The organism is Paraburkholderia sp. BCC1884, assembly GCF_900996225.1.
Classification (GTDB): domain Bacteria; phylum Pseudomonadota; class Gammaproteobacteria; order Burkholderiales; family Burkholderiaceae; genus Paraburkholderia.
Genome location: NZ_CAAJGL010000101.1, coordinates 628,743 through 684,508 on the forward strand (window position 1 = coordinate 628,743; position 55,766 = coordinate 684,508).

Annotated in this window: 56 protein-coding genes, 1 tRNA gene and 1 pseudogene (2 of these 58 cut by a window edge); 40 read left to right on the forward strand and 18 right to left on the reverse strand. The window is 61.8% G+C overall.

Features of this window, described 5'->3' with window-relative positions; translation table 11 throughout:
- The 3 genes in view from FQ705_RS25215 to FQ705_RS25225 are tightly spaced (at most 26 nt apart) and all read left to right on the forward strand, a layout consistent with a single transcriptional unit that may run on beyond the window.
- Positions 1-2,461 carry the 3' portion of an FtsX-like permease family protein gene (locus FQ705_RS25215; protein WP_144145635.1) on the forward strand. It extends 128 nt beyond the left edge of the window, so 2,461 of the gene's 2,589 nt are visible here — the last part of the coding sequence; its start codon lies off the left edge, out of view; its stop codon occupies positions 2,459-2,461.
- Positions 2,462-2,487: 26 nt separating this feature from the next.
- Positions 2,488-2,901: a group II truncated hemoglobin gene (locus tag FQ705_RS25220; protein WP_144145637.1), complete on the forward strand. Its 414-nt coding sequence runs from the start codon at positions 2,488-2,490 to the stop codon at positions 2,899-2,901.
- On the forward strand, positions 2,894-3,538 hold the full coding sequence (locus tag FQ705_RS25225; protein ID WP_144145639.1) for a DUF924 family protein: 645 nt from the start codon (positions 2,894-2,896) through the stop codon (positions 3,536-3,538). The genes FQ705_RS25220 and FQ705_RS25225 overlap by 8 nt, the downstream gene beginning before the upstream one ends.
- Before the next feature lie 143 nt (positions 3,539-3,681).
- Here the strand turns inward: FQ705_RS25225 and FQ705_RS25230 are convergent, their stop codons facing one another.
- The 10 genes and pseudogenes from FQ705_RS25230 to FQ705_RS25275 all read right to left on the reverse strand — a co-directional run bounded on the left by FQ705_RS25230 (position 3,682) and on the right by FQ705_RS25275 (position 11,156).
- The gene (locus FQ705_RS25230) at positions 3,682-4,428 is read right to left on the reverse strand and encodes an SDR family oxidoreductase (protein ID WP_144145641.1); all 747 of its coding nucleotides are present in this window, start codon (positions 4,426-4,428) and stop codon (positions 3,682-3,684) included.
- Between the two features lie 60 nt (positions 4,429-4,488).
- Positions 4,489-5,073 (reverse strand): TIGR00730 family Rossman fold protein, encoded by a 585-nt coding sequence (locus FQ705_RS25235; RefSeq protein WP_144145643.1) that lies wholly within the window; start codon positions 5,071-5,073, stop codon positions 4,489-4,491.
- 2 nt (positions 5,074-5,075) lie between these two features.
- A complete protein-coding gene (locus tag FQ705_RS25240) occupies positions 5,076-5,801 on the reverse strand; it encodes a TetR/AcrR family transcriptional regulator (RefSeq protein ID WP_144145645.1) in 726 nt (241 codons plus the stop codon).
- Between the two features lie 246 nt (positions 5,802-6,047).
- Complete coding sequence (locus FQ705_RS25245) at positions 6,048-6,722, reverse strand: diacylglycerol kinase (protein WP_144145647.1); 675 nt, start codon at positions 6,720-6,722, stop codon at positions 6,048-6,050.
- A 20-nt stretch (positions 6,723-6,742) separates the two neighbouring features.
- Complete coding sequence (locus FQ705_RS25250; RefSeq protein WP_144145649.1) at positions 6,743-7,774, reverse strand: glycosyltransferase family 4 protein; 1,032 nt, start codon at positions 7,772-7,774, stop codon at positions 6,743-6,745.
- Positions 7,775-7,803: 29 nt separating this feature from the next.
- Positions 7,804-8,640, reverse strand: a pseudogene (locus tag FQ705_RS25255) (UDP-2,3-diacylglucosamine diphosphatase); the annotation flags it as partial.
- 211 nt (positions 8,641-8,851) lie between these two features.
- Positions 8,852-9,373 carry an RDD family protein gene (locus FQ705_RS25260; protein ID WP_144145652.1) on the reverse strand — a complete coding sequence of 174 codons (522 nt, stop codon included), beginning with the start codon at positions 9,371-9,373 and terminating at the stop codon, positions 8,852-8,854.
- A gap of 16 nt (positions 9,374-9,389) precedes the next feature.
- Positions 9,390-10,151, reverse strand: coding sequence for a DUF3106 domain-containing protein (locus FQ705_RS25265; protein ID WP_144145654.1), 762 nt, complete (start codon positions 10,149-10,151; stop codon positions 9,390-9,392).
- A gap of 16 nt (positions 10,152-10,167) precedes the next feature.
- Positions 10,168-10,596: a DUF3619 family protein gene (locus tag FQ705_RS25270; RefSeq protein ID WP_144145656.1), complete on the reverse strand. Its 429-nt coding sequence runs from the start codon at positions 10,594-10,596 to the stop codon at positions 10,168-10,170.
- Positions 10,593-11,156, reverse strand: coding sequence for an RNA polymerase sigma factor (locus FQ705_RS25275; RefSeq protein WP_144145657.1), 564 nt, complete (start codon positions 11,154-11,156; stop codon positions 10,593-10,595). Before FQ705_RS25275 ends, FQ705_RS25270 begins: the two co-directional genes overlap by 4 nt.
- Before the next feature lie 353 nt (positions 11,157-11,509).
- On the opposite strand from FQ705_RS25275, the gene FQ705_RS25280 reads away from it, so the two are divergent.
- The 6 genes from FQ705_RS25280 to FQ705_RS25305 all read left to right on the forward strand — a co-directional run bounded on the left by FQ705_RS25280 (position 11,510) and on the right by FQ705_RS25305 (position 18,613).
- Positions 11,510-13,273, forward strand: coding sequence for an acetolactate synthase 3 catalytic subunit (locus tag FQ705_RS25280; protein ID WP_144145659.1), 1,764 nt, complete (start codon positions 11,510-11,512; stop codon positions 13,271-13,273).
- Between the two features lie 124 nt (positions 13,274-13,397).
- Positions 13,398-13,889: an acetolactate synthase small subunit gene (gene ilvN, locus FQ705_RS25285; protein WP_011487482.1), complete on the forward strand. Its 492-nt coding sequence runs from the start codon at positions 13,398-13,400 to the stop codon at positions 13,887-13,889.
- 112 nt (positions 13,890-14,001) lie between these two features.
- Positions 14,002-15,018 carry a ketol-acid reductoisomerase gene (gene ilvC, locus FQ705_RS25290; RefSeq protein ID WP_074763518.1) on the forward strand — a complete coding sequence of 339 codons (1,017 nt, stop codon included), beginning with the start codon at positions 14,002-14,004 and terminating at the stop codon, positions 15,016-15,018.
- A 141-nt stretch (positions 15,019-15,159) separates the two neighbouring features.
- Positions 15,160-15,798: a phosphatidylserine decarboxylase gene (locus tag FQ705_RS25295; protein ID WP_144145661.1), complete on the forward strand. Its 639-nt coding sequence runs from the start codon at positions 15,160-15,162 to the stop codon at positions 15,796-15,798.
- Positions 15,799-15,822: 24 nt separating this feature from the next.
- A complete protein-coding gene (pssA, locus tag FQ705_RS25300; RefSeq protein ID WP_144145664.1) occupies positions 15,823-16,689 on the forward strand; it encodes a CDP-diacylglycerol--serine O-phosphatidyltransferase in 867 nt (288 codons plus the stop codon).
- A 376-nt stretch (positions 16,690-17,065) separates the two neighbouring features.
- Positions 17,066-18,613: a 2-isopropylmalate synthase gene (locus FQ705_RS25305; protein WP_144145666.1), complete on the forward strand. Its 1,548-nt coding sequence runs from the start codon at positions 17,066-17,068 to the stop codon at positions 18,611-18,613.
- Between the two features lie 90 nt (positions 18,614-18,703).
- Here FQ705_RS25305 and FQ705_RS25310 read toward each other — a convergent pair whose 3' ends face one another.
- Entirely contained in the window at positions 18,704-19,255 is a 552-nt protein-coding gene (locus tag FQ705_RS25310) for a hypothetical protein (protein WP_144145668.1), read from the reverse strand.
- A gap of 200 nt (positions 19,256-19,455) precedes the next feature.
- Between FQ705_RS25310 and FQ705_RS25315 the strand changes: the two genes are divergently transcribed.
- The 30 genes from FQ705_RS25315 (at position 19,456) to FQ705_RS25460 (ending at position 47,707) form a co-directional block, all read left to right on the forward strand.
- Complete coding sequence (locus FQ705_RS25315; RefSeq protein ID WP_144145670.1) at positions 19,456-20,739, forward strand: branched-chain amino acid ABC transporter substrate-binding protein; 1,284 nt, start codon at positions 19,456-19,458, stop codon at positions 20,737-20,739.
- Positions 20,740-20,932: 193 nt separating this feature from the next.
- Positions 20,933-21,205 (forward strand): 30S ribosomal protein S15, encoded by a 273-nt coding sequence (rpsO, locus tag FQ705_RS25320; RefSeq protein WP_144145672.1) that lies wholly within the window; start codon positions 20,933-20,935, stop codon positions 21,203-21,205.
- Between the two features lie 340 nt (positions 21,206-21,545).
- Entirely contained in the window at positions 21,546-23,693 is a 2,148-nt protein-coding gene (gene pnp / locus FQ705_RS25325; RefSeq protein WP_186307987.1) for a polyribonucleotide nucleotidyltransferase, read from the forward strand.
- A gap of 162 nt (positions 23,694-23,855) precedes the next feature.
- Complete coding sequence (locus FQ705_RS25330; RefSeq protein WP_144145674.1) at positions 23,856-24,872, forward strand: NAD(P)H-quinone oxidoreductase; 1,017 nt, start codon at positions 23,856-23,858, stop codon at positions 24,870-24,872.
- Positions 24,873-25,008: 136 nt separating this feature from the next.
- On the forward strand, positions 25,009-25,788 hold the full coding sequence (gene tpiA, locus FQ705_RS25335) for a triose-phosphate isomerase (RefSeq protein ID WP_144145676.1): 780 nt from the start codon (positions 25,009-25,011) through the stop codon (positions 25,786-25,788).
- 82 nt (positions 25,789-25,870) lie between these two features.
- Complete coding sequence (gene secG, locus FQ705_RS25340) at positions 25,871-26,248, forward strand: preprotein translocase subunit SecG (RefSeq protein ID WP_144145678.1); 378 nt, start codon at positions 25,871-25,873, stop codon at positions 26,246-26,248.
- A gap of 112 nt (positions 26,249-26,360) precedes the next feature.
- A tRNA-Leu gene (locus FQ705_RS25345) sits at positions 26,361-26,445 on the forward strand.
- Between the two features lie 161 nt (positions 26,446-26,606).
- Entirely contained in the window at positions 26,607-26,966 is a 360-nt protein-coding gene (locus tag FQ705_RS25350; RefSeq protein ID WP_013339872.1) for an NADH-quinone oxidoreductase subunit A, read from the forward strand.
- Between the two features lie 62 nt (positions 26,967-27,028).
- Positions 27,029-27,508, forward strand: coding sequence for a NuoB/complex I 20 kDa subunit family protein (locus FQ705_RS25355; RefSeq protein WP_006052903.1), 480 nt, complete (start codon positions 27,029-27,031; stop codon positions 27,506-27,508).
- A 21-nt stretch (positions 27,509-27,529) separates the two neighbouring features.
- The gene (locus FQ705_RS25360; RefSeq protein WP_144145680.1) at positions 27,530-28,132 is read left to right on the forward strand and encodes an NADH-quinone oxidoreductase subunit C; all 603 of its coding nucleotides are present in this window, start codon (positions 27,530-27,532) and stop codon (positions 28,130-28,132) included.
- A 9-nt stretch (positions 28,133-28,141) separates the two neighbouring features.
- Positions 28,142-29,395 (forward strand): NADH-quinone oxidoreductase subunit D, encoded by a 1,254-nt coding sequence (locus FQ705_RS25365; protein ID WP_144145682.1) that lies wholly within the window; start codon positions 28,142-28,144, stop codon positions 29,393-29,395.
- A gap of 130 nt (positions 29,396-29,525) precedes the next feature.
- On the forward strand, positions 29,526-30,011 hold the full coding sequence (gene nuoE, locus FQ705_RS25370; RefSeq protein ID WP_144145684.1) for an NADH-quinone oxidoreductase subunit NuoE: 486 nt from the start codon (positions 29,526-29,528) through the stop codon (positions 30,009-30,011).
- Positions 30,008-31,336, forward strand: coding sequence for an NADH-quinone oxidoreductase subunit NuoF (gene nuoF / locus FQ705_RS25375; RefSeq protein WP_144145686.1), 1,329 nt, complete (start codon positions 30,008-30,010; stop codon positions 31,334-31,336). The genes nuoE and nuoF overlap by 4 nt, the downstream gene beginning before the upstream one ends.
- 113 nt (positions 31,337-31,449) lie before the next feature.
- Positions 31,450-33,783, forward strand: coding sequence for an NADH-quinone oxidoreductase subunit NuoG (gene nuoG / locus FQ705_RS25380; protein WP_144145688.1), 2,334 nt, complete (start codon positions 31,450-31,452; stop codon positions 33,781-33,783).
- Positions 33,784-34,848, forward strand: coding sequence for an NADH-quinone oxidoreductase subunit NuoH (gene nuoH, locus FQ705_RS25385; RefSeq protein ID WP_144145690.1), 1,065 nt, complete (start codon positions 33,784-33,786; stop codon positions 34,846-34,848).
- A 14-nt stretch (positions 34,849-34,862) separates the two neighbouring features.
- Complete coding sequence (nuoI, locus tag FQ705_RS25390; RefSeq protein WP_144145692.1) at positions 34,863-35,351, forward strand: NADH-quinone oxidoreductase subunit NuoI; 489 nt, start codon at positions 34,863-34,865, stop codon at positions 35,349-35,351.
- A 190-nt stretch (positions 35,352-35,541) separates the two neighbouring features.
- Positions 35,542-36,249, forward strand: coding sequence for an NADH-quinone oxidoreductase subunit J (locus FQ705_RS25395; RefSeq protein WP_144145694.1), 708 nt, complete (start codon positions 35,542-35,544; stop codon positions 36,247-36,249).
- Positions 36,250-36,269: 20 nt separating this feature from the next.
- Positions 36,270-36,575, forward strand: coding sequence for an NADH-quinone oxidoreductase subunit NuoK (gene nuoK / locus FQ705_RS25400; RefSeq protein ID WP_006052894.1), 306 nt, complete (start codon positions 36,270-36,272; stop codon positions 36,573-36,575).
- A 17-nt stretch (positions 36,576-36,592) separates the two neighbouring features.
- A complete protein-coding gene (gene nuoL, locus FQ705_RS25405; protein WP_144145696.1) occupies positions 36,593-38,671 on the forward strand; it encodes an NADH-quinone oxidoreductase subunit L in 2,079 nt (692 codons plus the stop codon).
- 14 nt (positions 38,672-38,685) lie between these two features.
- Positions 38,686-40,176 (forward strand): NADH-quinone oxidoreductase subunit M, encoded by a 1,491-nt coding sequence (locus FQ705_RS25410; protein WP_144145698.1) that lies wholly within the window; start codon positions 38,686-38,688, stop codon positions 40,174-40,176.
- A gap of 25 nt (positions 40,177-40,201) precedes the next feature.
- Positions 40,202-41,674, forward strand: coding sequence for an NADH-quinone oxidoreductase subunit NuoN (gene nuoN, locus FQ705_RS25415; protein WP_144145700.1), 1,473 nt, complete (start codon positions 40,202-40,204; stop codon positions 41,672-41,674).
- Positions 41,674-41,970, forward strand: a complete 297-nt coding sequence (locus FQ705_RS25420; RefSeq protein WP_144145702.1) for a DUF2818 family protein — start codon at positions 41,674-41,676, stop codon at positions 41,968-41,970. The genes nuoN and FQ705_RS25420 overlap by 1 nt, the downstream gene beginning before the upstream one ends.
- A gap of 43 nt (positions 41,971-42,013) precedes the next feature.
- Entirely contained in the window at positions 42,014-42,598 is a 585-nt protein-coding gene (locus FQ705_RS25425; RefSeq protein ID WP_144145704.1) for an NUDIX domain-containing protein, read from the forward strand.
- Between the two features lie 329 nt (positions 42,599-42,927).
- Positions 42,928-43,173 carry a hypothetical protein gene (locus tag FQ705_RS34635; protein ID WP_144145706.1) on the forward strand — a complete coding sequence of 82 codons (246 nt, stop codon included), beginning with the start codon at positions 42,928-42,930 and terminating at the stop codon, positions 43,171-43,173.
- Positions 43,174-43,225: 52 nt separating this feature from the next.
- The gene (locus FQ705_RS25435; protein WP_144145708.1) at positions 43,226-43,750 is read left to right on the forward strand and encodes a helix-turn-helix transcriptional regulator; all 525 of its coding nucleotides are present in this window, start codon (positions 43,226-43,228) and stop codon (positions 43,748-43,750) included.
- Positions 43,751-43,930: 180 nt separating this feature from the next.
- On the forward strand, positions 43,931-44,356 hold the full coding sequence (locus tag FQ705_RS25440; protein ID WP_144145709.1) for a DUF1178 family protein: 426 nt from the start codon (positions 43,931-43,933) through the stop codon (positions 44,354-44,356).
- 48 nt (positions 44,357-44,404) lie between these two features.
- Positions 44,405-45,601 (forward strand): acyl-CoA dehydrogenase family protein, encoded by a 1,197-nt coding sequence (locus tag FQ705_RS25445; RefSeq protein ID WP_144145711.1) that lies wholly within the window; start codon positions 44,405-44,407, stop codon positions 45,599-45,601.
- A 10-nt stretch (positions 45,602-45,611) separates the two neighbouring features.
- Entirely contained in the window at positions 45,612-46,739 is a 1,128-nt protein-coding gene (locus FQ705_RS25450) for an acyl-CoA dehydrogenase family protein (protein ID WP_144145713.1), read from the forward strand.
- Between the two features lie 33 nt (positions 46,740-46,772).
- Positions 46,773-47,231 carry a MaoC family dehydratase gene (locus FQ705_RS25455; protein WP_144145715.1) on the forward strand — a complete coding sequence of 153 codons (459 nt, stop codon included), beginning with the start codon at positions 46,773-46,775 and terminating at the stop codon, positions 47,229-47,231.
- A complete protein-coding gene (locus FQ705_RS25460; protein WP_144145717.1) occupies positions 47,228-47,707 on the forward strand; it encodes a MaoC family dehydratase in 480 nt (159 codons plus the stop codon). The genes FQ705_RS25455 and FQ705_RS25460 overlap by 4 nt, the downstream gene beginning before the upstream one ends.
- 130 nt (positions 47,708-47,837) lie before the next feature.
- On the opposite strand, the gene FQ705_RS25465 is transcribed toward FQ705_RS25460, so the two are convergent.
- From FQ705_RS25465 to FQ705_RS25490, 6 genes are all read right to left on the reverse strand, one after another.
- The gene (locus FQ705_RS25465) at positions 47,838-48,539 is read right to left on the reverse strand and encodes a glutathione binding-like protein (RefSeq protein ID WP_144145719.1); all 702 of its coding nucleotides are present in this window, start codon (positions 48,537-48,539) and stop codon (positions 47,838-47,840) included.
- A gap of 138 nt (positions 48,540-48,677) precedes the next feature.
- A complete protein-coding gene (locus FQ705_RS25470; protein ID WP_144145721.1) occupies positions 48,678-49,937 on the reverse strand; it encodes an acyl-CoA dehydrogenase family protein in 1,260 nt (419 codons plus the stop codon).
- Between the two features lie 53 nt (positions 49,938-49,990).
- On the reverse strand, positions 49,991-51,097 hold the full coding sequence (locus FQ705_RS25475) for a phosphotransferase (protein WP_144145723.1): 1,107 nt from the start codon (positions 51,095-51,097) through the stop codon (positions 49,991-49,993).
- Between the two features lie 19 nt (positions 51,098-51,116).
- Positions 51,117-51,833, reverse strand: a complete 717-nt coding sequence (locus tag FQ705_RS25480; RefSeq protein ID WP_144145799.1) for a histidine phosphatase family protein — start codon at positions 51,831-51,833, stop codon at positions 51,117-51,119.
- A gap of 11 nt (positions 51,834-51,844) precedes the next feature.
- Entirely contained in the window at positions 51,845-52,633 is a 789-nt protein-coding gene (locus FQ705_RS25485; RefSeq protein ID WP_144145725.1) for an oxepin-CoA hydrolase, alternative type, read from the reverse strand.
- Positions 52,630-54,186 (reverse strand): 3-hydroxyacyl-CoA dehydrogenase, encoded by a 1,557-nt coding sequence (locus tag FQ705_RS25490; protein ID WP_144145727.1) that lies wholly within the window; start codon positions 54,184-54,186, stop codon positions 52,630-52,632. Before FQ705_RS25490 ends, FQ705_RS25485 begins: the two co-directional genes overlap by 4 nt.
- A 126-nt stretch (positions 54,187-54,312) precedes the next feature.
- On the opposite strand from FQ705_RS25490, the gene FQ705_RS25495 reads away from it, so the two are divergent.
- Positions 54,313-54,960, forward strand: a complete 648-nt coding sequence (locus FQ705_RS25495; RefSeq protein ID WP_144145729.1) for a glutathione S-transferase — start codon at positions 54,313-54,315, stop codon at positions 54,958-54,960.
- Positions 54,961-55,066: 106 nt separating this feature from the next.
- Here the strand turns inward: FQ705_RS25495 and FQ705_RS25500 are convergent, their stop codons facing one another.
- Positions 55,067-55,766, reverse strand: the 3' portion of a protein-coding gene (locus FQ705_RS25500; protein WP_144145731.1) for a pyridoxal phosphate-dependent aminotransferase. Its footprint extends 473 nt past the window's final position; only the last 700 of its 1,173 coding nucleotides appear in the window; its start codon lies beyond the right edge, outside the window; its stop codon occupies positions 55,067-55,069.

Below are 55,766 nucleotides of genomic sequence, written 5' to 3' on the forward strand. Positions count from 1 at the left end.
GTTGACGATGCTGCTACTGGCGCTGGTGCTGGCCGTCGCGGCACTCTCCAGCGTCGGCTTTCTGGCTGACCGCTTGCATCAAGGGCTCGAGCGCGACGCGCGGCGCATGATCGCCGCCGATTTCATCGTGCGAGCCGATCATCCGGTCGATCCGCAATTCGCCGGACAGGCCAGGGCGCTCGGTCTGAACACCGCCAGCACGGCGATCTTTCCCAGCATGATCAACTCGACCGGCGCCCAGCCGGTCTCGCGTCTCGCCGCGATCAAGGCGGTGTCGCCCGGTTATCCGTTGCGCGGCGCGTTGCGCATCGCCTCGGCGCCCGGGGCGGCCGACCATCCGGCGCAATCGATTCCGGCGCCCGGCACCGTGTGGGTCGATCAGCAACTGCTCGACGCCTTGAAGCTGCGTATCGGCGACACGGTCAAGGTCGGCAGCCGCAACTTCACGATTGCCGCGCTGATCACCCGTGAGCTCGATCGCGGCTTCTCGTTCGTCAATTTTTCGCCGCGCCTGATGCTGCGCGCCGACGATGTCCCCTCGACCGGCCTGATCGCCTACGGCAGCCGCGTGACGTACCGGCTGCTGGTGGCGGGCACCGACGCGGCGGTGGCGCGCTTCGCCCAGTTCGCGCACGACAGGGTGGATGGCGGCAAGATGCGCGGCGTCGCGCTCGAATCCCTGCAGGACGGCCAGCCGCAAGTGCGCCAGACGCTCGACCGCGCGAGCCATTTCCTCACGCTGGTTTCGTTGTTGACCGCCTTGCTGGCGGCCGTGGCAATCGCGATGGCCGCGCATCGCTACATGCGTCGCCATCTCGACGGTTGTGCGGCAATGCGCTGCCTCGGCGTCAGCCAGACGACGCTGCGCGCGCTGTTCACGCTGGAATTCGTCGGACTCGGTTTGATCGGCGGCGCGCTGGGTGTCGCGCTGGGTTTTCTCGGCCATCTCGCGTTGCTGACGTGGCTCGGCAGTCTGATCGACGTCGCGCTGCCTTATCCGACAGCCTGGCCCGCGCTCGAAGGTATCGCGGCCGGGCTCGTGCTGCTGCTGGGTTTCGCGTTGCCGCCGCTGCTGCCGCTCACGCGTGTGCCGCCGGTGCGCGTGCTGCGCCGCGAATGGGGCGAAGCCGGCCGCACCGCCTGGGCCGCGTACGCGCTCGGCATCGTGCTCTTCGCCGCGCTGCTGATCGTCGCGGCGGGCGAGTTGAAACTGGGCGGGATCGTCGCAGGCGGCTTCGCAGGCGGCCTGCTGGTGTTTGCCTGCATCGCGCGAGTGGCTTTGTGGGGCGCGGCGCGCGTGGTGCGCAGCGAGCGCGTGAATGCGGGCATTGGCTGGCGTTATGCGTTGGCCTCGCTCGAACGGCGCAGCAGTGCCAGCGCGTTGCAGATCACGGCGCTCGGCATCGGCCTGATGTGTTTATTGCTGATCGCGATGACACGCAACGACCTCGTGGCCGGCTGGCGCAAATCGACGCCGCCCGATGCGCCGAACGAGTTCATCATCGACATTCAGCCCGATCAGCGCGAAGTGGTCACGCAGTATCTCGACGCGCACGGTTTGCCGGGCACGGTGCTGGCGCCGATGGTGCGCGGCCGGTTGACGGCGATCAACGGCAAAGCGGTCAATCCGGATTCGTTCAAGGGCGACGACGCGAAGCGTCTGGTGGACCGCGAATTCAATCTTTCGTACACGACCGAGTTGCCCGACGACAACCGCATCGCCGCCGGCAACTGGTACGGCGACACGAAGACGCCGCAGATCTCGATCGAGCAGGGGCTCGCCAAACTGATCAACGTGAAGCCCGGCGACGTGCTGCGTTTCGACGTTACCGGATTGCAGATCGATGCGCCGGTCACCAGCGTGCGCAAGCTCGACTGGGGTTCCTTCAAGGTCAATTTCTTCGTGCTGATGCCGCCCGCGTCCTTGCAGGATTTCCCGGCGACGTTCATCACGAGCTTCCATCTGCCGCAGGAAAAGCAGTCGACCATCGACGGGCTGATCGCCGCCTATCCGAACCTCACCGCGATCGACACGGGCCCGATCCTCGCGCAGGTGCAGCGCGTGCTGGAGCAGGTGATCGGCGCGGTGCAGTTCCTGTTCGCGTTCACGCTCGCGGCGGGCGTGCTGGTGCTGTACGCGGCGCTCGCCGGTACGCGCGACGAGCGTATGCGAGAATCCGCGCTTCTGCGCGCGCTCGGGGCATCGCATCGTCAGGTGCGCGCGGTGCAGGTTGCCGAATTCGTCGCGGTCGGCGCGTTGTCGGGCCTGATGGCGGCGCTCGGTGCGCAGGCGATCGGCTATGTGCTGGCCACGCGCGTATTCGAGTTTTATCTGAGCTTCGATCCGTGGATGCTGCCGGCGGGTATCGCCGCCGGGGTTGCCTGCGCCGGTGTCGGCGGCTGGCTGAGCTTGCGGCATGTGCTGGCGCGGCCCGCGTTGCAATCGCTGCGGGATGCGTGATTTTTCTTTCTGGTTGGTGAGCAGGTATGAGTGATCTGAACGACGAAGTGACCACGGCGCAGCCGACGGCCTTCGATCTGGTGGGCGGCGAAACGCGGGTGCGCGAACTGGTCGACCGTTTTTACGACTTGATGGATCTCGAAGCGGATTTCGCCGGGATTCGGGCCTTGCATCCCGAATCGCTCGACGGTTCGCGCGACAAGTTTTTCTGGTTCCTGTGCGGATGGCTGGGCGGCCCGGATCACTACATCAGCCGCTTTGGGCATCCGCGCTTGCGGGCGCGGCATATGCCGTTCGCGATTGCGTCGAGCGAGCGCGATCAATGGTTGCGCTGCATGGCGTGGGCGATGGAAGACATCGGCCTCGACGAGCCATTGCGCGAGCGTCTGCTCGGTTCTTTCTTCGAAACGGCCGACTGGATGCGCAACCGGAATGGCTGACGAGGCGAGCGGGGCGGACCTGCCGCCCTGCACGGGCACGGCGCAACAGGCCGCGCTGCCTGCCGAAGCCCGCGCCTTGCTCGACTGCTGGTTCGGCGCACCGGATTCCGCGACCTACGGCCGGGAGCGCAAGCTCTGGTTCGCCCGCGACGCAGCGTTCGACGCGCTGTTGCGCGAGCGCTTCGGTGCGCTGATCGACAGGGCGCTCGAAGGTCAACTCGACGATTGGGCGCAAACGCCGCCAGGCGCACTGGCGCTCGTGATCGTGCTGGACCAGTTCTCACGGAACTGCCATCGCCATACGGCGCGCGCTTTCGCCGCCGATCACAAAGCGCTGCAGGTCGCGCGACAGATGATCGCCGATGGGGCGGATCGGCGGCTGCCCGATGCACATCACCGCGCGTTCGTTTATCTGCCTTTCGAGCACGACGAAACGCTCGCCAGCCAGCACGAATCGTTGCGCCTCTTCAAGCAGTTGCAAGCGGAGCCGGGCGGCGCGTCGTACTACTCGTCGGCGGTGCGGCACGCTCGAATCATCGAGCGCTTCGGACGCTTTCCTCATCGCAACGCTGCGCTGGGGCGCATTTCGACTGACGAAGAAACGGCTTTTCTTCGCACGCGCGGTTCATCGTTCTAGTCTGGCGCTGCGCGAAGCCTCTCCTGTGCAATCCGCAACGATCCAGGCGCCGGATTATTGCGGACGATCACAGAGAAAACGTGCAGATTTGTCGATCATGTCGAGAAATCGCGTCGCTCCGTTTTCGAGCGGGCGTGTCGTGCTCAACGGCCGCCGGACACGTCGAGCAGCGCGCCCGTCACGTAAGACGCCGCATCGCTGAGCAGCCAGACGATGGTTTGTGCCACTTCGTCGGCCGTGCCGGCGCGGCCCAGCGGCGTGCTCGCGCCAAGCTGCGCGGCGCGCTCGGGCTTGCCGCCGCTCGCATGAATCTCGGTGTCGATGAGACCCGGCCGCACCGCGTTCACGCGCACGCCTCGCGGGCCGAGCTCCCTGGCGAGGCCGAGCGTCATCGTGTCGACGGCGCCTTTCGAGCCCGCGTAATCGACGTACTCATTGGGCGAGCCCAGGCGCGACGCCGCCGACGAAACATTCACGATCACGCCGCCCGCGCCGCCGCGATCCGTCGACATCCGCCGCGCGGCTTCGCGCGCGCACAGATACGCGCCGAGCACGTTGACGTCGAACACGCGCTTGAGGCGCGCGACGTCCATGTCGGCGAGCGGCATCGACGGTGCGACGATACCGGCGTTGTTGACGAGCGCATCGATCTTGCCGAACTGCTGCTGGAGCGTGTCGAACATGGCGATCACATCGGCTTCGCTGGCGACGTCGCCGGCAATCGGCAACGCGCGGCCGCCGGCACGCTCCACTTCCGCCACGGTCTCCTGCGCGGCAGCGAGATTGCGCGCGTAGTTCACGCCGACCGACCAGCCCTGCGCGCCCAGCAAACGTGCGCTCGCGCGGCCAATGCCCCGGCTGCCGCCGGTGATCAGAACGGTTTTCGTCATGGGAGTCTCGTGTGGTGTAGCGCCCGGCTCAGAACCGGGCGGGTCGCGATCCTGCGCCGTTCAAACTTCGTCGCGTTTGACGGCCCATTTGTCAGCGACCGGTGCCTGATAGCCTTGCAGCTTGCCAATCAGCGCGATGGGATCGGCATCTATTTGCAGGATGTCGAAATAGGTCTGGCGCATGAAGCCTTCCTCCACCGTGTGCTGGAGCAGGCTGATCAACGGGTCGTAGAAGCCGTCGATATTGAGCAGCGCGACCGGTTTCTGGTGATAACCGAGTTGCGCCCACGTGTAGACCTCGAACAGCTCTTCGAGCGTGCCCGCACCGCCCGGCATCGCGACGAACGCATCGGACAGATCCGCCATCATCTTCTTGCGATGATGCATGTCGGGCACCACGTGCAATTCGGTCAGGCCTTTATGGCCCACTTCCTTGTTGAGGAGCAGTTCGGGAATCACGCCGATCGCGCGGCCGCCTTCGGCCATCACCGTGTCGGCGATCACCCCCATCAGGCCCACCTTGCCGCCGCCGTAGACCAGCGCGAGATCGGCCTGGACCAGAGCACGGCCGAAGGCGCGCGCGGCTTCGGCATACAGAGGTTTGGCTCCGTTGGCAGAGCCGCAATACACACACACCGACTTCATGCTCAAACGTCCTTCGGTTCGTTGCGGGGCGCAGCGCCTTCCTTGGGCGGCAGGTAGTCGTAAAACTCGCGCTTGGGCAGCTTGCCCGACACGAGGTCGTCGAAAATCTGCCGCGAACGGCCGCGCAGATAAGGCGCCATCAGCGAGACGATCTGCACGCTCACCTGATGCAACTCCGCGCGAATCGCTTCCTGCTCGTTGTATTTGCGCGGGTTCATCACGAACTGGTACGACAGCCAGTAAGTGCCGATCACGCCGACGTTGGTGGCGATCACGTGCAGTTCTTCGGGCGTGACGACCATTTCGCCGTCGGCCACGAGTTGCTCGCAGAACTGACTGGCAAAACGCACCTTGTGGGTGATGATCTGCTTGAAGTGCGTTTCGAGCGTGCGATTACGCGCCAGCAGATCGTTCAGGTCACGATACAGGAAACGGTAACGCCACGTGAAGTCGACCATGTACTGCAGATACGACCACATTTCGTCGATGGTCGCGCGGTGGTCGTCGGGGAAACGCAGACGCTTTTCGATCTCCTGCTCGAACTGGCTGAAGATGCTGTTGATGATGTCGTCTTTGTTGCGGAAGTGGTAGTACAGGTTGCCTGGACTGATTTCCATTTCCTCGGCAATCGTCGTCGTCGTGACGTTCGGCTCGCCGATTTCGTTGAACAGTTTCAACGACAGTTCGAGAATCCGTTCGCGCGTGCGGCGGGGAGGTTTGGCTTCCATGTCGTCCGGCCCTGGTTACGCCGGGCTGGGCGCGCGGCGGCATGGCGCTGCTGCGTGATCCACCCGGACGCGGTTGGTATAGTGAGCGCCTCCGGACCTGTCGCTACGCAACAGGCCCCCTATCAAGGCAGGAAAACCGGGCAGGGCCCAGCGTTTTCCCGTGAGACTGTCGGACGATTATAAACCGACCGTTCTTACACCAAGCGGATACTCAGGGTTTTCATTCCTTCGGCTACGCGCGGGCCCTTACAGCCACGCCTTCACCCAGTGCACGACGAGCGGCCCGACGATCAACACCCACGTCATCAGACACATGCCGAGCGCGACCATCACGGCCGCGCTGCCGAGGTCCTTCGCGCGCCGCGACAGTTCGTGACGTTCGAGCGAAATCCGGTCGATCGCCGCTTCCACACTCGAATTCAGCAACTCGACGATCAGCACCAGCAGCACCGAGCCGAGCAACAGTACACGCGACACCGGCTCGACCGGCACCAGTACGCCACACGGAATCAGGATCGCCGCGAGCGTGAGTTCCTGACGAAACGCGCTTTCTTCGCGGATCGCGACGCGAAATCCGGCGAGCGAATTCTTCATCGCGTGCCATGCGCGGGTCAGGCCGCGATTGCCCTTGTAGGGATTGAAGGGCAGCGGCGCGAGCGGGTCGTCGGGGCTGAGCGGCTCGTGCTGGGTGTCGCCGTTGCTCGCGTTGCTGCGGCCGCTTTCGTGGCCGCTGCTGTTTGCACCGCCCGAACGCTGTACGCCATGCGTGCCGTTCAAACCACGCGCGTGATCCGCATGATTGTGCGTGCCGGGTTCGCTGACGTCGTCGAACGGTTCGATGCTGGTGGTGTCGCCGTCAGCGTCGACGGCGCGCAGCGCGCCATTCGACGCCCGCGACGCGGGGGAAGGTCGGTTTCGCATGGACGGCTCGGCGCGCCGCTTCACGCGGCGGCGCTTTCCTCGCGAAACGACGTGCGCGGCAGCGGCTTGAGATGCGAGGCGAACTGCTCGGAGGCCGCCATCCACGAGAAGCGTTCGGCCCACGCGCGCGCGTGGTTGCGATCGATCTTCAACGCGTCGAGACAGGCTTCGCGCAGGTCTTCATGCATCGCGCCGGCGCCGCCGTCGCCCAGCACGTCGATCGGGCCGGTGACGGGGTAAGCGGCAACCGGCGTGCCACAAGCGAGCGCTTCGAGCAGGACGAGCCCGAAGGTGTCGGTGCGGCTCGGGAACACGAACACGTCCGCCGCTGCATACACTTTCGCCAGTTCGGCCTGCTTGAGCACGCCGAGATAATTCGCCTCCGGATAGCGCGATTTCAGTTCGGCCAGCGCCGGACCTTCACCGGCGACCCACTTCGAACCCGGCAGATCGAGCTTGAGAAACGCTTCGACATTTTTCTCGACGGCGACGCGGCCGACGTACAGAAAAATCGGCCGCGCGGTGTTGAGCACCTTCGAGTCCATCTGGTGGAAAATGTCCAGATCGACGCCGCGCGTCCACAACACGACATTGGTGAAGCCGAATTTTTCGAGGTCCTGCTTGACCACCGGCGTCGGCGCCATCACCGCGAGCGATGGCTTGTGGAACCAGTGCAGGAACTTGTACGTAGCGGCGATCGGAATGCCGAAACGGGCCTGCACGTACTCCGGAAAACGCGTGTGATAGGCGGTCGTGAACGGCAGCTTGTGGCTGATCGCGTAAGCGCGCGCGGCCATGCCGAGAGGGCCTTCCGTGGCGATGTGCAGCGCGTCGGGCGCGAACGCGTCGATCCGCGCGCGCAGCTTGCGGCGCGGCATCAGCGACAGGCGGATCTCAGGATAGGTCGGGCAGGGGATCGTCTTGAATTCGAGCGGCGTGAGCAGATCGACCTGGTGGCCGAGCGCGCTCAGTTCGCGCGTGGTGTTTTTCAGCGTGCGCACCACGCCATTGACCTGCGGCTCCCATGCGTCGGTGACGATCATGATCTTCATCGGTTTCGGCCCATTGAGGTTAAGACGGACTACGCGGTCTCCCGGGCCTTCTGCACGCCGACTTCCGGGGCGCGCATCACGGTCCAGTAGATCAACTTGAGTTCACCTTCGTACGTCTCGACGAGCGCGGAGAGGCTTTCGACCCAGTCGCCGTCGTTGCAATACAGCACGCCGTCGATATCGCGTATCTCGGCTTTATGGATGTGTCCGCAGACCACGCCGTCGCAGCCGCGGCGGCGCGCCTCGTCGGTCATCACGCGTTCGAACGAGGAGATGAAATTCACCGCGTTTTTCACCTGATGCTTCAGGTATTGCGAGAGCGACCAGTAGGGAAAACCGAACCGGCTGCGGATTCGATTGAACCAGCGGTTCAGGACCAGGATCATCGTGTAGAGCGTGTCGCCGAGGTAGGCGAGCCACTTGGCGTGCTGGATCACGCCGTCGAACAGATCGCCGTGCACGATCCACAGGCGCTTGCCGGCGAGCGTCGTGTGAAACGCCTCGCCGCGCACGTGGATGTCGCCGAACGCGAGGTCGCAGAACTGGCGCGCAGCTTCGTCGTGATTGCCGGGCACGTAGATCACCTGGGTGCCTTTGCGCGCTTTGCGCAGCACTTTCTGCACGACGTCGTTGTGCGCCTGCGGCCAGTACCAGCCTTTCTTCAGCTGCCAACCGTCGATGATGTCGCCGACGAGGTACAGATACTCCGACTCGTTGTGGCGCAGGAAATCGAGCAGATAGGGCGCCTGGCAGCCACTCGAACCGAGATGGATGTCGGACAGCCAGATGGTGCGGTAGCGATGCGGCTCGGCGTGGTCGTCGTCGGAATGATCGGCTTGCGTGTCGAGCGGAACGGGCGCCGCGGGCAACGGCAGGCCGTGACTACGATTGGGTTCCGGGTGGAACGCGACGGGGTCGACGCTCGGGCCGGTTTGGCGGAACAGGGAAGTCGCGGACGTTTTGGGGTCCATGGCTCACGCGTCGAGTTGCAGTGCCCGTATTGAGCCTGGCGCGCGTGACTATGCCGTGACAGTCATGAGAAGTTCTTATTACTGCGGATGTTGCGGCGGGGGAAATTCAGTTCGGCACGCTGATGACGCGCGTACCGGCGAGCCGGTCATGCAGGAATTGGCGCTGCGGATCGAAGCGTCCCGTGGCGGCCCACAGTACGAACCAGATGCCCGCAACCAGCAGCGTTTGCGGCAGCCTCAGCCCGAGCAGCGGGTGCAGCGCGAGCGGCGGCAGGAGCCATAGCCAGGCCAGCACGTAGCGGACGATGGCGCGTCCGGTGGAGAGCGGAGAGCCGTCGGCGGAGATCACCCGCAGGCGCCAGGTTTTCATCGGCAGGGTCTGGCCGCTGTGGGTCCAGAACCACACGAAATACAGGCCGACCACGAAACCGATCCATGCCGCCATCAGATCGTGGTGCGTCAAACCGTTGCGTTGCTGGGTGAGCGTGCTGAACAGATAGCCGGCGATGAACACCACGCCGAACAGGATCACGGCTTCGTAGAGCAGGGCGGCGAGGCGTCGTCGGACGGTGGGCGCGGTCCCGGCGGATTCGACGGGCAATGCCGGGGTCGTGAGCGGTTGGGACACAGTGACCTAAAAAGGATCAGGAACCGTTGAAGATCGACGGCGCCTCGGCCGGCGACACCGGCAGCGGCGTGGCGGGCACGAAACTGCCCGCGGCCGGAATCGGCGGCACGGTGGCAGCCGGGCTCGGCAACGTCGCGGCGGCGGCTGCGCTTGCTGCCGCGGCGCCGCTCGCGCCATGCTCGCGTGCATTGACCAGCCGGTCGATGCCCTTGATTTCGTTGCGCACCGACGGCGGCGCGCTGACGACGCTCGGCCGCCGCTTGCGTTCGCTGGCGGCAAGCCGTTCTTTTTGCTCTTCGGGCAACTGCTGGTAAGCCTTCCAGGCGTTCTGACGCGTTTCGCGCGGTAGTTCCTTCGAGACCTGATAGTTTTCGCGTGCGACGCGGCGCTGATCGGGCGTCATGCGAACCCATTCAGTCATGCGGTCATGCAGGCGTTTTTGCGCATCGGGCGACATCTTCGGGTAACGCGACGCGATCTTGATCCATTTGCGCTTGCGTTCTTCGCTGAACGAATCCCACTGGGATTCGAACGGCGCGAGCGCGATGTGCTCCGCCGAATTCAGGCGGCCCCACGCCAGGGGGCTTTTGCTGCCCGGTAGATCCGGCAATTCGACGGCGAGCGTCGGGGCGGGTGCTTTGGCCGTGGCGGTGCCGCCGGCAGCAGGTGTGCTGGCAGTCGCGGAGGTCGGGTAAAAGCGCGGATAAGTCGCGGCAAACGACACCAGGGCCGCGATCGTGCATCCGAAAACAACGGCCAGGCCGCGCTTGTAACTCACCCGAAAAATCTCCCGCTCAGTGGGCGCGTGAAAGGTACGCGTTGAAACCGTGGTCGAGATAGGCATTGAGCGGCAGGTCATCGCTAAGCATGGCGGCATCGATATCGGCGAGTTCGGCGGTGCGCTGCTGGTCCTCCCAGTAGGCGATACCCACGAGGCTCACGACCAGCGCGACCAGCGGCCAGGCGATCGCAAAGCGGCGCAGCGGCGAGCGGTGGCGCTGCGGCAGTTCGACCGGCGGCATGCCGCCGGCCATGCCGGCGCCGGCCAGAGCGGGCACGAAAACCGGCGCGCTCACCGTTTCCGGCTTCTTGCGGGCGAGCGCGGCACGTCGCGCCGCGGCGAGTCGATCGACGGTGGCGGAGGGAATGCTGGCGGCGGTTTCGTCGAGCGCGCGGCGCATTTGCCGGCCGAACTCGAGTTCTTTGGTTTCCAGGGAGCTCATAGCGTGATTCCTTTAGCCTTGAGCGCTATCGCCAGCGTGTGGGTGGCCCGCGAGCAGTGCGTTTTCACACTACCTTCGGAGCAGCCCATCGCGGCGGCAGTCTCGGCGACATCCATATCTTCCCAATAACGCATGAGAAACGCCTCCCGTTGACGTGCCGGTAACTTTTGGATCTCGTCGTCGATTAACTGCAGAACCTGTTCGCGTTCGAGTTTTTGTTCGTTGCTCTCGGAGCCCGCCGAGCCCTGCTGGGCTTCGAATGTTTCCAGTGGGTCGAATTCGTCGTCGTCGGCGTTGCCAAGCGACGAGAACAGGCTGATCCACGTATTGCGTACTTTGGCACGACGGAAATAATCGTGCATCGCATTCTGCAGAATACGCTGAAACAGGAGGGGAAGTTCAGCCGCAGGACGGTCGCCGTATTTTTCGGCGAGCTTGATCATCGCGTCCTGCACGATATCGAGCGAGGCGTCATCGTCCCGCACGGCGTAGACCGTCTGCTTGAATGCGCGCCTTTCGACGCCCGCCAAAAAGTCGGCGAGTTCCTTGTCTGATGCCATCCGTTGGGGGTCGGCGCAGCGAGCGTGCGCGTAATCGGTCGAAAAATGTCGTAAAACTCGCGGATGCTAACAAACTTTTGCGTCGCTGGGGCAAAACGTGATGCACCTTGCATCTCTATAACAAGCTTGCGGTCAATTGCCGGGTTCAGCAAGCAGGGCGGCGAGGCAATATTTGCTTGACCGCGCGGGCTTCAGCAGATATCGTCGCTGGTTCGCAACACAAGTGACTTGTCTCAATTGAGGTGTGGCCCAAGAAGCTCACCTGTCAACTGGACGCGCAGCTTGAACCCGAGCCACAAGCCCGGCAGAGAGCACCCGATCAATTTTTTGCCGAAAATTCGAAAGGTGAATCAATGAATATGCCCAGCGCGGAATTCTCCACGTCGGATACGACTCCACATCCTGAAGCTGACTCTATCGGCGCCACCGTGCTCATGAAAGCACTGGCCGACGAAGACGTCGAATTCGTTTGGGGCTATCCCGGCGGCTCGGTACTCTACATTTACGACGAGCTGTACAAGCAGGACAAGTTCCAGCACGTTCTCGTGCGTCACGAACAGGCCGCGGTCCACGCTGCCGACGCCTATGCGCGTTCCACCGGCAAGGTCGGTGTGTGTCTCGTGACCTCCGGCCCCGGCGTCACCAATGCGGTGACCGGTATCGCCACCGCCTACATGGATTCGATCCCTCTGGTTGTGATCAGCGGCCAGGTGCCGACTGCCGCGATCGGCCAGGATGCGTTCCAGGAGTGCGACACGGTCGGTATCACGCGTCCTTGCGTGAAGCACAACTTCCTCGTGAAGGACGTGCGCGACCTCGCCGCAACCGTCAAGAAAGCCTTCTATATCGCCCGAACCGGTCGTCCCGGCCCGGTGCTGATCGACATTCCGAAAGACGTGTCGAAGACGCCCTGCCAGTACGAGCCGCTCAAGAGCGTGTCGCTGCGTTCGTACAACCCGGTTACGAAGGGCCACTCCGGTCAGATCCGCAAGGCGGTTTCGCTCTTGCTGGGCGCGAAGCGTCCGTACATCTACACCGGCGGCGGCATCATTCTCGCGGACGCCTCGCGTGAGCTGAACCAGTTCGCCGATCTGCTCGGCTATCCCATCACCAATACGTTGATGGGTCTGGGCGGCTACCGCGCGAGCGACAAGAAATTCCTCGGCATGCTCGGCATGCACGGCACGTACGAAGCCAACATGGCGATGCAGCACTGCGACGTGCTGATCGCGATCGGCGCGCGCTTCGACGACCGCGTGATCGGCGACCCGGCGCATTTCTCGTCGGTGCCGCGCAAGATCATCCATATCGACATCGATCCTTCTTCCATCTCCAAGCGCGTCAAGGTCGATATTCCGATCGTCGGCGACGTGAAGGAAGTGCTGAAGGAGCTGATCGAGCAGTTGCAGACGGCCGAGCATGGCCCGGACACCGCGGCGCTCGCCGACTGGTGGAAGGACATCGAAGCCTGGCGCGCGAAAGACTGCCTCAAGTTCGACCGCAAGAGCGACATCATCAAGCCGCAGTACGTGGTGGAAAAGGCGTGGGAATTGACCGACGGCAATGCCTTCGTGTGTTCCGACGTCGGTCAGCACCAGATGTGGGCGGCCCAGTTCTATCGCTTCAACAAGCCGCGTCGCTGGATCAATTCCGGTGGTCTCGGCACGATGGGCTTCGGCCTGCCGGCGGCGATGGGCGTGAAGATGGCGCACCCGGACGACGACGTGCTCTGTATCACGGGCGAAGGCTCGATCCAGATGTGTATCCAGGAGCTCTCCACCTGCAAGCAGTACGAGACTCCGGTGAAGATCATCTCGCTGAATAACCGCTATCTGGGCATGGTGCGCCAGTGGCAGCAGATCGAATACAGCAAGCGCTATTCGCATTCGTACATGGATGCGTTGCCTGATTTCGTGAAGCTCGCCGAAGCGTACGGCCACGTCGGCATGCGTATCGAACGCACGGCTGACGTCGAACCGGCGCTCAAGGAAGCGCTGCGTCTGAAAGATCGCACGGTGTTTCTCGATTTCCAGACCGATCCGACCGAAAACGTCTGGCCGATGGTTCAGGCCGGCAAGGGCATCACCGAGATGCTCATGGGTTCGGAAGATCTATAACGACGGCGCGTTGAGTTAAACGCAGCGTTGGCTTCGTCATGCACGCCTTCAAGAAAGGCGAGGGCGGACGAAGCGGCGCGACACCGCTCGCAGACATCGACAAAACATCTGGAAGAAGCGAATCATGAGACACATCATTTCAGTCCTGCTGGAAAACGAACCGGGCGCGTTATCACGCGTGGTGGGTCTGTTCTCGGCACGCGGCTACAACATTGAAACCTTGACGGTGGCTCCGACCGAAGATCGTTCGCTGTCGCGCATGACCATCGTCTCCATTGGCTCGGACGACGTGATCGAACAGATCACGAAGCATCTGAACCGCCTGATCGAGGTGGTGAAAGTGGTCGACCTTACCGAGGGCGCCCACATCGAGCGCGAGCTGATGTTGATCAAGGTGAGGGCGGTCGGCAAGGAACGTGAGGAGATGAAGCGGATGTCGGATATTTTCCGCGGCCGCATCATCGACGTCACCGAAAAGACCTACACGATCGAACTGACGGGCGCGAGCGACAAGCTCGACGCCTTCATCGAAGGGATCGACGCCACGGCGATTCTCGAAACGGTCCGTACGGGCAGTTCGGGCATCGGTCGCGGCGAGCGCATTCTGAAGGTGTAACGCGCCACGTCCCGATCACGGCCGGGCGATGCTTCAGGCGCCCGGTCACGCAACACGACATTCTCAGTATTTGAATTTTTCAGTTATCACCGAATTTAGCCAAGGAACCGACATGAAAGTTTTCTACGACAAGGACGCTGACCTCTCCCTCATCAAGGGCAAGCAAGTCACGATCATCGGCTATGGCTCGCAAGGCCATGCGCACGCGCTGAACCTGAAGGAAAGCGGCGTGAACATCACGGTCGGTCTGCGTAAGGGCGGCGCATCGTGGAGCAAGGCTGAGAACGCCGGCCTGCAAGTCAAGGAAGTGGCGGAAGCCGTCAAGGGCGCAGACGTCGTCATGATGCTGCTGCCGGACGAGCAGATCGCCGAAGTCTACGCAAAAGAAGTGCACGCTAACGCCAAGCAAGGCGCGGCGCTCGCCTTCGCGCACGGTTTCAACGTGCACTATGGTCAAGTGATTCCGCGTGCCGACCTCGACGTGATCATGATCGCGCCGAAGGCGCCGGGCCACACGGTTCGCGGTACGTACTCGCAAGGTGGCGGCGTGCCGCACCTGATCGCCGTCGCACAAGACAAGTCGGGCGCAGCACGTGACATCGCTTTGTCGTACGCAGCAGCGAACGGCGGCGGCCGTGCCGGCATCATCGAAACCAACTTCCGCGAAGAAACGGAAACCGACCTGTTCGGCGAACAAGCCGTGCTGTGCGGCGGTACGGTCGACCTGATCAAGGCTGGCTTCGAAACGCTGGTGGAAGCGGGTTACGCGCCGGAAATGGCGTACTTCGAATGCCTGCACGAACTGAAGCTGATCGTCGACCTGATCTACGAAGGCGGCATCGCGAACATGAACTACTCGATCTCGAACAACGCCGAATACGGCGAGTACGTGACGGGTCCGCGTATCGTGACGGCTGAAACGAAGAAGGCGATGAAGGCCGTGCTGACCGACATTCAAACGGGCGAGTACGCGAAGAGCTTCATCATCGAAAACAAGGCTGGCGCACCGACGCTGCAATCGCGCCGCCGTCTGACGGCTGAACACCAGATCGAAACGGTCGGTGCCAAGCTGCGTTCGATGATGCCGTGGATCGCCGCGAACAAGCTGGTCGACCAGTCGAAGAACTAAGCTGGTCACTGCTTTGGTCCGGTGCGGCGGGTCGCCGCCGCTGCTGCAATTTAGCCGGACCCATCAAAAAGCCGTCCAAGGGTGCTGAACCCTGGGCGGCTTTTGCTATCCTACGGTTTTACAAAAACACAGAAGCCATTCATGAATTACCCTCATCCGATCATCGCGCGAGAAGGCTGGCCGTTCATCGCCATCGCGGCCGTCGTTGCATTGCTGGTTCACTTCTTCGCGGGGTTCGGCATTTCATGGCTGTTCTGGCTGATCGTGATCTTCGTCGTGCAGTTCTTCCGCGACCCGGCACGGCCGATCCCGACGCAAGCCAACGCGGTGCTGTGCCCAGCCGACGGCCGTATCGTCGCAGTCGAGACCGCGCATGATCCGTATGCCAATCGTGAAGCGCTGAAGATCAGCGTGTTCATGAACGTCTTCAACGTCCACTCGCAACGCTCGCCGGTGGATGGCGCGATCTCCAAGGTCGAATATTTCCCGGGCGCGTATCTGAACGCCGCCGTGGACAAGGCATCGACCGAAAACGAACGCAATGCGGTGGTGATCGAAATGGCCGGCGGCCAGACGGTGACCTCGGTGCAGATCGCCGGCCTGATCGCGCGGCGCATTCTTTGCTACGTGAGAGCGGGTGAGCCGCTTACCCGCGGGCAACGTTATGGATTCATCCGTTTCGGTTCCCGCGTCGACGTGTATCTGCCGGTGGGCAGCCGTCCGCGTGTGTCGATTGGCGAGAAGGTGTCGGCATCGTCCACGATCCTCGCTGAACTATAAAGCGGCACTAAGGAGGTTTTCCGAATGGCCGCATTCAAACGTCGACCCCGTAGCAGCGGACCGCTGCCGCGTCCGTTTCGCCGCAACAAGCCGATCGGAGCGGAGTTGTCGGCTGTCGATAGCCGGCGCGCTCAGCGCCAGCAGTTTCTGAGAAAACGCGGCATTTACCTGTTGCCGAACGCCTTCACGACAGCGGCGCTGTTCTGCGGCTTCTTTGCCGTGGTGCAGGCCATGAACGTGCGCTTCGAAGTCGCGGCCATCGCGATCTTCGTGGCGATGGTGCTCGACGGCATGGACGGCCGTGTCGCCCGTATGACGCACACACAGAGCGCGTTTGGCGAGCAGTTCGACAGTCTCTCGGACATGGTGTCGTTCGGCGTGGCGCCGGCGCTCGTGATGTACGAGTGGATTCTCAAGGACCTCGGGCGCTGGGGCTGGCTCGCGGCGTTCGTCTACTGTTCCGGTGCGGCGTTGCGTCTCGCGCGCTTCAATACGAACATCGGCGTGGTCGACAAGCGTTTCTTCCAGGGCATGCCGAGTCCGGCGGCTGCAGCGCTGATCGCCGGCTTCGTGTGGCTGGCGACGGACAACCGCGTGCCGCTCAAGCTGGTGTGGCTGCCGTGGGTTGCTTTCGTGCTGACCATTTATGCCGGCGTGACGATGGTATCGAACGCGCCGTTCTATAGCGGCAAGGCGCTCGACGTCCGGCATCGCGTGCCATTTGGCGTGGTGTTGCTGGTGGTGCTGGCGTTCGTGCTGGTGTCGTCCGATCCGCCGTTGATGCTGTTCGGCCTGTTCGTGCTCTACGGTCTCTCGGGCTATGCATTCTGGGGTTACCAGGCGCTGCGCGGGCGGGCAAATCCGGCGCGATCGGTGGCGCGGGACCGGTAAAGTCCGGTTCCATCTCACTCGATGCGACATGAAAAAACGGCGGCCTGCGGGCCGCCGTTTTCATTTTGCGCTTGCCGTTCGACGATCGTTCCTGGACGCCTTGCAGGCAGGTCCGGCGCTAATTGCACGCTGGCGGGAATGTCGTTATAGTCAGTCGATGACTGCGCTCCGGATTCGCTCGATCTGCTGCACGGCGAGCTTTAATCCGAATCCCAGCAGGCCGATGCACCACTGAACGCGCCAGCGGCACCCGTCTGCCGCGCCGAACTTCGTCCTCCGTCTGCCCCTTCCGCGATTGAGCGTCGCCATGGTGGCGCAGACACACAAATTCCAAGATCCGATCCCCACAATTGCACGACTCCGCAGGAGACTCGACATGTCCGACAAACTGATCATATTCGACACCACGTTGCGTGACGGCGAGCAATCGCCCGGCGCGTCGATGACGAAGGAAGAAAAAATCCGCATCGCCAAACAGCTCGAGCGGATGAAGGTGGACGTGATCGAAGCCGGTTTTGCGGCCAGTTCGAATGGCGACTTCGACGCGATTCAAACCATCGCCGGCCTCATCAAGGACAGCACGGTTTGCTCGCTCGCCCGTGCCAACGACAAGGACATCCAACGCGCCGCCGACGCGCTCAAGCCCGCCGATCATTTCCGCATCCACACATTCATCGCAACCTCGCCGTTGCACATGGAAAAGAAGCTGCGCATGACGCCGGACCAGGTGTTCGAGCAGGCCAAACTGGCTGTGCGTTTCGCCCGCAAATTCACGGACGACGTCGAGTTCTCGCCGGAAGACGGCAGCCGCTCCGACATGGACTTTCTGTGCCGCGTGCTCGAAGCGGTGATCGCCGAAGGCGCGACCACCATCAACATCGCCGATACGGTTGGTTACGGCGTGCCGGAACTGTACGGCCAGCTCGTGAAGACGCTGCGCGAGCGCATCCCCAACTCGCACAAGGCGGTGTTCTCGGTGCATTGCCATAACGACCTCGGCATGGCGGTGGCGAACTCGCTGGCCGGCGTGCAGATCGGCGGCGCGCGTCAGGTCGAATGCACGATCAACGGTCTCGGCGAGCGCGCGGGCAACACGTCGCTCGAAGAAATCGTGATGGCGGTGAAGACGCGCAAGGATTATTTCGGCCTCGAAGTTGGGCTGGATACCACGCAGATCGTGCCGGCGTCGAAACTGGTGTCGCAGATCACCGGTTTTGTCGTGCAGCCGAACAAGGCCGTGGTCGGTGCGAATGCGTTCGCGCACGCGTCCGGCATCCACCAGGACGGCGTGCTGAAAGCGCGCGACACCTACGAAATCATGCGCGCCGAAGACGTGGGCTGGAGCGCGAACAAGATCGTGCTCGGCAAGCTGTCGGGCCGTAACGCGTTCAAGCAGCGTCTGCAGGAACTGGGCATTGCGCTCGATAGCGAAGCCGAATTGAACACGGCATTTGCGCGCTTCAAGGAACTGGCCGATCGCAAGTCGGAGATTTTCGACGAAGACATCATCTCGATCGTGACCGAAGAATCAGCTGAGGCGCAGCAGAAGGAGCACTACCAGTTCCTGTCGCTGTCGCAGCATTCGGAAACCGGCGAGCAACCGCACGCGAAAATCGTGTTCTCGGTAGAAGGCAAGGAAGTGACCGGCGAAGCACGCGGCAACGGCCCGGTGGACGCCACGCTCAACGCGATCGAAACCGAAGTGGGCAGCGGCTCCGAGCTGCTGCTGTACTCGGTGAACGCGATCACCACCGGCACGCAGGCGCAAGGCGAAGTGACCGTGCGTTTGTCGAAGAGCGGGCGCATCGTCAACGGCGTGGGCACCGATCCGGACATCGTCGCGGCGTCGGCAAAGGCTTATATTTCGGCGCTCAACAAGCTGTACTCGAACGTGAGCAAGTTGAACCCGCAGCGTTCGGAATGAGCGAGGCGAGTGCGCTGCGTCGATGGCGTGGCTGCAGGTAAATAAAAAGCCCCGCGCCTTGAACGGCGCGGGGCTTTTTTTTGGATTCGCTCAGAACAGGCTGCGGCGATCCGGATCGTGCAGCGGGTCGGGCGTTTTTTGCGTGAGCCGCACAATGCCCTGGTCGTCGAAATAGAAGCTATACATCATGTACCAGACGTTGTCTTCCAGATAGCGATAAGTCCAGACTTCACGCTTCATCAGCGGGAAGTACGCGGTTTCGACCGGACGGCCGAAATTCACCAGCACGTCGCTCCTGGTCCATTTACCGATTTCGGCCCGGTAGAACTCGTTGGGCTGGAGCACCTGGCGCACGTTGACGATCTTGCCGGCAGCGTCGATGTCGGCGGCGGTAGTGGTTTCGCCCATCGGCTGGGTCGGCCACATCAGCCGCTTGCCGCCGTTGGGCAGGTCGTAGGTTTCGCGCGGCGCACCCAGGCGCGCGACGATGGCCGATTGATCCTCGCCTTGTTGAAACTGCTGCCAGGGTTGCGCGCAGCCGGCGAGCATTAACGCGCACAGGCAGGCGAGCGCGGTGCCGCGCAGCCGTCGCGCGAGCGGCGCTTCGGTCGAGGCCGCCGTGGCGTGGTGGCGGTTGAGCATGAATTCCTCCGATGGCATTCGAATAGCGGTTTTTATCATCGAGACGCATTATTTTGACACGCGCTGCGGCAAAAGACCTGCGCCGCGCGAAACGTCGTCCACGAAAGGCCGCCCGCTACATTAACGCTTGGCGCGGCTTGCTTATTCCGTCGCCAACGCCCTATGATCCGCGCTTCAACGGTTCGAGCGGGACAATCAAGATGGCGAAGTGGCAACGAACGGCGGCGACGGCACTGGCCGCGATTTCGATGGTCGCAGCGACCTGCGCGCTGGGACAGAACGCAGCCAAACCCGGTGGCGCACCGATCCAGCTGGCGCTGATCGAAGGCATGTCCGGCCCCTTCGCGAACGCCGGAGCGGCGGTGGAGCGTAATCTGCGCTTCGGCGTCGAGCAGGTCAACGCGCACGGCGGCGTGAAACTCGCCGACGGTGCGCATCCGCTGGAACTGGTGGTGCTGGACAGCAAGGGCAGCACCGAAGAAGCGCTTACCCAGTTGCGCGCGGCTGCCGACCGGCATATCGGCTACATCATGCAAGGCAATAGCTCGGCGGTCGCTGCCGCGCTGATCGGCGCGATCGACAAGCAGAACAGCCGCGAGCCCGCCAACCGCGAGCTTTTCCTCAACTATTCCGCCGACGACCCCGCGCTGACCAATGCCGCGTGCAGCTTCTGGCACTTCCGCTTCGACGCGCACGCCGGTATGCGCATGGACGCGCTGGCCGAGGTGATCCAGCGCGACAAGGCGGTGAAGAAGGTCTATCTGCTGAACCAGGATTACAGCTTTGGGCACGACGTCAGCAGTCTTGCGCGCTCGACGCTGGCGACCAGGCGCCCGGATATCGCCGTGGTCGGCGACGAGTTTCATCCCATCGGCCGGGTGAAGGACTTTGCGCCTTATATCGCGAAGATTCGCGCGAGCGGCGCAGACGCAGTAATTACGGGCAACTGGGGCAATGACCTGACGCTGCTGGTCAAGGCGGCGCGCGAGCAGGGCCTCGACACCCGGTTCTACACGTTCTACGGCAATAGTCTCGGCGCGCCCGCCGCTTTGGGCGACGCCGGCGTGAAACACGTGATTGCGGTCGCCGATTGGCATCCGAACGCCGGCGGTTCAGCTTCCGACGCCTGGTATGCCGCGTTCCGGGCCCGTTTCCCGGCCACCCAGGACGACTATCCGGTGCTGCGCATGCCGCTGATGATCGAAACCCTCGCCGCGGCCATGACGCGCGCCGGCACCGCCGATCCGCTGGCCGTCGCCCGCGCATTGGAAGGCCTCAAATTCGACAACGGCTTCCACGCCACGTGGATGCGTGCCGACGATCACCAACTGATTCAGCCCCTTTATGTTATGGAGATGGACAAAGCCGGCACGCCCGGCGTGCATTTCGATAACGAAGGCTCCGGCTACGGTTTTCGCACGGTGCTGGCGTTGCAGCCCGAGCAGACCGTCCCGCCGACGACTTGCAAGATGAAGCGGCCGTAGAAGGTGTCGTTCGCGCGTCTGCTCCGTCCGTGGTCCCGCCCGCAGCAGCGGGGTTCGCGGCGGATTTGGGCTGTGCTACAATATGCGTCCCGTTGTGAGGCATGGCTGTGAATGCCAATGATTCACATGCGGGAGTAACCCACGGCACGGCCTTTCTTCCGTGACCGCCTGTCCAGTTCTCAAGGAAATCGACATGTCCGCAGTTGAAACAAGCAAGAAGTCCGAAGTCGTTGCGCAATTCGCACGCGCAGCTAACGACACCGGCTCCCCCGAAGTCCAGGTCGCGCTGCTCACGACCCGCATCAACGAACTGACCGTTCACTTCAAGGCACACACGAAAGATCACCACAGCCGCCGCGGTCTGCTGCGCATGGTGAGCCGCCGTCGTAAGCTGCTCGACTACCTGAAGGGTAAGGACGCGGATCGTTACCGCGCACTGATCGAGGCGCTGGGCCTGCGTAAGTAATCGGCCAGTCGTTCGACAAGATGCCTGTGTCAGTTCCACTGATGCAGGCATTTTGTTTTTGCACGGTGCGCTTCATGTGACGCGCATCGCCTGTTCTCCGCAGTGGCGTGCCGATTCATGCGGCGGAAACAGTGCAGTACATGCAGTAAAGAAAGCAGCAAAGAAGAGAAAGATGGCCGGGCTTCAGGGCAGAGCTTTGTGTCATTCCAGCGGTTCGCGCGCGTACTCAACGTAGGGCGTGGTTCTCTGGAATGGCATAACACTCCTCTTCCCCTGTGGCGCCGGTCCCGGCGTTGCCGCGCCGCTTCTGGTCCGCGCGGCATTACGAAGAGGAAAAGCAATGACTATGTTCAATAAGATCGTCAAAGAATTTAAGTGGGGACAGCATAACGTCCGCCTCGAAACGGGCGAAATGGCTCGTCAGGCGAGCGGCGCGGTGATCGTCGACATCGAAGACACCGTGGTGCTGGCCACCGTGGTCGGCGCGAAGACGGCCAAGCCGGGTCAAGACTTCTTCCCGCTGACGGTCGACTACCTCGAAAAAACCTACGCTGCCGGCAAGATCCCGGGTGGTTTCTTCCGTCGCGAAGGCCGTCCGTCGGAAGGCGAAACGCTGACCTCGCGCCTGATCGATCGTCCGCTGCGCCCGCTGTTCCCGGAAGGCTTCTACAACGAAGTCCAGGTCGTGATCCATGTCCTGTCGCTGAACCCGGAAATTCCCGCTGACATTCCCGCGCTGATCGGCGCGTCGGCGGCGCTCGCCATTTCCGGTCTGCCGTTCAACGGCCCGGTCGGCGCAGCACGCGTGGCTTACATCAACAACGAATACGTGTTGAACCCGACGCGTCCGCAAATGAAGGAATCGGCACTCGACCTGATCGTCGCCGGTACGGAACGCGCGGTGCTGATGGTTGAATCCGAAGCCCAGCAACTGAGCGAAGAAATCATGCTCGGCGGCGTGGTGTTCGGTCACGAGCAAATGCAGATCGCGATCGACGCGATCCACGAACTGGTTCGCGAAGGCGGCAAGCCGGAATGGGACTGGAAGCCGGCAGCGAAGAATGAACCGCTGATCGCACGCGTGGCGGAACTGGCGCAAGCCGACCTGCTCGCCGCTTACCAGATCCGCGACAAGCAAGCCCGTTCGACCAAGCTGAAGGAAGTCTACGCAGCGACGTCGGCGAAGCTGGAAGAAGACGCAGCAGCAAGCGGCACGACGGCCGCCGACAAGGCAACCGTCGGCAACGTGCTGTTCGACATCGAAGCGAAGATCGTCCGTACGCAGATCCTGAACGGCGAGCCGCGTATCGACGGCCGCGACACGCGCACGGTGCGCCCGATCGAAATCCGTACCGGCGTGCTGCCGCGTACGCACGGTTCGGCACTCTTCACGCGTGGCGAGACGCAAGCGATGGTGGTCGCAACGCTGGGCACGAAGGGCGACGAGCAGAACATCGACGCGCTCGAAGGCGAGTACCGCGAACGCTTCATGCTTCACTACAACATGCCTCCGTTCGCGACCGGCGAAACGGGTCGCGTCGGTTCGCCGAAGCGCCGTGAAATCGGCCACGGCCGTCTGGCCAAGCGCGCGCTGGCTGCTTGCCTGCCGAGCGCCGACGAATTCGGCTACTCGATTCGCGTGGTGTCGGAAATCACGGAATCGAACGGTTCTTCGTCGATGGCTTCGGTGTGCGGCGGCTGCCTCGCGCTGATGGACGCCGGCGTGCCGATGAAGGCGCACGTCGCCGGCATCGCCATGGGCCTGATCCTCGAGGACAACAAGTTTGCCGTGCTGACCGACATCCTCGGCGACGAAGATCACCTCGGCGACATGGACTTCAAGGTGGCGGGTACGGAACAAGGCGTGACCGCGCTGCAGATGGACATCAAGATCCAGGGCATCACCAAGGAAATCATGCAGGTCGCCCTCGCGCAAGCGAAGGAAGGCCGTATGCACATCCTCGGCAAGATGACTGCGGCTGTGTCGGGCGCAAACACTGTGCTGTCGGACTACGCGCCGCGCATGATCACCATCAAGATCAATCCGGAAAAGATCCGCGACGTGATCGGCAAGGGTGGTTCGGTGATTCGCGCGCTGACGGAAGAAACCGGCACGACGATCGATATTTCGGACGACGGCGTCGTCACCATCGCCAGCACGAGCAGCGAAGGGATGGCCGAAGCGAAGAAGCGTATCGAGAACATCACGCTGGAAGTCGAAGTGGGCCAGGTCTACGAAGGCACCGTGCTCAAGCTGCTCGATTTCGGCGCGATCGTGAACATCCTGCCGGGCAAGGATGGTCTGCTGCACATTTCCGAAATCGCCAACGAGCGTATCAAGGACATCAACGACTACCTGAAGGACGGCCAGCAAGTGAAGGTCAAGGTCATCCAGACGGACGAAAAGGGTCGTGTGCGTTTGTCCGCCAAGGCGTTGCTGAACGACGCGCCGAACGACGCGCCGCAAGGCGAACCGACGCCGCAGTAATGCGGTAGCGGTGTAACGGCCGGCAGCGCGAAGGCGCGCCGGCCGTTTTTTCATGAAGAGAGTGCAGGGTGGATTGCATTGCCGGCGCATGCGGAGTCGCACAAGCGGTTACTCTGTGTGGCAACGGGTAGGCAACGCAATCCAATCTTGGAGTTGACGCAGATGAAAGCGATCGAAATCACCGAATTCGGTGCGCCAGACGTTCTCAAACTGGCCGAGCGGCCCACGCCGCAGCCGAAAGCAGGCGAGGTGCTCATCAAGGTGGCGGCTTCCGGCATCAATCGTCCGGACGTGTTCCAGCGCAAGGGCGGCTATGCGCCGCCGCCGGGTGCGTCGGATCTGCCGGGGCTGGAAGTGGCGGGGGAAATTGTCGGCGGTAATATCGACGAGAAGAACAACCCGTTCGGCCTGAAAATCGGCGATCGCGTGTGCGCGTTGCTGGCGGGTGGCGGCTACGCGGAATACGCGGTCGCACCGCTGCTGCAGTGCCTGCCGGTGCCGGCGGGTCTGTCGGACGTTGAAGCGGCGTCGTTGCCGGAAACTTTCTTCACGGTCTGGAGCAACGTGTTCGACCGTGCGCAACTCGGCAAGGGCGAAGGTGCCCCGAACGAGACGCTGCTGGTGCAGGGCGGCTCGAGCGGCATCGGCGTGACGGCGATCCAGATTGCACATGCACTCGGTTTTCGCGTGTTCGCGACGGCCGGGTCGGACGAAAAGTGCCGCGCGTGCGAAGCCTTGGGCGCGGAGCGGGCGATCAACTACAAGACTGAGGATTTCGTCGAAGTCATCAAGTCGCTGACCAATGATCGTGGTGTCGATGTGGTGCTGGATATGGTCGCGGGCAGTTACGTGCCGCGCGAACTCACGGCGTTGGCCGAAGGCGGCCGGATCGTCGTGATCGCCTTATTGGGCGGGGCGAAGGCGGAGCTGAACCTGAATGAGGTGTTGCGCCGTCGCCTGACCGTCACGGGGTCGACGCTGCGTCCGCGGCCGGTCGAATTCAAGGCGAAAATTGCCGCGCAGCTGAGGGACCAGGTCTGGCCGCATCTCGAAGATGGCCGCATCAAGCCGGTGGTTTATCGCGTGTTCCCGGCTTCTCAGGCGGCGCAGGCGCATGAGCTCATGGAGAGCAGCGAGCACGTTGGCAAGATCGTGCTGAGTTGGGGACAGGACGCTTGACGCGCCAGGTTTAATAAGGTCCGTTTGACCCGGGCCACCCAGCGCAGTAAAATTGCGCGTTTTGCGCACGCCGCATGAATCCGAAAGGCGGACTGTAAGCGCAAACCGAAGTCCGCCGCCAAGACAAGACGAGACGATGTCGAAACAACGAGCGAAGCTGGTAGTCGGAAACTGGAAGATGCACGGGCAACTCGCCGTTAATGCCACGCTGTTGCAGGCGGTGGCGCTAGGTGCAGCCGAATTGCCAGCCGATGTGGGCGTCGGCGTGTGTGTGCCGTGTCCGTATCTCGCGCAAGCGCAATCGTTGCTGGAAGGCAGCCGGGTCGTGTGGGGCGTGCAGGACGTGTCCGCCTTCACGCACGGTGCTTATACCGGCGAGGTGGCCGCTCCCATGGTGGTGGATTTTGGTGCCACGCTCGCTATCGTCGGGCACTCGGAGCGCCGCGCCTATCATCGTGAAAGCGCTGAACTCGTCGCGGTCAAAACGCAGCGCGCGCTGGAAGCGGGTTTGACGCCGATCGTCTGTGTCGGCGAAACGCTCGAAGAGCGCGAAGCGAATTTGACCGAGCAGGTTGTCGGCGTGCAGCTCGATGAAGTGCTGGCGAAACTGTCGGACATCGAGGCAGCACGGATCGTGGTGGCTTACGAGCCCGTCTGGGCAATTGGCACCGGCAAGAGCGCCACGTCGGAGCAGGCGCAATCGGTTCACGCGTTTCTGCGTTCGCGCCTGGCAGCAAAGGCTGCGGCTGTGGCGAACGTGCAGGTGTTGTATGGCGGTAGCGTCAAGCCGGAGAACGCGGAAGAGCTGTTCCGCCAGCCGGATATCGACGGTGGCCTGATTGGCGGCGCGTCGTTGAAAGACCAGGATTTTCTGGCGATCTGCAAGGCGGCGGCCGCTACGAGCGTCGCTGGTTGAGCAGGGCGCCTCGGCTAGGATGGCCCCATCCCGCGCAACGCAATATGTGGTGCGCGGTTAAATAAAGACTCAGGTGAGTGTGATGCTGTATTTGAAAACATTGATTATCGTCGTTCAGCTGTTGTCGGCACTTGGCGTCATCGGCCTTGTCTTGCTGCAACACGGCAAAGGCGCCGATATGGGCGCTGCATTTGGTAGTGGCGCGTCGGGCAGCCTGTTCGGCGCGACCGGTTCGGCGAACTTTTTGTCGCGCACGACGGCTGTGCTCGCCGCTGTGTTTTTTGTCACGACGTTGACGCTGACTTACCTCGGCTCGTATCACTCGAAGCCGTCCGCAGGCTTGCTGGGCGCGGCATCGACCGCGCCGCTCGCAACTTCGGCTGCTTCGGCGCCGGTCGGTGGTTCGGCTGCGCTGGCCGCCTCGGCGGCTTCCGTGCCAGCTACGGACGTGCCGAAATAAATTTCGGTCAAAGTGCAGTTTGTGCGTTGAACAAACCGTTTAACCAAGTTATAATTTGAGTCTTGAAGCGATTCGCGGGTTTTACAAGCTGTTTTCCCGGATTGCATGCAGTGCCGACGTGGTGAAATTGGTAGACACGCTATCTTGAGGGGGTAGTGGCGAAAGCTGTGCGAGTTCGAGTCTCGCCGTCGGCACCAAAATGTTATCTAATGCCAGCCGCTTGCTTCGCTTCGGCTGGCATTTTCACTTTCAGGGCACGGTTTGCGTTGGGTTCGCGGCGTGTGCGTTTCGGAGGTGATTTAGCGTCAGGAGTGATATGCTCTTGGCGGCACTCAGAACCAACCGATTGAGGATAGTCTTGAACCTCGCAGCCTATTTCCCCGTCTTGTTGTTCCTCGTTGTGGGCACTGGTTTAGGCGTTGCATTGGTCAGTATCGGCAAGATCCTCGGTCCCAACAAGCCCGATACCGAGAAAAACGCACCGTACGAGTGCGGCTTCGAAGCATTCGAAGATGCGCGCATGAAGTTCGACGTGCGCTATTACCTCGTCGCCATTCTCTTCATCATTTTCGACCTTGAAACCGCATTCCTGTTCCCGTGGGGCGTAGCTCTGCGCGACATCGGCTGGCCCGGGTTCATGGCAATGATGATTTTCCTGCTCGAATTCCTGCTGGGCTTCGCCTATATCTGGAAGAAGGGCGGCCTCGACTGGGAATGATGGATTAATCGCCGGTTTGCGTGGGTGGCCAGGCTTGCCACCCCGTCTGGAGTGGAAAGCAAATGAGTATCGAAGGGGTCTTGAAGGAAGGGTTTGTCACCACGACGGCTGACAAGCTGATCAACTGGACGCGCACCGGCTCCCTGTGGCCGATGACGTTCGGTCTGGCGTGTTGCGCGGTCGAGATGATGCATGCGGGTGCAGCCCGTTATGACCTCGACCGTTTTGGCGTGGTGTTTCGTCCGAGTCCGCGTCAGTCGGACGTGATGATCGTCGCCGGCACGCTTTGCAACAAAATGGCGCCGGCTCTGCGCAAGGTCTACGACCAGATGGCCGAGCCGCGCTGGGTGATTTCGATGGGTTCGTGCGCGAACGGTGGCGGTTACTACCACTACTCCTATTCGGTCGTGCGCGGCTGCGACCGGATCGTGCCGGTCGACGTCTATGTGCCGGGTTGCCCGCCTACGGCGGAAGCGCTGGTCTACGGCGTGATCCAGTTGCAGGCCAAGATTCGCCGCACCAACACAATCGCCCGTCAATAAGGCCAACGCCTCCCCCACAATATGGCAAGCAAACTCGAGACCCTGAAAGCGAACCTCGAGGCGGCCTTTGGCGGCCTCCTCCTGAGTACTACCGAGGCAATCGGTGAGTTGACGATCGTCGTGAAGGCTGGCGACTATCTCAAGGTGGCAACGCGTCTGCGCGACGACAGCTCGTTCGGCTTCGAACAGTGCGTCGATCTGTGCGGCGTCGACTACCAGACCTATGCCGACGGCGCTTACGACGGTCCGCGTTTTGCAGCCGTGCTGCACTTGTTGTCGGTGCAGAACAACTGGCGTCTGCGTCTGCGCGTGTTCGCGCCAGACGACGAAGTGCCGATCCTGCCGTCCGTCGTCGAAATCTGGAGTTCGGTCAACTGGTACGAGCGCGAAGCATTCGACCTGTACGGCATCGTCTTCGAAGGCCACCCCGACCTGCGCCGCATCCTCACCGACTACGGTTTCATCGGTCACCCGTTCCGCAAAGATTTCCCTGTCTCCGGTTACGTCGAAATGCGTTACGACCCGGAAGAGAAGCGCGTCGTCTATCAGCCTGTGACGATCGAGCCGCGGGAAATCACGCCGCGCGTGATCCGCGAAGATCGCTATGGCGGTCTGAAACACTAAGAGAACGCCATGGCAGAGATCAAGAACTACACGCTCAACTTCGGCCCGCAGCATCCGGCAGCGCACGGTGTGTTGCGCCTCGTGCTCGAGCTCGACGGCGAAGTCATCCAGCGCGCCGACCCGCACATCGGTCTGCTGCATCGCGCGACTGAAAAGCTCGCCGAAACCAAAACCTTCATCCAGTCCGTGCCGTACATGGATCGTCTCGACTACGTGTCGATGATGGTCAACGAGCACGGCTACGTGATGGCGATCGAAAAGCTGCTGGGCATCGAAGTGCCGATCCGCGCGCAATACATTCGCGTGATGTTCGACGAAGTCACGCGCGTGCTGAACCACCTGATGTGGATCGGCGCACATGCGCTCGACGTCGGCGCGATGGCGGTGTTCCTGTATGCGTTCCGCGAACGCGAAGACCTGATGGACGTGTACGAAGCGGTGTCCGGCGCACGGATGCACGCGGCTTACTATCGTCCGGGCGGCGTGTATCGCGATCTGCCGGACGTCATGCCGCAGTACAAGGCGTCGAAGATTCGCAATGCGAAAGCGTTGTCGCGGATGAACGAGAACCGTCAGGGTTCGTTGCTCGATTTCATCGACGACTTCTTCACGCGGTTCCCGAAGTGTGTCGACGAATACGAAACGCTGCTTACCGACAACCGGATCTGGAAGCAACGTCTGGTCGGTATCGGTGTGGTCTCGCCGGAACGTGCGCTGAACCTCGGTATGACCGGCGCGATGTTGCGCGGCTCGGGTATCGAGTGGGATCTGCGCAAGAAGCAGCCGTATGAAGTCTATGACAAGATGGATTTCGACATTCCGGTCGGTGTGAATGGCGATTGTTACGACCGCTATCTGGTTCGCGTCGAAGAAATGCGTCAGTCCACGCGGATTGTGAAACAGTGCATTGAGTGGCTGCGTAAGAATCCGGGCCCCGTGATGGTCGACAATCACAAGGTTGCGCCGCCGTCGCGCGTGGGCATGAAGTCGAACATGGAAGACTTGATTCACCACTTCAAGCTCTTCACGGAAGGCTTCCATGTGCCGGAAGGCGAAGCGTACGCAGCCGTTGAGCATCCGAAGGGCGAGTTCGGCATCTATCTGATCTCGGACGGCGCGAACAAGCCGTATCGCCTGAAGATCCGCGCGCCGGGTTATGCGCACCTGTCCACGCTGGATGAAATGGCGCGCGGTCACATGATCGCCGACGCCGTGACCATCATCGGCACGCAGGACATCGTGTTCGGCGAAGTCGATCGCTAGGACGTATTCATCGGCGCGTGTCTTCAGGTTGCAGCGAAGCGCGCGTCAAGCACAGGAACGCCGGGTCTGTCGCAGCATGAGTGAGCGACGGGTTTTCGTTCGGTAGGAATTGAAAGAGTCGTGTCTGAAAATGATCTCAGCTGAAGGCCTGAAAGAAATCGATCGCGCGATCGCCAAGTATCCCGCCGATCAAAAACAGTCCGCCGTAATGTCGGCGCTGGCCACTGCTCAGGAAGAGCATGGCTGGCTGTCGCCCGAACTCATGCAGTTCGTCGCGGACTACCTCGGCATGCCGGCCGTCGCCGTGCAGGAAGTCGCGACTTTCTACACGATGTACGAGACCTCGCCGGTCGGGAAGTACAAGATCACGCTCTGCACGAACCTGCCGTGCCAACTCGGCCCGGACGGCGGTGCCGAAGGTGCCGCTGATTATCTGAAGCAGAAGCTCGGCATCGACTTCGGCGAAACCACGCCCGACGGCAAGTTCACCTTGAAAGAAGGTGAGTGCATGGGCTCATGCGGCGATGCGCCGGTGATGCTGGTGAACAACCATCGCATGTGCAGCTTCATGAGCCGCGCGAAGATCGACCAGCTGCTCGAGGAACTTTCGAAATGACGTCTTTACACGATCGTCACATCAAACCGCTGATTCTCGCCGGCCTGAACGGCGACAACTGGCATCTCGAAGACTATGTGTCGCGCGGCGGTTACGCCCAGCTGCGACGTATTCTGGAAGAAAAGATTCCGCCCGAACAGGTGATCGCCGAGGTCAAGGCCTCGGGTCTGCGCGGCCGGGGCGGTGCGGGCTTCCCGACCGGGCTGAAGTGGAGCTTCATGCCGCGTCAGTTCCCGGGCCAGAAATACCTCGTCTGCAATTCGGACGAAGGTGAACCGGGCACATTCAAAGACCGTGACATCCTGCGCTTCAATCCGCATTCACTGATCGAAGGCATGATCATCGGCGCGTACGCGATGGGCATCACGGTCGGCTACAACTATATTCACGGCGAAATCTGGGAAGCCTACAAACGCTTCGAAGCAGCGCTGGACGAAGCTCGCCGCGCCGGGTTCCTCGGCGAGAACATCATGGGTTCGGGCTTCTCGTTCGAACTGCATGCGCACCACGGTTACGGCGCCTACATTTGCGGCGAAGAAACCGCGTTGCTGGAGTCGCTGGAAGGCAAGAAAGGCCAGCCGCGCTTCAAGCCGCCGTTCCCGGCGAGCTTCGGCGTGTACGGCAAGCCGACCACGATCAACAACACCGAGACGTTCGCGGCCGTGCCGTTCCTGCTCGCGGTCGGCCCGCAGAATTACCTCGAGATCGGTAAGCCGAACAACGGCGGCACGAAGATTTTCTCGGTGTCGGGCGACGTCGAACGTCCGGGCAACTATGAAATTCCGCTCGGCACGCCTTTCGCGACGCTGATGGAACTCGCCGGCGGCATTCGCGGCGGCAAGAAGATCAAGGCTGTGATTCCTGGCGGTTCGTCGGCGCCGGTGATTCCGGGCGACATCATGATGCAGACCGATATGGACTACGACTCGATCGCCAAGCAAGGCTCGATGCTTGGTTCGGGGGCGGTCATCGTGATGGACGAGACACGCTGCATGGTGCGCTCGCTGCTGCGTCTGTCGTACTTCTATTACGAAGAGTCTTGCGGTCAATGCACGCCTTGCCGCGAAGGCACGGGCTGGCTGTACCGCGTCGTGCATCGTATCGAGCACGGGCTCGGCCGTCCGGAGGATCTGGATCTGCTGAACTCGGTCGCTGAGAACATCATGGGTCGCACGATTTGCGCGCTCGGCGATGCAGCGGCCATGCCGGTGCGCGGCATGCTCAAGCACTACTGGGACGAATTCGAATATCACGTCGCCCACAAGCATTGCCTCGTCGGCGGTCATGCCGGCGCAGCGGCGGCGTCGGAAACCGTAGCGGCTTGAGTACCAGATAAGCACGCAGAACAACACGTCAACCGCGGGATTCATCGTCTGAAAAATGGGCGATGAACAGGGCGAACGATTGAGCGGTAACAGGTTAAGGAAGATTGACCATCATGGTTGAACTTGAAATAGACGGCAAGAAAGTCGAGGTGCCTGAAGGCAGCATGGTGATCCAGGCTGCGCATAAGGTCGACACGTACATTCCTCACTTCTGCTATCACAAGAAGCTGTCGATTGCGGCCAACTGCCGGATGTGTCTGGTCGATGTCGAAAAGATGCCGAAGGCCGTGCCCGCATGCGCCACGCCGGTGTCGGCCGGCATGATCGTGCGCACCAAGTCGGACAAGGCGGTGAAGGGTCAGCAAGCCGTGATGGAATTTCTGCTGATCAACCACCCGCTGGATTGCCCGATCTGCGACCAGGGCGGCGAATGCCAGTTGCAGGATCTGGCTGTCGGTTACGGCAAGTCGTCGTCGCGTTACAGCGAAGAAAAGCGCGTGGTGTTCCACAAGAACGTCGGCCCGCTGATCTCGATGGAAGAAATGTCGCGTTGCATTCACTGCACGCGTTGCGTGCGTTTCGGCCAGGAAGTGGCCGGCGTGATGGAACTCGGCATGCTGGGCCGCGGCGAGCATTCGGAAATTACCTCGTTCGTCGGCAAGACGGTCGACTCCGAAATGTCCGGCAACATGATCGATCTGTGCCCGGTCGGCGCGCTGACCAGCAAGCCGTTCCGCTACAGCGCCCGTACCTGGGAACTGTCGCGCCGCAAGTCGGTGAGCCCGCACGATTCCGTCGGCGCGAACCTCGTGGTGCAAGTGAAGAACAACCGCGTGATGCGGGTTCTGCCGTTCGAAAACGAATCCATCAACGAATGCTGGATTTCGGACAAGGACCGCTTCTCGTATGAAGGCCTGAACAGCCCGGAACGTCTCACGCAGCCGATGCTCAAGCAGGACGGCAAGTGGATCGAGACCGACTGGCAAACCGCGCTCGACTACGTGGTCAAAGGTTTGAAGGGCATCAAGGGCGATCACGGCGCAAGCGCGCTGGCTGCAGTGGGCAGCGCCCACAGCACGGTCGAAGAACTGTTCCTGTTGAAGCAACTCGCGCAAGCGGTCGGCACGCCTAACGTCGACTTCCGTCTGCGTCAGTCGGATTTCTCCGCGCCGGTCGACGGTACGCCGTGGCTCGGTACGGCCATCGCCGAATTGTCGAACGTCGATGCCGCGTTGGTGATCGGTTCGGATCTGCGTCGCGATCATCCGCTGTTTGCCGCGCGTCTGCGTCAAGCCGCCAAGAACGGCGCGAAGCTCACGCTGGTGCAAGCCACCAACGACGACGCGCTGATCCCGCAAGCGCAGCGCGTGGTCGCGGCGCCGTCGGCATGGCTCGACGCGCTGGCGGGCATCGCCGGCGCAGTGTCGGAAGCCAGGGGCGTGGCACTGCCGGAAGCTTTCGCCGGCACGCAACCGACCGACGCGAACAAGCAGGTCGCCAAGTCGCTCAGCACCGGCGAAAGCCGTCTGGTGCTGATCGGCAACGCAGCGGTTCGTCATCCGGACTTCGCCGCCATTCACGCTGCAGCTCAATGGATCGCAGACGCCACCGGCGCGACGCTCGGCTTCCTCACGGAAGGGGCCAACACGGTCGGTGCGCATCTCGTGAACGCGCTGCCGGGCGAGGGTGGTCTGAACGCTCGCGAAGTGTTCGAGCAACCGCGCAAAGGTTATGTGCTGCTGAACGTCGAACCGGAGTTCGACACGGCTAATCCGGCGCAGGCTCTCGCGGCGTTGAATCAGGCTGAAATGGTCGTCGTCATGTCGCCGTTCCAGACTGGCGCAGACTACGCCGACGTGCTGCTGCCGATCGCGCCGTACACGGAAACCGCCGGTACGTTCGTCAATGCAGAAGGCACGGTGCAGACGTTCAACGGCGTCGTGCGTCCGCTCGGCGACACGCGTCCGGCATGGAAGGTGTTGCGCGTGCTGGGCAGCCTGCTGGGTCTGCCGGGTTTCGAATTCGACACCTCGGAAGAAGTGCGCAATGCAGCGCTCGGCAGCGGCGAACTGAATTCGCGTCTGTCGAACAGGACGGGCGTCACGGCGACTCGCGGCAAGACGGCCAAGGCAGTGGAAGGCAAGTTCGAGCGCATCGCAAACGTGCCGATCTATCACGCCGACGCACTCGTGCGTCGCGCCGAATCGCTGCATCTGACGGCAGCGGCACGCGCGGCCAACACGGTCGGTCTGCCGGCTGCGCTGTTCGACAAACTGGGTTTGAAGGAAGGCGACGCAGTGCGCGTGCGCCAGGGCGAGCAATCGGTGCAGTTGCCGGCCGTGCGCGACGCGAATCTTGCGGAGACGGTCGTCCGCGTATCGGCGGCTACGCCTGCCGGTGCAGCGCTGGGCAGCCTGTTCGGTGAACTGGTGGTGGAGAAGGCGTAAATGAGCTTGTTCGATACGATCAACTCGGGCGGCACCCAGCTTCTCGGTGTGGCATGGCCCACGGTGTGGGCGCTCGTGCGCATCCTGGTGGTGGCCGTCGCGATCCTGCTGTGCGTGGCTTACCTGATCCTCTGGGAGCGTAAGCTGATCGGCTGGATGCACGTGCGTCTCGGTCCGAACCGCGTCGGCCCCGCAGGTTTGCTGCAGCCGATCGCCGACGTGCTGAAGCTGCTGCTGAAAGAAGTGATTCAGCCGGCGCAGGCCAGTCGCTGGATCTACCTGATCGCGCCGATCATGGTGGTGGTGCCTGCCTTCGCGGTCTGGGCGGTGATCCCGTTCCAGGCGGGCGCGGTGCTCGGCGACATCAACGCGGGTCTGCTGTACGCCATGGCGATTTCGTCGATCGGCGTGTACGGCGTGATTCTGGCCGGTTGGGCATCGAACTCGAAGTACGCGTTCCTCGGTGCGATGCGCGCCGCGGCGCAGATGGTCTCGTACGAAATTTCGATGGGCTTCGCGCTCGTCGTCGTGCTGATGACCGCCGGCACGCTGAATCTGTCGGGCATCGTCAATTCGCAGGAACATGGCTTCTTCGCTTCGCACGGCTTGAACTTCCTGTCGTGGAACTGGCTGCCGCTTCTGCCGATGTTCGTCGTGTACTTCATCTCGGGCATCGCCGAAACTAACCGTCACCCGTTCGACGTGGTGGAAGGGGAGTCGGAAATCGTCGCGGGCCACATGATCGATTACTCGGGTATGGCGTTCGCGCTGTTCTTCCTCGCCGAGTACATCAACATGATCGTGATCTCGGCATTGGCTGCAACACTGTTCCTTGGCGGCTGGAGCGCACCGTTCGGCTTCCTGTCGTTCGTCCCGGGCATCGTATGGCTCGTCGTCAAGGTTTTCCTCCTGTTGTCGGTATTCATCTGGGCGCGTGCCACGTTCCCGCGCTACCGCTATGACCAGATCATGCGTCTGGGCTGGAAGGTTTTCATTCCGGTTTGCGTGGTGTGGCTGGTGGTAGTCGGCTTCTGGATCATGTCGCCGTTGAATATCTGGAATTAAGGGCGGATGAACCCATGACCGCAATTCAAAACTTCTTCAAGACCTTCTTTCTCACGGAGTTGCTCAAAGGCCTCGCGTTGACCGGACGTTACACGTTCCAGCGCAAGGTGACCGTGCAGTTCCCGGAAGAGAAGACCCCGATCTCGCCGCGTTTTCGCGGTTTGCATGCGCTGCGTCGCTATGAAAATGGCGAAGAGCGCTGCATCGCATGCAAGCTGTGCGAAGCGGTGTGCCCGGCGCTCGCCATCACGATCGAGTCTGACACGCGCGCGGACAATACGCGCCGTACCACGCGCTACGACATCGACCTGACCAAGTGCATCTTCTGCGGTTTCTGCGAAGAGAGCTGCCCGGTCGACTCGATCGTCGAGACGCATATTCTCGAGTATCACGGCGAGAAGCGCGGCGACCTGTATTTCACGAAAGATATGCTGCTGGCCGTTGGCGATCGCTACGAAGCGGAGATCGCTGCGAACAAGGCAGCCGACGCACCGTATCGTTGAAGCGCTTCAGTTGAAGCAGTCAATGCGGCAGTAATGCATGAGTAAAACGGCCTGTTGTCGGGCCGAGCGCCGCGGTCTGAACACCGCGGCACGGCGCACCTGTGTGGTTGTCTGGGCGGATTGCCTGCCTTGCCCGCCACGCGTGCCAAAGAACAATGCCTGACGATGGCCTAACGATGAACCGGTAATCATGGAATTCACGACCGTACTGTTCTACATCTTCGCGCTGCTGCTGGTGGTTTCAGGGCTGAAGGTGATCACCTCGCGCAACCCGGTGTCGTCCGCACTATTTCTGGTGCTGGCGTTCTTCAACGCGGCGGCGATCTGGATGCTGCTGCAGGCCGAGTTCCTCGCGATCCTGCTGGTGCTGGTCTACGTCGGCGCGGTGATGGTGCTGTTCCTGTTCGTGGTGATGATGCTGGACATCAACATCGACGTGCTGCGCAAGGACTTCAGGCGCTTCGTGCCGATGGCCACGCTGGTCGGCGCGATCATCGTGATCGAAACCGCGCTGATCCTGTGGCACGGCTACGGTGCGACGGCCACCGCGCTGCGCGACACCACGGCGGCCGCAAACGGCATGGGCGACTGGTCGAACACACGCCTGATCGGCAAGGTCATTTACACGGACTACATCTTCGCGTTCGAAGTCGCCGGCCTCGTGCTGCTGGTGGCGATCATCGCGGCGATTGCGCTGACCACGAGTCACAAGAAAGACAGCAAACGTCAGAACGTTAGCGAGCAGGTCAAGGTTCGTGCTCAGGACCGCGTGCGCGTCGTGAAGATGAAATCGGAAAAGACCGCGGCGACGATCGCCGCGGAAGAAGCGGCCGCGAAAGCGGCGGCAGCAGCAGCGGCGGCAGCAACAGCCGACTCGGCACCGGCTAAAAACAGCTGAGCGGACAGGAGATAGAAATCATGTTGACCCTTGCCCATTACCTTGTCCTCGGTGCGATCCTGTTTGCGATCAGCATCGTCGGCATTTTCCTGAATCGCCGTAACGTCATCATCATCCTGATGGCGATCGAGTTGATGCTGCTCGCGGTGAACACCAATTTCGTCGCGTTCTCGCATTACCTCGGCGACGTGCATGGCCAGATCTTCGTCTTCTTCGTGCTGACAGTGGCAGCGGCGGAAGCGGCGATCGGCCTCGCAATTCTGGTGACCCTGTTCCGTAGCCTCGACACGATCAATGTCGAGGATCTCGATCAGCTCAAAGGTTAATTTCAGGAAAAGCGGTTATGTCCACGATACTCAATGAAAACCTGCTGCTGGCGATCCCGCTGGCACCGCTGGCCGGCTCGCTGATTGCGGGTCTGTTCGGGAACGCGGTAGGGCGCAAGGGCGCGCATTCGGTCACGATCCTCGGCGTCGCGATCTCGTTCATCCTGTCGGCCATCGTCTTCTTCCAGGTGCTGGATGGCGCGAGCTTCAACGCGACCATCTATCAATGGATGGCGATCGGCAAGACGAATTTCGAAGTCGGCTTCCTGGTCGACTCGCTGACGGCGATGATGATGTGCGTGGTGACCTTCGTGTCGCTGATGGTGCACATCTACACGATCGGCTATATGGCCGAAGACGACGGCTACCAGCGTTTCTTTTCGTACATCTCGCTGTTCACGTTCTCGATGTTGATGCTCGTGATGAGCAACAACTTCCTGCAGCTGTTCTTTGGCTGGGAAGCGGTGGGCCTGGTGTCGTACCTGCTGATCGGCTTCTACTTCACGCGTCCGACCGCGATCTACGCCAACATGAAGGCGTTCATCGTGAACCGTATCGGCGACTTCGGCTTCCTGCTGGGTATCGGCCTGCTGTTCGCTTTCGCGGGCTCGATGAACTACGGCGACGTCTTCGCGAAGCGCACCGAACTCGCGGCCTTGAGCTTCCCGGGTACGGATTGGGGTCTGCTGACAGTGGCCTGTATCTGCCTGTTCATCGGCGCGATGGGTAAGTCGGCGCAATTCCCGCTGCACGTGTGGCTGCCGGATTCGATGGAAGGCCCGACGCCGATCTCGGCACTGATTCACGCGGCAACCATGGTGACGGCCGGTATCTTCATGGTCACGCGCATGTCGCCGCTGTTCGAACTGTCGGACACGGCGCTCTCGTTCGTCATGATCATTGGCGCGATTACCGCGCTGTTCATGGGCTTCCTCGGGATCATCCAGAACGACATCAAGCGCGTGGTGGCGTATTCCACGCTATCGCAACTCGGTTACATGACGGTGGCGCTCGGCGCGTCGGCCTACTCGGTCGCCGTGTTCCATCTGATGACGCACGCATTTTTCAAGGCGCTGCTGTTCCTCGGCGCGGGTTCGGTGATCATCGGCATGCATCACGATCAGGACATCCGCAACATGGGCGGCCTGCGCAAGTACATGCCGATCACGTGGATCACCTCGCTGGTCGGTTCGCTGGCGCTGATCGGCACGCCGTTCTTCTCAGGCTTCTATTCGAAAGACTCGATCATCGACGCCGTGAAGCTGTCGAATCTGCCGGGCTCGGGCTTCGCATACTTCGCCGTGGTCGCGAGCGTGTTCGTGACCGCGCTGTATTCGTTCCGTATGTACTTCCTGGTATTCCACGGCAAGGAGCGCTTCCGCGGTCCGAAGCATCCGGAATCGCCGATGGGTATCGAAGCGGCTGCTCACGCGCATGACGCACATGGTCACGATCACGGCCACGACGCGCACGGCCATGGTCACGACGACCACGCTCACGAGCCGCATGAAACGCCGTGGGTGGTGTGGCTGCCGCTGGTGCTGCTGGCGATTCCGTCCGTGGTGATCGGCGCGATCGGTGTGGGTCCAATGCTGTTCGGCGACTTCTTCCAGCATGGCGTGGCGTTCGACAAGGTCATCTTCATCGGCGCAAACCATCCCGCGGTGCACGAGATGGCCGAAGAGTTCCAGGGCTGGGCCTCGATGGGTTTGCACTCGGTCTCGGGTTTGCCAGTCTGGCTGGCACTCGCTGGCGTGGTGGTCGCGTGGTTCCTGTACCTCGTTCGTCCCGATTTGCCGCCTGTCATCAAGCGCGCGTTCGGCCCGATCTATACGTTGCTCGATAACAAGTACTACATGGACAAGATCAACGAAGTCGTGTTTGCGCGGGGCGCGGTGGCGATTGGCCGTGGTTTGTGGAAGGAAGGCGACGTCGTGGTGATCGACGGCATCGTGAACGGTAGCGCGCGCTTCATCGGCTGGTTCGCCGGCGTGATCCGCTTCCTCCAGTCGGGCTATATCTACCATTACGCGTTCGCCATGATTATCGGCATGCTGGGGCTCCTGACCCTGTTTGTAACGCTCGGCGGCAAATAAGGCGAGGGACACTAATGCACGCTTATCCGATTCTCAGTATCGCAATCTGGTTACCGATCCTCGTCGGCCTGCTGGTTCTGGCTATCGGTTCGGACCAGAACCCGGCTCCGGCGCGCTGGATTGCGCTGATCGGCTCGGTCGTCAGCTTCATCGTGACGATCCCGCTGATGACTGGGTTTGATTCGAGCACCGCCGATCTGCAGTTCGTCGAAAAGGCCAACTGGATCGAGCGTTTCAACATCACGTACCACCTGGGTGTCGACGGCATCTCGATGTGGTTCGTCGTGTTGACTGCATTGATTACGGTGATCGTCGTGATCGCCGCATGGGAAGTGATCACGAAGAACGTGGCGCAGTACCTGGCCGCGTTCCTGATCCTGTCGGGCATCATGGTCGGCGTGTTCAGCTCGGCTGACGGCATGCTGTTCTACGTGTTCTTCGAAGCGACGCTGATCCCGATGTACATCATCATCGGTGTGTGGGGTGGGGCGAACCGCGTCTACGCGGCGTTCAAGTTCTTCCTGTACACGCTGATGGGCTCGCTGCTCATGCTGGTTGCGTTGCTGTACCTGTACGTCGAAACCGGCACGTTCGATCTCGCGACGTGGCAGCACGCGCAGATCGCGATGACGCCTCAGGTATTGATCTTCATAGCGTTCTTCATGGCCTTCGCCGTGAAGGTGCCGATGTGGCCGGTCCACACGTGGTTGCCTGATGCCCACGTGGAAGCGCCGACGGGCGGCTCCGTCGTGCTGGCTGCGATCATGCTGAAGCTGGGAGCGTATGGTTTCCTGCGTTTCTCGCTGCCGATCGCACCGGACGCGAGCCACTTCCTCGCACCGGTCGTCATCACGTTGTCGCTGATCGCGGTGATCTACATCGGTCTGGTCGCGATGGTGCAGGCCGACATGAAGAAGCTGGTCGCGTATTCGTCGATCGCGCACATGGGTTTCGTGACGCTCGGCTTCTTCATCTTCAATCAACTCGGCATGGAAGGCGCGATCATCCAGATGATCTCGCACGGTTTCGTGTCGGGCGCGATGTTCCTGAGCATCGGCGTGCTGTACGACCGTATGCATTCGCGTCAGATCGCCGATTACGGCGGTGTCGTCAACGTCATGCCGAAGTTCGCCGCGTTCGCGATGCTGTTCTCGATGGCCAATTGCGGCTTGCCGGGCACCTCGGGTTTCGTCGGCGAATTCATGGTGATTCTGGCGGCCGTCCAGTACAACTTCTGGATCGCAGGCGGTGCCGCGGTCACGCTGATTCTCGGCGCGGGCTACACGCTGTGGATGTACAAGCGCGTCTATTTCGGCGCCATCGCGAACGAGCATGTGAAGAGCCTGCTCGATATCAACCGTCGCGAATTTTTCATGCTGGCAGTGCTTGCTGCACTGACGCTGTTCATGGGCCTCTATCCGAAGCCCTTTACCGATGTGATGCACGTATCCGTGGAAAACCTCCTCTCCCACGTTGCGCAGTCAAAGCTGCCGTTGCCTCAGTAACGCCGAGCGGAGGAATTTAAAGACCATGCAAAACGCCCCTATGACTGCTCTGTTGCCCGACGCGCTGGTGATGCTCGCCGTTGTCGTCGCGTGGCTCAACGACACGTTCGTCGGCCAGGCCGGTCGCCGTACCACGTATTTCATTGCGTTCTTCTCGACGCTCGTCGCCGGCATCTGGTTTGCGATGAATGCGTTCGACCCGCAAGTGCGGTACTACTTCGGCCATATGTACGTGGTGGATCCGTTCGCCAGCGTGATGAAGGCTGTCGTGACGCTCGGTTATGCCGTGTCGATCGTGTATTCGCGCCGTTACCTCGAAGATCGCGGTCTGTTCCGTGGTGAGTTTTTCCTGTTGGGCATGTTCTCGCTGCTCGGTCAGCTCGTCATGATCTCGGGCAACAACTTCCTGACGCTGTACCTCGGTCTGGAACTGATGTCGCTGTCCCTGTATGGCGCGATCGCGCTGCGCCGTGACGCTGCGCCGTCGAACGAAGCGGCCATGAAGTACTACGTGCTCGGCGCGCTGGCTTCCGGTTTCCTGCTTTACGGCATCTCGATGCTGTACGGCGCAACCGGTTCGCTCGACCTGAACGAAGTGTTCAAGGCGATCGGCACGAGTCACTACGATCCGAGCGTGCTGCTGTTCGGCGTGATCTTCATCGTGGCGGGCGTGGCGTTCAAGATGGGTGCGGTGCCGTTCCACATGTGGGTGCCTGACGTGTATCAGGGCGCGCCGACGGCAATGACGCTGATGGTCGGCGGCGGTCCGAAGGTTGCCGCTTTCGCGTGGGGCTTTCGCTTCCTCGTGATGGGCCTGCTGCCGCTGGCAGTCGAATGGCAGGAAATGCTCGTGATTCTCGCGGCGCTGTCGCTGATCGTCGGCAATATCACGGGTATCGTGCAACGCAACGTCAAGCGGATGCTCGCGTACTCGGCGATCTCGAACATGGGTTTCGTGCTGCTGGGCCTGCTGGCCGGCGTGGTCGACCACAAGACTTCGGGCGCGGCCAACGCATACGGCTCGGCCATGTATTACAGCATCGTCTACCTGGTCACGACGATGGGCACGTTCGGCGTCATCATGCTTCTGGCACGTCGTGATTTTGAAGCGGATACGCTCGAAGACTTCAAGGGCCTGAATCAACGCAGCCCGATATTCGCATTCGTGATGATGGTGATGATGTTCTCGCTCGCCGGCATTCCGCCTGCGGTCGGCTTCTACGCCAAGCTTGCGGTGCTGCAGGCCACGATGAACGCCGGCTTGACCTGGCTGACGGTGCTGGCTGTGATCACGTCGCTGTTCGGCGCGTTCTACTACCTGCGTATCGTCAAACTGATGTACTTCGACGAGCCGCAAGACAAATCGCCGATTCTCGCCGACACCAGCACGCGCGCCTTGCTCGCGATCAACGGTGTGGCGGTACTGGTGCTCGGGATCGTGCCGGATCCGCTGTTGAAGGCCTGCCTGCAGGCGATCCAGCACACGCTGCTGCTCTGATGTCGGCTGCGGGTTGGTTTATCGTGTTGTTGGCGCTGGTCGGCGCCAACCTGCCGTTCCTGAATCAACGCCTCTTCGCCGCCGTGCCGTTGAAAGCGGCGAGGAAGAACCCGTGGATCCGGATTGCCGAACTGATCGTGCTGTACTTCGCGGTCGGTGCGCTCGGTTTTCTGCTCGAAGCGCGTGCGGGTAACCGTTTCGAGCAGGGCTGGCAGTTTTACGCGATCACGTTCGCGCTGTTCGTCGTGTTCGCATTTCCCGGCTTTACCTTCCAGTATCTCGTCAAACGCCGCTGACGGCGTCTCGCCGTCGCGCACCAAGCTGTCCTGAGGTCCGCACATGGCTGAACTTCCCAATCACGACGCCGCGCTCACCGAGACTTGTGTCGAAAGCAAAACGATCCATCAAGGACCGTTTCTGACGCTCAAGTGCGACACCGTCGAACTGCCTGACGGCAAACACGCGACCCGCGAGTACGTTCAGCACCCGGGCGCAGTGATGGTGATCCCCTTGTTCGACGACGGCCGCGTGCTGCTGGAGAGCCAGTACCGCTATCCGATGGGCAAGGTGATGGTCGAGTATCCGGCCGGCAAGCTGGACCCGAACGAAGGTGCGCTGGCCTGCGCAATCCGCGAACTGCGGGAAGAGACCGGCTATACCGCGCGCGAATATGTCTATCTGACGCGGATTCACCCGATCATTTCTTACTCCACCGAGTTCATCGATATCTATCTTGCCCGCGGCTTGACGGCCGGTGAGCGCAAGCTCGATGAAGGCGAGTTCCTCGAGCTGTTCACGGCGAGCGTCGCCGACGTGTCGGAATGGGTGCGCACCGGGAAAATTACGGACGTGAAAACAGTCATCGGGACCTTCTGGCTGGAGAAGGTGCTGTCGGGTGCGTGGCCGTTAGCGCAAGCGGAATAACCGTTGGCCGGACTGCGCGGACGTTACGCCAGTCAAAAAAACTCTGCGAAAAGCCCCTGCCGGTCTATGACCGGCAGGGGCTTTGTTCTTGCGCGCCAGGGAACACCACTGCGTCGCCTGTCGAGTCTTAAGAAAGACGCTTCTTTCCTATGCCTTCTGGCTGTCTCGCTTCCGATTCGCTGCCGTTCTAGTATGGACCTTTGACAGCAAGCTTCGTTACCCGGGATGGTTCGGATAACGAAGCTTACCGAGAGAGTCGATTCTCTTGGGCCTCCATCTTGGTTGTCACTTGACAACCAAGATGGAGGCCGGTAAATTGGAGGGCATAGATGATTCGTGGAACGCATCCGAAGAAAGAGGTTGAAGCAGCTCTGGCATACGCAGAAAGAAAAGGTTGGCGCGTGCAGAGCGGAGGCAAGAGTCACGCTTGGGGAAAAATATATTGCCCCTACAACGACGCGGAATGCCGCTGTGGCGAGTTTTGCATATCTAGCGTGTGGAGTACGCCAATGAATCCAGGCAATCACGCTAAACAATTACGGCGCATTGTCGACAACTGTACGGCTCGCCGGTAGCAGGCGATTTCAATCGCGAACGTGTGGAATAGAATTGAAGCAGGAGTAACGTATGGAATACGTATTCACCTTGAAGTACCAACTCGTTGCAGAAGATTGCGACCTCGATGCGATCGTTGAACGATTGGGCGAAGCTGGTTGCGACGACGCCACCGTTGGCGTGGGACAACCCGGCCGCATTGCGCTGTTTTTCTCTCGCGAAGGCGAGTCCGCATTCGCGGCGCTCGTTAGCGCGCTCAAAGATATCAAGCAAGCGGTGCCGAGCGCGCGGCTTGTCGAGGCGGGTCCCGACTTCGTCGGCTTGACCGATGTTGCCGAGATCGCCGGAGTGTCGCGACAAAACATGCGCAAACTGATGTTAAGCCACGCAATCGACTTTCCGCCGCCGGTCCATGAGGGTAGTGCGTCGGTGTGGCATCTGTCGGATATCCTCGACTGGCTGAATGCGCGCGGCGGATACGACATTCAGACGAACGTGCTCGACGTCGCCAAGTCGGCCAAGCAAGTCAACCTGGCAAGAGGAACCCGCGAACTGGAGCCGCGGCTGAATCGTCAGTTGGAATGCCTGGTGGCATGAGGCGGGGCGATCCATCATCCAGAGCTGCTTCGGCAGCGCTTGGCGCAAAGCGTTAAAATCGCCCACCGCGTCGGATTTATCTGCGACGCATGGCAGCGGCGCGTCGTCCGTATAAATTAACGAACGACCGTTCACAAATTTTAGTTTTGCGCTAAACTGGCACGCAAGCCCTGATTCCACATGAAGGTCCTCGATTTACAGTGTCCGCATGGCCATCGGTTCGAAGGTTGGTTTGCTTCGGCTGATGACTTTGAATCGCAGCAGGCCCGCAAGCTTGTCGAATGTCCGATCTGCGGAGCGAACGAAGTGAGCCGTTTGCCTTCAGCGCCGCGCCTGAATTTGTCCGGCGCGACCGAGACGAAGCCGCCCGCGGACGCAGGCGAAACGCAAGCGCGTGTCATGCGCGCTTTGCGCGAGGTACTGGAAAAGACCGAGAACGTGGGCGACCGCTTCGCCGAGGAAGCGCGGCGCATTCACTACAACGAAGCGCCTGCACGCAATATTCGCGGTGTCACCACACCGGAAGATGCGAGAGCCTTGGTCGAAGAAGGCATCGAAGTGATGCCGCTGCCGGTCCCGGCTGCCTTGAAGGAACCGCTGCAATAGCGCAGTGGCTCACTGGCGGCGGGCGGTTGCGGCCAGGAGACACGACGCATGAACCTGGACTATTCTCCCGCCGACGACGCGTTCCGCGCTGACATCCGCGTATGGCTCGAAGCGAATCTGCCTCACGAGCTAAGCGACAAAGTACTCAACCATAAACGTCTTGCCCGCGAAGACTTCGCTGGCTGGCACAAGCTGCTCGGCACGCGCGGCTGGTCGGTGGTCGCGTGGCCGAAAGAATATGGCGGTCCCGGCTGGGATGCGACCCAACGGCATATCTGGGACGACGAGTGCGCGCGTATCGGCGCGCCCTCAGTACTTCCTTTCGGCGTCTCGATGGTTGCGCCCGTGCTGATGAAATACGGCAACGAGGCCCAGAAACGTCACTACTTGCCGCGCATTCTCGACGGTACGGACTGGTGGTGCCAGGGCTACTCCGAGCCGGGTTCGGGCTCCGATCTGGCTTCGTTGCGCACGCGCGCAGAGCGCGTCGGCGATCACTACGTGGTCAATGGGCAAAAAACCTGGACCACGCTCGGTCAGTACGCCGACATGATGTTCTGTCTCGTGCGCACCGATAGCGGTGCCAAAAAGCAGGAGGGCATCTCCTTCCTGCTGATCGACATGAAAACGCCGGGCATCACCGTGCGGCCCATCATCACGCTCGACGAAGACCATGAAGTCAACGAAGTCTTTTTCGAGGACGTGAAGGTGCCGGTCCAGAATCTCGTCGGCGAAGAAAATCGCGGCTGGACTTACGCGAAGTATCTGCTGGGCCATGAGCGCACGGGCATTGCACGGGTCGGTCAGTCGAAACGGGAACTCGTGTTCCTAAAACGTCTCGCGCTGAATCAGAAGAAAAATGGGAAGCCGCTTCTGCAAGATCCCGTGTTCGCCGCGAAGGTCGCGAGCCTTGAGATCGAACTGATGGCGCTCGAAGTCACCGTGCAGCGCGTGGTCGCTAACGAGAGCGGTGGCCGCGGTCCGGGACCGGAGGCGTCGATGCTGAAGATCAAGGGCACAGAAGTACAGCAGGCACTCACCGAACTGATGTTCGAAGCCGTCGGTCCGCTCGGCGCGCCGTTCGACGTTCCATTCCTCGAAGGTGAACGCGACCACAGCCTCGCCGGCGACGACGACGCAGCGCCTCTGGCCGCGTATTACTTCAACTTTCGCAAGACGTCGATTTACGGCGGTTCGAACGAAATTCAGAAGAACATCATCGCGCAGATGATTCTGGGACTTTGAGGAGCGGCGCATGGACTTCACTTTCAACGACGAACAACAGCAATTCGCCGACGCGCTGCGCCGCTACCTGGACAAGAGCTACGGGTTCGAAGCACGCCAGGCCATCGTAGGTTCCGAGGCTGGCGTTTCGGATTCACAGTGGCGCGCCTTGACGGAGTTGGGGCTGACGGCGCTGCCCGTGCCGGAAGCACAAGGTGGCTTCAATGGCGGCCCGATCGACATGCTGGTGGTGATGCAGGAGCTCGGCCGCGCGCTTGTCGTCGAGCCGTATTGGGCGACGGCGGTCGGCATTGAGGCATTGCGCCTTGCCGGCACCGGGCTCGGTGACGATGCCTCGTTGCTCGAACGTGCGGCCCAGGGCGAGATCAAGCTCGCCGTGGCGTTTCACGAGCCGCACGCGCGCTACGACCTGTTCGAGGTCGAGACGGTCGCGAGCGGGGCGGGCGAGCAGCAAACCTTGAGCGGCACCAAATCGGTCGTGTTGCACGGTGCACAAGCGTCATACTGGATCGTGCCGGCCCGGTTGAACGGCGAGATCGCGCTCTTCGTCGTGGCGCGCGACGCCACTGGCGTCGAGATCACGGACTACCGCACCATCGACGGCCAACGCGCCGCAACGTTGGTGTTCACCGCGACTCCCGCGCGCCGGCTCACCGGCCAACACGCCGGCGCAGCCGCGCTCGAACATATCGCGGACTACGGCACGCTTCTGCTGTGCGCGGAGGCGATCGGTGCGCTGGACGCGTTGAACTTCGCCACTGTCGACTACACCAAAACGCGTCAACAGTTCGGTCAGCCGATCGCGCGCTTTCAGGCGCTGCAGCACCGCATGGTCGAGATGCTGATTCATGCCGAGCAGGCGCGCTCGATCACCTATCTCGCGGCCATGCGCTACACCAGCGAAGACGTCGACGAGCGTCGTCGCGCGATCTCGGCAGCGAAGGCGCGGGTGGGACAGGCCGCGCGTTTCGTCGGCCAACAGGCCGTGCAGTTGCATGGCGGCATGGGCGTGACGAACGAAGTGGCGGCAGCGCATCTGTTCAAGCGCCTCGCCATTATCGAAACCACGCTAGGCGACGTCGACCATCATCTCGCGCGGTTTGCCACGTTGCCTGGCTTTGCCACCGCCGAAGTGTGAGCGGCCAGTCCACCCAATGCGATGGAGAAGAAAATGGGATTGAGTTTTGAGGACATGGTGGTCGGCACGACCACCGAAGTCGGCAAGCACACGTTCACGCGTGAGGAGATCGTCGAGTTTGCAGAGAAGTTCGATCCTCAACCGTTTCATGTGGACGAAGCCGCTGCTGCCGCATCGCCGTTTCTCGGTTTGGTGGCGAGTGGCTGGCATACCTGCTCGGTGATGATGGGTATGCTGGTGCGTAACGCGCTCAAGGGTTCGACGTCGATGGGCTCGCCCGGCATCGACGACATCCGCTGGTTGAAGCCGGTGCGCGTCGGCGATACGATCACGATGCTGAACTCGGTGCTCGACAAGCGCGTCTCGGAAAGCAAGCCGGATCGCGGCATCGTGTCGACGGTGTGGCAGGGCGTCAATCAGCATGGCGAAACAGTCATCACGGTGCGCTCGAAGGGACTGTTCGGGCTGCGCAATCCGGGAACTACGCCATGACAACTAGCGCGACCGCCGCCGCGAAGCCGCTCGGCAACGCTGCGGCCCTGCGTGCGCTGGTGGGTGCGGACGCGCTCGTCAGCGAATGGCTCACCATCGACCAGGCGAGCGTGGGCCGCTTTGCCGAGGCGACCGGCGATCATCAATGGATTCACGTCGATCCGGAGCGGGCGCGGCGTGAATCGCCGTTCGGCGGCGCTATCGCGCACGGCTTTCTGACGTTGTCGTTGATTCCGGGCCTACTCGACAAGACCGCGACGCTCGAGCAGCGCATGGGTGTCAATTACGGATTGAACCGCGTGCGGTTTACTTCGCCGGTGCTGGTCGGCTCGCAACTGCGCGCGAGTTTCGCGGTGCAGTCCGTCACCGACGTCGACGACGCCGGCGTGCAGGTGGTGTGGAACGTCACGCTGGAGCGGCAAGGCAGCGAGCGGCCAGCGTGTGTCGCCGAGTTCATCACGCGGCACTACTTCTAGGAACGTGCTCCACAAGGCGGCATGGTGAGAGCGGTCAGCAAAAAGCGCGAACGGCATGAATGCCGGATCGCGCTTTTCATTTTCTGCCGATGCGAGTGCGTACCAACGCCTACCAGCCGCCGTAATGAAATTACCGTTTTGCGTATTGCGTCGCGCCGAACAGCATTTCCTTGGCCTTGTCGTCCATCAGCGGTTTGCGCGCGGATGCCAGCACATCCACACCGCGCACCACGGCCGGACGCGCCGCGATTTCTTCATGCCAGCGCTTCACGTTCGGAAACGCATCCAGTTCGACACCCTGGTTTTGCCACGAGCGCGTCCACGGAAAGGCGGCGATGTCGGCAATCGTGTAGTCGTCGCCTGCGAGGTACGCCGTTTTGCCGAGTTGCGCATTCATCACGCCGTAAAGCCGCCGCGTCTCGTTCGTGTAGCGGTTGATTGCGTATTCGATCGGTTCCGGCGCGTAAATGCGGAAGTGGTGAGTCTGGCCGAGCATCGGACCCAGACCGCCCATCTGGAACATCAGCCATTGCAGCACGGAATAGCGTGTCGCCGGATCGGTGGGCAGAAACTTGCCGGTCTTCTCCGCGAGATACAACAGGATTGCGCCTGATTCGAACAGGGCAAACGGCTGGCCGTCGGTCCCTTTGGGACCCTCGGAATCGACGATCGCCGGGATTTTATTGTTGGGGCTGATGGCGAGGAATTCGGGCTTGAACTGGTCGCCTGCGCCGATATCCACGGCATGTGCGGTGTACGCGAGGCCCGTCTCCTCGAGCATGATGTGAACCTTGTGGCCGTTCGGGGTCGCCCAGCTATAAACGTCGATCATCCTGGTTCCTTTTTCGTGAAAGCGGCGCCGCAAAAAAGGGCGCCGTAGCAGACGAAAATTAAAGCATAGATCGCGCAATGCTGCTGACGATGACCCGAGCCGCCCGGTGACGCCTGAATGCTAACGAGCGCAGCGTCCTCAAGCGCGCGTGATCGGCGTTTCCGCGCGATCTGCGGCGCCCGCATCCCGATAGCGCGCCAGTTCGAGCTTGGCGATCGCATTGCGGTGCACTTCGTCGGGACCGTCTGCAAAGCGCAGCGTTCGCGCAGATGCATAGGCATACGCCAGCGGGAAATCGTCGCTGACGCCACCGCCGCCGTGCGCCTGAATCGCCCAGTCGATCACCTGACACGCCATGTTCGGCGCGACCACCTTGATCATCGCAATCTCACCGCGCGCGCCCTTGTTGCCGACCGTATCCATCATGTAGGCAGTTTTCAGCGTGAGCAGGCGAGCTTGTTCGATCATGCAACGCGCCTCGGCGATGCGCTCCTGCGTGACGCCTTGTGCGGCGATGGGTTTGCCGAAAGCCACGCGTTGCAACGAGCGTTTCGACATCAGTTCCAGTGCACGCTCGGCGAGGCCGATCAAGCGCATGCAGTGATGGATGCGACCCGGTCCGAGTCGGCCTTGCGCGATCTCGAAGCCGCGGCCTTCGCCGAGCAGCATGTTGCCGACCGGCACGCGCACGTTCTCGAGTGTGATTTCCATGTGGCCGTGCGGGGCGTCGTCATAACCGAAGACGGAAAGCGGCCGGCGCACGATGATGCCGGTTGCGTCGGCGGGGACCAGAATCATCGATTGCTGCTGATGACGCGGCGCTTCGGGATCGGTCTTGCCCATCACGATGTAGATCTTGCAGCGCGGATCTCCCGCGCCCGAGGACCACCACTTGTGACCGTTGATCACGTAGTAGTCGCCGTCGCGCACGATGCTCGTCTGGATATTGGTCGCGTCCGACGACGCCACTTCCGGCTCCGTCATCAGGAACGCCGAGCGGATCTGTCCTTGCAGCAGCGGCTCGAGCCACTCGCGTTTGTTTTCCTCGCTGCCATAACGCTCGATTGTTTCCATGTTGCCGGTGTCGGGCGCGTTGCAGTTGAACACTTCCGGGGCCCATGGCACGCGTCCCATGATTTCGCACAGCGGCGCGTATTCGAGATTCGTCAGGCCCGCGCCGCGCACGGATTCAGGCAGGAACAGATTCCACAAACCGGCGTCGCGCGCCTTGTGTTTGAGTTGTTCGATCAATTCGGTCGGCACCCAGGCGTTGCCGTTCTGGCGATTGCGCGCGATCTCGGCGTAGAACGCCTGTTCGTTGGGATAAATGTGCTCGTCGAAGAAGGTGAGCAGTTTTTCGCGCAGTGCCTGAACCTTCGGGGTGTAATCAAAATTCATGTATGACCTCGGGAATTGCGGATAACGGACGACTCTCCAGCCTACGAATTCTGTCAGTGCACTTTTTGCGCGTAGTGCCAGGCGAGTTCGGCCATCGGCCTTGCACGACGCCCTGCATCGAGCGCCTGGGCGCTGGCCGCCGTGCCGTCGACGACGCGTTTCATGATCCCCTGCAGGATCGCCGCGATGCGGAACATGTTGTAGGCCAGATAGAAGTTCCAGTCGCCCGAGATTTCCAGGCCGGTTCGCTCGCAATAACGTGCGACGTATTCGTTCTCGTCGGGGATGCCGAGCGCCGCCCAATCCAGTCCGGCAATGCCGCGGAACTGGCCGGGTTCGACATGCCACGCCATGCAGTGATAGGCGAAATCGGCGCGCGGATCGCCGAGCGTCGACAATTCCCAGTCGAGCACCGCGAGCACCTTGGGTTCGGTGGGATGAAAGATCAGGTTGTCGAGCCGATAGTCGCCATGCACGACCGAGTTGCGCACGCTGGTATCGGCCGGCATGTGTTCGGGCAACCATTCGATCAGCCGCTGCATCGCGTCGATCGGCTCGGTTTCGGAGGCAAGATATTGTTTGCTCCAGCGGCCGATCTGGCGGGCGAAGTAGTTGCCGGGTTTGCCGTAGTCGGCGAGGCCGGCGGCCGCCACGTCGACGCTGTGCAGCGCGGCGATCACGCGATTCATTTCGTCATAGACGGCCGCGCGTTCGGCTCGGCTCATACCGGGCAGCGATTGATCCCACAGCACACGGCCGTCGACGAACTCCATCACGAAGAACGCACGGCCAATCACGCTTTCGTCCTCGCATAGTGCGAGCATTTTCGCGACCGGCACGCCGGTGTCGGCGAGCGCATCCATCACGCGGTATTCCCGTTCGATGGCATGCGCCGAAGGCAGCAGCCTGGCCACCGGACCGGGTTTGGCGCGCATCACATAGGCGCGCGACGGCGTGGTCAGTTTGAAGGTGGGATTCGACTGGCCGCCGGCGAACTGTTCGACGCTGAGCTCACCGGAGAAGCCCTCGACGTGCTTCGACATCCAGGCGGCGAGCGCCTCGTTGTCGAAGCGCTGCCGGTCGCCGACCGGGCGCGTGCCCTCGAACGCGGAAAAATCCGCTTTGCGTCCTGGTTCGCCGCTCTGTGTGGCTTGCACCATGTGTCTCCTCCATTTCGGTTCAACTACGCTTGTATTGAACGAATTGTGCGTAGAGCATTTCCATCGTGGTGTTCCGAACGTCGCGGTGCAGCGGCGAGGGTGGCGAATAATTGATACTGCGTAGCACCCAGTCGCGCGGCGCGGCGCCGACGTCGAGCGCATTGATGCAGCCGGTAGCTTGCGCCAGATGGCCGAAGAACGTGCGACCGCCGGCCGTGAGCGCATGCGACAGGATCGCGCGATTCACGCCGCCGTGCAGAACGAGCAGCGTCGTGTCCCACGAGGCGTCCTCGCGCAGTTTCGCCAACGCGGGCAGCACGCGGTCGAACAAGGCGCCGATCGTCTCGCCGTCGAGAAAGCGCATGCTTTCCGGGACGATGCCGTCGAACACGCCGAGAAAAGCCGCTTCGATGTCCTGTGGCGGGATATTGCCAAGCTTGCCGCCGCGAATTTCCTGCCAGGCCGGCTCGATTTCTAGCTCGATCCGCTGGCTTGTTTCCGCCAGAACGCGCGTGGCCGTTTCGACCGTACGCGGCAGTCCGCTCACGATCACCCGGTCGAAGCGGATCTGTTGTTCGGCGAACACACGACCCGCGGCGCTGGCCTGCTCGCGGCCGTTGGCATTCAACGGCACGGTTTCCGGGTCGATTGCGCGGCCCGAGTCGTCGAAGTACGTGACGTCGCCGTGACGCATCAAATAGATGCGGCGGCGTTTGGGCAATTGATAGGCGGCCATTGTTCGCAGGGTCACTTATAGATTGGCGCGCGTTTCTCGAGGAATGCGGAAATCCCTTCGAGGCCTTCACGATGATGCAGCGAAGCGACGAAGCTGTCGCGCTCGTCGATCAGATGCGCTGCGAGCGGCTGCGCACCGGCAGCGCCGATCAGCCCCTTGATGCGCGCGACCGAATTGGGCGAAATCTTGCCGAGTTCGTCGGCCCATGCAACGGCGGCGTCGCGCACGGCGCCGGTTTTGGCCAGCTTGTTGACCACGCCGAGTTCATGCAGGCGCGCGGCGCCGATCGGTTTGCCTTCGATCAGCACCTCGGTGGCCAGTTGGCGCGGCAAGGCTTGAGCGAGAAACCACGAGCCGCCGCCGTCCGGCGTAAGGCCGACGCGGGCGTAGGACATGACGAATTTGGCGTCTTCAGCGGCCACGATCAGGTCGCACGCGAGTGCCAGCGAGAAGCCCGCGCCGGCGGCTGCGCCGTCGACGGCTGCGATCACCGGTTTTGACGAGAGCCGCAGTGCCGAAATCCACTCGCCCAGCAGATCGATGCTGTCGGCTTGCACCGACGGATCCTTCGCACGGTTTTCGAGCAGCCGGTTCAGATTGCCGCCGGCGCAGAAGAAGTTGTCCGCACCGGTAATCACGACGGCGCGAATCGACGGATCGCGTTCCACCGAATCGAGCGCCTCGATGCCGGCGGCGTACATGTCGGGATGCAGCGCATTGCGCGCGCCTGGGTTCGACAGGGTGAGAACCAGCGTCGATTCGCTGTCGGTGGGGCGCGAGGTCAGCAGTTCGGCGCTCATTGTTGCGTCTCCGTTTGAATGTCGGCGGCGTCGCCTTGTGTCAGCGACAGGCCCAATTGCGCGCGCCGCGCCAGCCACGGCGACGGACGGTAGCGCGGCTCGCCGAGCACGCTGGACAGGTTGCGCAGAATCGTGAGGATGGTCGTCGCGCCGAGCGCATCGCCCAATGCGAGCGGCCCGCGCGGATAACCGAGGCCGAGCGTCACGGCGAGATCGATATCCGCGGGCGTCGCGATCTGTTTCTGGGCGATGTCGCAGCCGATGTTGACGATCGTCGCCACCACCCGTTGGGCGACGAAGCCGGTCGAGTCGCGGATCACCGTGACCGGCACGCCATCGGCGGCGAGCAGCGCATGCGCGGTGTCGCGCGCGGCGCGCGTGGTGGCGGGCGTGGTCATGAGCGTGCGGCGCCGCGCGCCGACGAGCGGGAAGAGCGTGTCGACGGCGACGACGCGGCTCGCGTCGAGTGCTTCGTCCACTGCGGCGGTGGTTGCATCGTGACCAAAGGGGGTGACGACGATCAGCGAATCCGCGGCGGGCGTCACGCCTTCGTCGAGCGTCACGCCGGCCTGGGTCGCGAGTTGTGCGACGGCTTCACGAGCTTGCGGATAGCGCTTGCTGATCCAGACGGCTTTGGGCAAGTCGGTCGGCGCGGGCGCTTCGGCGCTCACCTGTTGCTTGCCGTCCTCGTAGCGATAGAAACCTTCACCGGTCTTGCGTCCGAGCAGTCCGCCCGCGAGCCGCGTGCCGGTAATGGGCGAGGGCGTGAAGCGGGGTTCCTCGTAGAACTGGTGATAGATCGATTCCATTACCGGATGCGAGACGTCTAGCGCGGTCAGGTCGAGTAGTTCGAACGGGCCGAGACGAAAGCCTGCCTGTTCGCGCATGATGCGGTCGATGTCCGCGAAGCTCGCCACGCCTTCGCCCGCTATGCGCAAGCCCTCGGTGTTCATGCCGCGGCCCGCGTGATTCACGATGAAACCCGGCATGTCTTTCGCGCGCACCGGCGTGTGGCCCATGCGACGCGCGAGCGCCATCAACGCGTCGCCCGCTGCGGGGTCGCTGCGCAAACCGTCGATGACTTCGACGACTTTCATCAACGGCACTGGATTGAAGAAGTGGTAACCGACCACGCGCGAGGGGTCGGTGCAACCGGCGGCAATGGCCGTGATCGATAGCGACGAGGTGTTGGACGCCAGCACGCAGCGTCCGCTCACGACCGTTTCGAGCTCACGGAACAAGGCTTGCTTGACATCGAGCTTCTCGACGATCGCTTCGATGACGAGATCGCAGCCGGCGAGGTCGGCAATGCTTTGCGCGCCGCTCACATTAGCCAGTGCGGCGAGCGAGCGGGCCTGATCGAGCTTGCCTTTGGCCGTCAATTTGGCGAAAGTCTCGGCGAGGTAGTCGCGCGCGGCGCCGATCGCCGTGGGGTTGGTGTCGTATAGACGCACGCTCAGGCCCGCCAATGCGGCGATCTGCGCAATGCCCCGGCCCATTGCTCCGGTTCCGACAATGCCGATAGTCTCGATACTGAAATTGCGAGAGGTCATTGTGATGCTCGACTCCATGGTTTTTTTAGAATAGCACGATCGTGCAATTTACTGGATGATTGAACGAAGGCCGCCGTTTCGACGCCGACGCGCGGGCTCACACAACCCGAAGGAAGGAGACACCCGATGATCAAGCTGTGCGGTTTCGCGCTCTCGAACTATTACAACAAAGTGAAGTTCGTGCTGCTCGAACATGGTATTCCGTTCGAGGAAGTCTCCGTGGTGCCGAGTCAGGAAGAGTCCATGCTCGAGCATTCGCCGCTCGGCAAAGTGCCCTACCTGCAAACCGAAGAGGGCGATCTGTGCGAGTCGCAATGCATCGTCGAGTATCTCGCCGCGCGCTTTCCCGAGAAGGGAATTTTCTCCGCCGATCCGTGGCAAGCGGCCAAGGAGCGTGAGTTGATCATGTTCGTCGACGTGCATCTCGAACTGACCGCGCGCAATCTCTATAAGGAAGCGTTTTTCGGCGGCACGGTGACCGATGCGACTAAAGGGCGAGTCGAGAAACTGCTCGTACATCATATTGCCGGCTTCAAGCGGATTGCGAAGTTCGAGCCGTATTTGCGCGGCGAAAGTTTCAGCATCGCCGACGCGGCAGGGTACGTGAGCTTGCCGCTGGTGGGCATGGCGACCCAGGCCATCTACGGCCGCGATTTCCTGCTCGACGCGGGCGTCGACTGGAAGCGCTACCTGAAGGCCATTAACGACCGGCCGGCCGCACAGCGCGTGACCGAAGACCGCAAGGCGTATGTCGCGGCATCGCGCGCGGCTTGAGCGGCGTTGCCTTGGAGAGAGCGTGCCAAGGCGTGCAACGCACGTCTTGGCAGCAGCGCGCGACGGCGAGGAACGTGGGTTCATTCGCAACATCGCGCAGAATCTTTTAGAGTCGCGCCAACCGCTCGAGCGCGGTGGCCAGGGTGCTTTCCTGCTTGGCAAAGCAGAAGCGCACCACACCCGACTCGTGCGCCTCGTGATAGAACGCCGACACGGGAATCGCCGCGACGCCGACTTCGCCGGTGAGCCACTGCGCGAACTCGCCTTCCGGCAGGTCGCTGATGGCCGAATAATCGACACACTGGAAGTAGGTGCCCGTGCACGGCAGCAACTTGAATCGCGAGTCGGCGAGACCGGCGCGGAAGAAGTCGCGCTTCTTCTGATAGAAAGCGGGCAGGTCGAGGTACGGCGCCGGGTCTTGCATGTAGTCGGCGAGGCCGATCTGCATCGGCGTATTGACCGTGAAGACGTTGAACTGATGCACCTTGCGGAATTCGGCGGTGAGCGCGGCGGGTGCGGCCACGTAGCCGACTTTCCAGCCCGTCACGTGATAGGTCTTGCCGAAGCTCGACACCACGAAACTGCGCTGCGCCAACTCCGGATAGCGCGCCATGCTCTCGTGCGGTGCGCCGTCGTAGACCATGTGTTCATACACTTCGTCCGAGAGGATCAGCACATTGGTGCCGCGCACGATGTCCTCGAGCTTGCGCATGTCTTCGGCGCGCCAGACCGTGCCGGTCGGATTGTGCGGCGTGTTGATCATGATGAGCCGCGTTTTCGGCGTGATCGCGGCCGCGAGCCTGTCG

Excerpts from the sequence above, each read along its gene's own strand:
- FQ705_RS25230 (WP_144145641.1), bottom strand. The coding sequence starts at position 4,428 with ATGACGAAAACCGTTCTGATCACCGGCGGCAGCCGGGGCATTGGCCGC.
- pnp (WP_186307987.1), top strand. The coding sequence starts at position 21,546 with ATGACTATGTTCAATAAGATCGTCAAAGAATTTAAGTGGGGACAGCAT.
- FQ705_RS25305 (WP_144145666.1), top strand. The coding sequence starts at position 17,066 with ATGTCCGACAAACTGATCATATTCGACACCACGTTGCGTGACGGCGAG.
- FQ705_RS25330 (WP_144145674.1), top strand. The coding sequence starts at position 23,856 with ATGAAAGCGATCGAAATCACCGAATTCGGTGCGCCAGACGTTCTCAAA.
- FQ705_RS25275 (WP_144145657.1), bottom strand. The coding sequence starts at position 11,156 with ATGGCATCAGACAAGGAACTCGCCGACTTTTTGGCGGGCGTCGAAAGG.
- FQ705_RS25435 (WP_144145708.1), top strand. The coding sequence starts at position 43,226 with ATGGAATACGTATTCACCTTGAAGTACCAACTCGTTGCAGAAGATTGC.
- FQ705_RS25465 (WP_144145719.1), bottom strand. The coding sequence starts at position 48,539 with ATGATCGACGTTTATAGCTGGGCGACCCCGAACGGCCACAAGGTTCAC.
- FQ705_RS25450 (WP_144145713.1), top strand. The coding sequence starts at position 45,612 with ATGGACTTCACTTTCAACGACGAACAACAGCAATTCGCCGACGCGCTG.
- nuoK (WP_006052894.1), top strand. The coding sequence starts at position 36,270 with ATGTTGACCCTTGCCCATTACCTTGTCCTCGGTGCGATCCTGTTTGCG.
- FQ705_RS25270 (WP_144145656.1), bottom strand. The coding sequence starts at position 10,596 with ATGAGCTCCCTGGAAACCAAAGAACTCGAGTTCGGCCGGCAAATGCGC.
- FQ705_RS25240 (WP_144145645.1), bottom strand. The coding sequence starts at position 5,801 with ATGGAAGCCAAACCTCCCCGCCGCACGCGCGAACGGATTCTCGAACTG.
- FQ705_RS25460 (WP_144145717.1), top strand. The coding sequence starts at position 47,228 with ATGACAACTAGCGCGACCGCCGCCGCGAAGCCGCTCGGCAACGCTGCG.
- FQ705_RS25485 (WP_144145725.1), bottom strand. The coding sequence starts at position 52,633 with ATGAGCGCCGAACTGCTGACCTCGCGCCCCACCGACAGCGAATCGACG.
- nuoL (WP_144145696.1), top strand. The coding sequence starts at position 36,593 with ATGTCCACGATACTCAATGAAAACCTGCTGCTGGCGATCCCGCTGGCA.
- nuoH (WP_144145690.1), top strand. The coding sequence starts at position 33,784 with ATGAGCTTGTTCGATACGATCAACTCGGGCGGCACCCAGCTTCTCGGT.
- FQ705_RS25235 (WP_144145643.1), bottom strand. The coding sequence starts at position 5,073 with ATGAAGTCGGTGTGTGTGTATTGCGGCTCTGCCAACGGAGCCAAACCT.
- FQ705_RS25495 (WP_144145729.1), top strand. The coding sequence starts at position 54,313 with ATGATCAAGCTGTGCGGTTTCGCGCTCTCGAACTATTACAACAAAGTG.
- FQ705_RS25310 (WP_144145668.1), bottom strand. The coding sequence starts at position 19,255 with ATGCTCAACCGCCACCACGCCACGGCGGCCTCGACCGAAGCGCCGCTC.
- pssA (WP_144145664.1), top strand. The coding sequence starts at position 15,823 with ATGGCCGCATTCAAACGTCGACCCCGTAGCAGCGGACCGCTGCCGCGT.
- nuoE (WP_144145684.1), top strand. The coding sequence starts at position 29,526 with ATGATCTCAGCTGAAGGCCTGAAAGAAATCGATCGCGCGATCGCCAAG.
- FQ705_RS25245 (WP_144145647.1), bottom strand. The coding sequence starts at position 6,722 with ATGCGAAACCGACCTTCCCCCGCGTCGCGGGCGTCGAATGGCGCGCTG.
- FQ705_RS25475 (WP_144145723.1), bottom strand. The coding sequence starts at position 51,097 with ATGGTGCAAGCCACACAGAGCGGCGAACCAGGACGCAAAGCGGATTTT.
- ilvC (WP_074763518.1), top strand. The coding sequence starts at position 14,002 with ATGAAAGTTTTCTACGACAAGGACGCTGACCTCTCCCTCATCAAGGGC.
- FQ705_RS25490 (WP_144145727.1), bottom strand. The coding sequence starts at position 54,186 with ATGACCTCTCGCAATTTCAGTATCGAGACTATCGGCATTGTCGGAACC.
- FQ705_RS25295 (WP_144145661.1), top strand. The coding sequence starts at position 15,160 with ATGAATTACCCTCATCCGATCATCGCGCGAGAAGGCTGGCCGTTCATC.
- FQ705_RS25440 (WP_144145709.1), top strand. The coding sequence starts at position 43,931 with ATGAAGGTCCTCGATTTACAGTGTCCGCATGGCCATCGGTTCGAAGGT.
- FQ705_RS25480 (WP_144145799.1), bottom strand. The coding sequence starts at position 51,833 with ATGGCCGCCTATCAATTGCCCAAACGCCGCCGCATCTATTTGATGCGT.
- secG (WP_144145678.1), top strand. The coding sequence starts at position 25,871 with ATGCTGTATTTGAAAACATTGATTATCGTCGTTCAGCTGTTGTCGGCA.
- ilvN (WP_011487482.1), top strand. The coding sequence starts at position 13,398 with ATGAGACACATCATTTCAGTCCTGCTGGAAAACGAACCGGGCGCGTTA.
- nuoF (WP_144145686.1), top strand. The coding sequence starts at position 30,008 with ATGACGTCTTTACACGATCGTCACATCAAACCGCTGATTCTCGCCGGC.
- FQ705_RS25455 (WP_144145715.1), top strand. The coding sequence starts at position 46,773 with ATGGGATTGAGTTTTGAGGACATGGTGGTCGGCACGACCACCGAAGTC.
- rpsO (WP_144145672.1), top strand. The coding sequence starts at position 20,933 with ATGTCCGCAGTTGAAACAAGCAAGAAGTCCGAAGTCGTTGCGCAATTC.
- FQ705_RS25420 (WP_144145702.1), top strand. The coding sequence starts at position 41,674 with ATGTCGGCTGCGGGTTGGTTTATCGTGTTGTTGGCGCTGGTCGGCGCC.
- tpiA (WP_144145676.1), top strand. The coding sequence starts at position 25,009 with ATGTCGAAACAACGAGCGAAGCTGGTAGTCGGAAACTGGAAGATGCAC.
- FQ705_RS25250 (WP_144145649.1), bottom strand. The coding sequence starts at position 7,774 with ATGAAGATCATGATCGTCACCGACGCATGGGAGCCGCAGGTCAATGGC.
- FQ705_RS25410 (WP_144145698.1), top strand. The coding sequence starts at position 38,686 with ATGCACGCTTATCCGATTCTCAGTATCGCAATCTGGTTACCGATCCTC.
- FQ705_RS25225 (WP_144145639.1), top strand. The coding sequence starts at position 2,894 with ATGGCTGACGAGGCGAGCGGGGCGGACCTGCCGCCCTGCACGGGCACG.
- FQ705_RS25360 (WP_144145680.1), top strand. The coding sequence starts at position 27,530 with ATGGCAAGCAAACTCGAGACCCTGAAAGCGAACCTCGAGGCGGCCTTT.
- FQ705_RS25445 (WP_144145711.1), top strand. The coding sequence starts at position 44,405 with ATGAACCTGGACTATTCTCCCGCCGACGACGCGTTCCGCGCTGACATC.
- FQ705_RS25315 (WP_144145670.1), top strand. The coding sequence starts at position 19,456 with ATGGCGAAGTGGCAACGAACGGCGGCGACGGCACTGGCCGCGATTTCG.
- nuoG (WP_144145688.1), top strand. The coding sequence starts at position 31,450 with ATGGTTGAACTTGAAATAGACGGCAAGAAAGTCGAGGTGCCTGAAGGC.
- FQ705_RS25220 (WP_144145637.1), top strand. The coding sequence starts at position 2,488 with ATGAGTGATCTGAACGACGAAGTGACCACGGCGCAGCCGACGGCCTTC.
- FQ705_RS25365 (WP_144145682.1), top strand. The coding sequence starts at position 28,142 with ATGGCAGAGATCAAGAACTACACGCTCAACTTCGGCCCGCAGCATCCG.
- FQ705_RS25280 (WP_144145659.1), top strand. The coding sequence starts at position 11,510 with ATGAATATGCCCAGCGCGGAATTCTCCACGTCGGATACGACTCCACAT.
- nuoN (WP_144145700.1), top strand. The coding sequence starts at position 40,202 with ATGCAAAACGCCCCTATGACTGCTCTGTTGCCCGACGCGCTGGTGATG.
- FQ705_RS25355 (WP_006052903.1), top strand. The coding sequence starts at position 27,029 with ATGAGTATCGAAGGGGTCTTGAAGGAAGGGTTTGTCACCACGACGGCT.
- FQ705_RS25470 (WP_144145721.1), bottom strand. The coding sequence starts at position 49,937 with ATGAATTTTGATTACACCCCGAAGGTTCAGGCACTGCGCGAAAAACTG.
- nuoI (WP_144145692.1), top strand. The coding sequence starts at position 34,863 with ATGACCGCAATTCAAAACTTCTTCAAGACCTTCTTTCTCACGGAGTTG.
- FQ705_RS34635 (WP_144145706.1), top strand. The coding sequence starts at position 42,928 with ATGATTCGTGGAACGCATCCGAAGAAAGAGGTTGAAGCAGCTCTGGCA.
- FQ705_RS25425 (WP_144145704.1), top strand. The coding sequence starts at position 42,014 with ATGGCTGAACTTCCCAATCACGACGCCGCGCTCACCGAGACTTGTGTC.
- FQ705_RS25395 (WP_144145694.1), top strand. The coding sequence starts at position 35,542 with ATGGAATTCACGACCGTACTGTTCTACATCTTCGCGCTGCTGCTGGTG.